A 57,671-nucleotide genomic window follows, 5' to 3' on the forward strand; every position below is an offset into this window, starting at 1 on the left:
CGGCTACTGCGCGACTCCAGGCCGTCGTTGCGGGTCCCCCCGCGAATCCTCACGTAGCGCTGCTACGTTCCGGTTCTCGGGTCCTCCCGCGCCTAGTCCTGAAGCCGCTCGCTACGCCTCGGGCGCTAACGATGGGCGTTCCGAACCCGGTTGTTCCTAACGGGCCGCCATCGCAAGTCAGTACAGCAAGCTTTTGGCGTCCGCCACGCCACTCACCGAGAACGATCCCTGGGCTAGGCGCTGAGGCCGGACACCAACAGTCCTGAGGACTGTTGGTGCCTGCCGAAGGACGAGGCCTCTGGCCGAGGCGGGGGGACCCACAGACCGGAACGTAGCAGCGCTACGTGAGGATCTGTGGGAGGACCCGCAACGACGTCCAAGGGCCGCGCAGTAGCCGAGCTTCCAGCGCTCTAACTCAAAAGAATTCCCGGAGCACCACCGTGCTTGAAACAAAGAACCTCTCCATCCACTTCGGCGGCCACAAGGCCGTTGACGCGGTCTCTTGCAGCTTCCAGCCCGGCACCCTGACCGCCATCGTCGGCCCCAACGGCGCCGGCAAAACCACTTATTTCAACTTGATCTCCGGCCAGCTGAATGCCAGCAGCGGCAGCGTCTGGCTGGACGGCCAGGACCTGACCTCACTGCCCGCGCCGGCCCGCACCCGGTTGGGCCTGGGCCGGGCCTTTCAGCTAACCCAGCTGTTCCCGCATCTGAGCGTGCTCGAAAACGTGCGCCTGGCCGTGCAAGCTCGGCGCGGCCTGGGCCTGCGCATGTTCTCGGTCTGGCTGCAGCACCGGGACCTGATCGACGAAGCCATGGCCATCGTCGAGCGCGTGCGGCTGCAAACGCGCGCCCAGGCCACGGCCGCCAGCCTGCCGCACGGCGACCAGCGCAAGCTCGAAGTGGCCCTGCTGATCGCCCTGCAACCCAAGGTCTATATGTTTGACGAACCGACCGCCGGCATGAGCGTGGACGAAGTGCCCGTGGTGCTGGACCTGATCCGCGAGCTGAAAGCCCAGGGCCAGCACACCATCCTGCTGGTCGAACACAAGATGGATGTGGTGCGCGAACTGGCCGACCGCATCATCGTCTTGCACAACGGCCAGCTGGTGGCCGACGGCGAACCGGCTGCCGTGATCGCCTCGCCCGTGGTGCAGAACGCCTACCTCGGCGCGGCACTGCCCGTGACTGAGATGGAGGCTGCCGGCGCATGAATACAAACACGAGCAACCATAACGCGCCATCGCTGCTGACCTTGCAGGGCGTTCACACCCACATCGGCGCTTATCACATCCTCCACGGCGTGGATCTGGAGGTGCCGGCCGGCCAGGTCACCATGCTGCTGGGCCGCAATGGCGCGGGCAAGAGCACCACCCTGCGCACCATCATGGGCTTGTGGCAGGCCAACCAGGGCCGCATCGATTTCGACGGCCAGCGCATCAGCGCCAACAGCCCGCGCGAGCCGGCGCAAACGCCCGAGATCGCCCAGCGCGGCATTGCCTATGTGCCCGAGAACATGGGCATCTTTGCCGACCTCAGCGTGGCCGAGAACCTGCTGCTGGCCGCGCGCGGCGCGCGCCGTCTGAGCGAGCTGGATGGGCAGCGCCTGGACTGGCTGTTCGGCCATTTCCCGGCGCTCAAGAAGTTCTGGCTCTACCCGGCCGGCAAGCTCAGCGGCGGGCAAAAGCAGATGCTGGCCATCGCCCGCGCCCTGATCGAACCGCGCCGCTTGCTGCTGATCGACGAACCCAGCAAGGGCCTGGCGCCCGCCATCATCCTGAACCTGATCGAGGCGCTGCGTGAGCTCAAGCGCGGAGGTGAACAAGGTCAGGCCCCCACCACCGTGCTGCTGGTCGAGCAGAACTTCATGGTGGCCCGCGCCCTGGGCGACCGGGTCGCGGTGATGGACAACGGCCGCGTCGTCCACGCCGGCGCCATGCAGGCCTTGGCCGAGGACGAGGCCCTGCAACAGCGCCTGCTGGGCCTGAGCCTGGCGGCTCATCAGTAAAAGAAAAATGAGGACCGGCCGAATGAGCACACAAGCTGAGACCCTGAGCACCCTCCCTTCCGCGGCGGATGCCGCCGCTGCCATCCCCAAAGCCCGCTTCGACCTGCGGCCGCTCTGGCTGCTGGTCGCCCTGCCCTTGCTGGCCCTGCCCCTGGTCGGCAGCGGCAGCACCTGGCTGACGCTGACCATCGCCGGCCTGGCCATGGGCCTGATCATCTTCATCATCGCCTCGGGCCTGACCCTGGTGTTCGGGCTGATGGATGTGCTGAACTTCGGCCACGGCGTCTTCATCGCCCTCGGGGCCTTCATGGCCACCACGGTGCTGGGCGCCATGAGCAGCTTCACCGAAACACCCCACCTGGGCGCCAATCTCTTCGCCGTGGCCGTGGCCTGCAGCGCCGGCATGGCGGTGGCGGGCGCGCTGGGCCTGCTGTTCGAGCGCGTGCTGGTGCGGCCGGCCTATGGCCTGCATCTCAAGCAGATTCTCATCACCATGGGCGGCATGATCATCGGCGAGGAGCTGCTCAAGGTGGTCTGGGGCGCGCAGATGATTCCCCTGCCCCTGCCCGAGGGTTTGCGCGGCTCCCTGCTGCTGGGTGAGGCGGCGGTGGAGAAGTTCCGCATTGTCGCCGTGCTGACCGGCCTGGCCGTGCTGCTGGCCCTGCTCTGGCTGCTCAACCGCACCAAGCTGGGCCTCTTGATCCGCGCCGGCGTGCAGGACCGCGAGATGGTCGAGAGCCTGGGCTACCGCGTGCGGCGCCTCTTTGTCGCCGTCTTCGTCGGCGGCTCGGCCTTGGCCGGCCTGGGCGGCGTGATGTGGGGCCTGTACCAGCAAGGCGTAACGCCGCAGATCGGCGCACAGGTCAATGTGTTGATCTTCATCGTCATCATCATCGGCGGCCTGGGCTCCACCGTGGGCTGCCTGGTCGGCGCCCTGCTGGTGGGCCTGCTGGCCAACTACACCGGTTTCCTCGCGCCCAAGCTGGCCCTGTTCTCCAACATCGGCCTGATGGTGGCGGTGCTGATGTGGCGGCCGCAAGGCCTGTACCCGCTGGGTCAGCGTTGAACCGCCAGGGACCTCAAGCCATGCATTCCTCCTTCTCCCTCAAGAACCTCCTGTCGCACGACCTGCCGCGCAGCCGCTGGCTGGCCCTGCTGCTGAGCCTGAGCGTGCTGGGCCTGGCCCTGCTGCCCTTCATCTTCCCCTCGACCAAGGCGCTCAATGTCGCGGCGAAAGTACTGGTCTTCATCGTGCTGGTGGCCAGCTACGACCTGCTGCTGGGCTACACCGGCATTGTCAGCTTTGCCCACACCATGTTCTTCGGCATCGGCGCCTACGGCATTGCCATCGCCAGCAGCCGCATGGGCGCGGGCTGGCCGGCGCTGGCCACGGGCTGGGCGGCCGGCCTGGCCTTGTCCCTGCTGCTGAGCCTGGTGATCGGGCTCTTCAGCCTGCGCGTGAAGGCGATCTTCTTCGCCATGATCACCCTGGCGGTGGCCTCGGCCTTTCTGACCCTGGCCTCGCAGCTGTCCGACTTCACCGGCGGCGAGGACGGCCTGAACTTCAAGCTGCCCGCCGCGCTGCAAGCTTCGACCGAGTACCTGGAAGAGCCGCTGCTGGGCGTGACGATTGACGGCCGCCTACTCAGCTACTACCTGCTGTTCTTCGCCGTGCTGGGCCTGGTGCTGCTGTTGCTGCGCATCGTCAACTCGCCGTTTGGCCGCGTACTGCAGGCGATCCGCGAGAACGAGTTCCGGGCAGAGGCCATTGGCTACCGCACCGTCGTCTACCGCACCTTGTCGAATGTGCTGGCCGCCCTGTTCGCCAGCAGCGCCGGTGCTTTGCTCGCCATCTGGCTGCGCTACGCCGGGCCGGACACGGCCATGTCTTTTGAAATCATGCTGGACATCCTGCTCATCGTCGTCATCGGCGGCATGGGCACCATCTACGGCGCGGTGCTGGGCAGCCTGGTCTTCGTGCTGGCGCAAAACTATCTGCAAGACCTGCTGCGCCTGGGTGAAGGCGCGCTGCAGGGCGTGCCCCTGCTCTCGCAGCTGGTGTCGCCGGACCGCTGGCTGCTCTGGCTGGGCATTCTGTTTGTGCTGGCCGTGTACCACTTCCCCAGCGGCATCGTCGGGCGCCTGCGCCTGGCGGCGGCACTGCGGGCTCACCAGCAGACAGCCACATCGGCGGAGGTGTCCTCATCATGAACCCCAGCTCCCACTACCTGCGCTGCGAAGGCCGCGAGCTGCACTACACCGAATGGGGCAGCGAGCACCGCGAATGCGTGATCGCCTGGCACGGCCTGGCCCGCACCGGCCGCGATATGGACGAGCTGGCCCGCCACCTGTCCACGCATTACCGCGTCATTTGCCCGGATACCCTGGGCCGCGGGCTCTCCGAGTGGAGCCCGGCGCCGGCCACCGAGTACTGCCTGGCTTTCTATGTGCAACAGGCCACGGCCCTGGTGGACCAGCTGGGCCTGAAAGAGTTCCACTGGGTTGGCACTTCCATGGGCGGCGCCATCGGCACGCTGGCGGCGGCCACGCGCTTGCGCGGCCGCATCCGTCGCCTGGTGCTCAATGACAACGGCCCGCAGCTGGCCGAGGAGGCGCTGCAGCGCATCCGCAGCTATGCCGGGCAGCCGGCGGCCTTTGCCACCGTCAGCGAGCTGGAGCAGTACTTCCGCAAGGTCTACGAACCCTATGGCTGGCTCAGCGATGCGCAGTGGCGGCAGCTGACCGAGACCTCGGTTCGCCGCCTGCCCGATGGCCGGGTCACCCCACATTACGACCCGGCCATGGCCCTGCAGTTCACCCACCACCCGGATGACTACCTGCTCTGGGATGCCTGGGACAGCCTGGCCCTGCCGGTGCTGTGCCTGCGCGGCGAGCATTCCGACCTGCTGCTGGAAAGCACGGTGCAGGCCATGCGCGAGCGCGGCCCGGCCGCAGCCGTGGTCACCATCCCCGGCTGCGGCCATGCGCCGGCCCTCAATGTGTCGGAGCAGCTGGCCCTGGTGGAGCGCTTTTTGCGCGCCGACGGGGTGGCCGCATGAACCGGCATGCGGGTATGTCCGCAGCGTGCAGCGCCCCGGCTTCATCGGCAGCTGGGCACTCTGCTGCTACGCTTGATTCGTCCCCCTTGAATGAACCGGCGAACGTCTGACGATGAGCGAACTGATTCTTGAAACGCGAGGTCTGGGCAAGGACTTTAAAGGCTTCACCGCCGTGGACGGGGTGAACCTGCAAGTCGCGCGCGGCGCCATCCATGCCTTGATCGGCCCCAACGGGGCGGGCAAGACCACCTGCTTCAATCTGCTGACCAAGTTCCTGGAACCGACGCGCGGCCAGATCCTGTTCAACGGCGTGGACATCACCGGCGAGCGGCCGGCCGAAGTCGCGCGACGCGGCGTCATCCGCAGCTTCCAGATCTCGGCGGTGTTCCCGCACCTGACGGTGCTGGAGAACGTGCGCATCGGCCTGCAGCGCTTCACCGGCACCAGCTTCCATTTCTGGAAGGGCCTGACCGCCCTGAAGCAGTTGGACGCGCGCGTGCTCGCCCTGCTGGAGCTGGTGGACCTGCGCGAGATGGCCAGCCTCAAGGCCGGCGACCTGCCCTACGGCCGCAAGCGCGCGCTGGAGATCGCCACCACCATGGCCATGGAGCCGGCGCTGATGCTGCTGGACGAACCGACCCAGGGCATGGGCCACGAGGATGTGGACCGTGTCACCGCCCTGATCAAACGCGTGGCCGAGGGCCGCACCGTGCTGATGGTTGAACACAATATGAAGGTCGTCAGCACCATTGCCGACCGCATCACCGTGCTGGCGCGCGGCTCGGTGCTGGCCGAGGGCGACTACGCCGAAGTCTCGCGCCACCCCGCCGTGCTGGAGGCGTATATGGGCACCGAGGCGACCGAGTTGCAGGGGGCACACGCATGAGCTCGCCAGATTCAGCACTCGAAATCCGTGATCTTCACGCCTGGTACGGCGAGAGCCACATCCTGCATGGCATCAACCTGTCCGTGCAGCGGGGTCAGGTCTTGACCCTGCTGGGCCGCAACGGCGCCGGCCGCACCACCACCTTGCGCGCCATCATGGGCCTGACCGGGCGGCGCCAGGGTTCGATCCGTGTGCACGGCGAGGAGACCATCGCCCTGCCCACCCACCGCATCGCCCACCTGGGCCTGGGCTACTGCCCGGAGGAGCGGGGCATCTTTGCCTCGCTGACGACGGAAGAGAACCTGCGCCTGCCGCCGCGCCTCAGCGGTGGCCGGGCCACGCCCATGACCGAGGCGCAGATCTACGAGATGTTCCCCAATCTGGCCGAACGCCGGAACAGCCCCGGCACCCGGCTCTCGGGCGGCGAGCAGCAGATGCTGGCCGTGGCCCGCATCCTGCGCACCGGCGCCGACATCCTGCTGCTGGACGAGATTTCCGAAGGCCTGGCCCCGGTGATCGTGCAGGCCCTGGCGCGCATGATCACCACGCTCAAGGCCCAGGGCTTCACCATCGTCATGGTGGAGCAGAACTTCCGCTTTGCCGCGCCACTGGCCGACCACTTCATCGTCGTCGAGCATGGCGAGGTGGTGGCGTCATTCCCCGCTTCCGAGCTGGCCGCACAGCAGGCCAAGCTGGACGAATTGTTGAGTGTGTGAACCCTTGATCCATCGACCCCATTAAAGGAGACCGTCCATGAAGTCCATCCATTTCAAGCATGTCGCATTGGCCAGCCTGCTGGCCTGCGGCGGCGCCGCCCAGGCCCAGATCTCCGGCGATGTGATCAAGATCGGCATCATCACCGACATGTCCAGCGTCTACGCCGACATCGACGGCGCCGGCGGCGTCGAGGCGATCAAGATGGCCGTGGCCGATATGAAGGGCATGGTCGCGGGCAAGAAGATCGAGGTGATCTTTGCCGACCACCAGAACAAGGCCGATGTGGCCGCCAGCAAGGCCCGCGAGTGGATCGACACCCAGGGCCTGGACCTCCTGATCGGCGGCACCAACTCGGGCGCCAGCCTGGCCATGGCCAAGATCGCGGCCGAGAAGAAAAAGCCCTTCATCGTCATCGGCGCCGGCTCCGCCCGTCTGACCAATGAGGATTGCTCGCCCTACACCATCCACTACGCCTACGACACCGTGGCCCTGGCCAATGGCACCGGCGCGGCCGTGACCAAGGGCGGCGGCAAGAGCTGGTACTTCCTGACCGCCGACTATGCCTTCGGCGCCTCGCTGCAGGCCGACACGGCCGCGGTGGTGGCCAAGAGCGGCGGCAAGGTGGTGGGCAGCGTCAAGCACCCGCTCAATGCCAGCGATTTTTCCTCCTTCCTGCTGCAAGCCCAGGGCTCGGGCGCACAGATCCTGGGCCTGGCCAATGCCGGCGGCGACACCATCAATGCGGTCAAGGCCGCCAACGAGTTCGGCGTCACCAAGACCATGAAGCTGGCCGGTCTGCTGATGTTCATCAACGACATCCACTCGCTGGGCCTGAAGACCACCGAAGGCATGTACCTGACCGACAGCTGGTACTGGAACCAGACGCCCGAGGCACGCGCCTGGAGCCGCCGCTTCTTCGAGAAGATGAAGCGCATGCCCTCCTCGCTGCAGGCGGCCGACTACTCGGCCACCTGGAACTACCTCAAGGCCGTGGAAGCCACCAAGACCGACGACGCCGACAAGGTGATCGCGCAGATGAAGGCCACGCCCATCAACGACTTCTTCTCCAAGGGCCAGATCCGCAAGGAAGACGGGCGCTTCGTCCACGACATGTTCCTGCTGCAGGTCAAGTCGCAGAAGGACTCCGTGGAACCCTGGGATTACTTCAAGGTCGTGACCCGCATCCCCGGCGAAGAAGCCTTCACCAAGCTGGCCGACTCGAAGTGCCCCGCAGTGAAGAAATGAACCCCTCGCCCACACCCGCGTCGCTGAACGCGCGCGCGTCTGGGCGGGCTTGCAGCCCGCGCTGCGGCAGGCGCCGCAGCTCTTCGGCAGCCACATCGCACCCGCAGGGTGTGATGTGTGCGGCCTCAGCCCCCGAGGGGACGCCGATCGACGCCGGCGTGGGCCGGCATCGACATCGGCCCTGGCCGCCCTTGGGAGCGGCCCGGCGGGCATCCAGGGTCAGCAAATACACACCATGACAGATCTCTTCGGTATCCCCCTGCCCGCCCTTCTGGGCCAGCTGCTGCTGGGCCTGGTGAACGGCTCGTTCTACGCGATGCTGTCCCTGGGCCTGGCCGTGATCTTCGGCATGCTCAACATCATCAACTTCGCCCACGGCGCGCTCTACATGATGGGCGCCTTCCTGGCCTGGATGGGGCTGGAGTACCTGGGCCTCAATTACTGGGTGATGCTGCTGCTGGCACCGCTGCTCGTCGGTGTGCTGGGCATCTTGATCGAGCGACTGCTGCTGCAGTGGTTGTACAAGCTCGACCACATCTACGGTCTGCTGCTGACCTTTGGCATCACCCTGGTGATGGAGGGCATCTTCCGCAGCTTTTACGGCGTCTCGGGCCAGCAGTACGCGGTGCCCGAGGCCTTGCAGGGCGCCACCAACCTGGGCTTCATGGTGCTGCCCAATTACCGCGCCTGGGTGGTGGTGGCATCCATCACCGTCTGCCTGGCGGTCTGGGCCCTGATCGAGAAAACCAGCCTGGGCGCCACCCTGCGCGCCGGCACCGAGAACCCCAAGCTGGTGCAGGCCTTTGGCATCAATGTGCCGCGCATGATCACCCTGACCTACGCCGGCGGCGTGGCCCTGGCCGCCTTTGCCGGCGTGCTGGCCGCGCCCATCCTGCAGGTGACGGCGCTGATGGGCAGCAACCTCATCATCGTCGTCTTCGCTGTGGTGGTGATCGGCGGCATGGGTTCCATCCTGGGCTCCATCCTCACGGGCCTGGGCCTGGGCCTGGTCGAGGGTCTGACCAAGGTCTTCTACCCCGAGGCGTCCAGCACCGTGGTGTTCGTCGTCATGGCCCTGGTCCTGCTGGTCCGCCCCGCCGGTCTCTTCGGAAAAGAAAAATGAGCGCCACCCAGAACCGCAACCCCCTGCTCGGCTACGGCCTGCTGTTCGGCGCCATCGCCCTGCTGCCGGCCCTGGGCGTGTACCCCATCTTCGCGATGAAGGTGCTGTGCTTCGCCCTGTTCGCCTGTGCTTTCAATCTGCTGGTGGGCTTCACCGGCCTGCTGAGCTTTGGCCATGCGGCGTTTCTCGGCACGGCCGCCTACGGCGCCGGCCATGCACTCAAGGTCTGGGGCCTGCCCACGCCGCTGGGCCTGCTGTTCGGCATGCTGGCGGCCGGCGGTGTCGGCCTGGTCTTCGGCCTGCTGGCGATCCGCCGCACCGGCATCTACTTTTCGATGATCACCCTGGCCCTGAGCCAGATGCTGTTCTTCGTCTTCCTGCAAGCGCCTTTCACCGGCGGCGAGGACGGCCTGCAGTCGGTGCCGCGCGGCCATTTTCTGGGCCTCGATCTGGCGAATGACCTGAGCCTCTACTACGTGGTGCTGGGCCTCTTCATCGCCGGCTTCTGGCTGATCTACCGCACCGTGCACTCGCCCTTCGGCCAGGTGCTGACCTCGATCCGCGAGAACGAGCCGCGCGCCATCTCGCTGGGCTACGACGTCGACCGCTTCAAGCTGCTGGCCTTTGTACTCTCGGCCATGCTGGCCGGCCTGGCCGGCGCCACCAAGACCCTGGTGCTGGGCTTCGCCACCCTGACCGACGCGGTCTGGACCACCTCGGGCCTGGTCATCCTGATGACCCTGGTTGGCGGCATGGGCACCCTGGTCGGGCCCATGCTGGGTGCCCTGGTCATCATCGCGCTGGAGAACAAGATCGGCGATCTGGGCAAGGCCCTGGCCGATGTCTCGGGCATCGCCTGGTTCAACGGCCTGGGTGAATCGGTCAGCCTGGTGACCGGCCTGATCTTCATCGTCTGCGTGCTGGCCTTCCGCCGCGGCCTGGTCGGCGAGGCGCTGGCCTGGTGGGAGCGGCGGCAGGCACCAGCCGGGCGCTGACCGAAGATCGCTCCCCCCGCGAACAGGGGGCTGAGCTTCTGTGCCGCGGCAGCATCCCATCAGTGGGGCACACCGCCCCGCCACACAGGAGCTGCTTGATGTTCTTCACCACCCACCGAGTTCTTGGTTCTGATCGCGCACTTCGCCGCGCCCGCCAGCTGGGCTGCGCACTCACGCTGGGCCTGGCCGCCCTGGGTGCTGCCCAGGCCGGCGTGGTGCAGCTGTCCAACTGGGCGCTGTACTTCGGCCAGGTCGACCCGCGACAGGGCGGCATCGTCACCCTGCAAGACTTCGGCGATGGCAGTGGCGCGCCCCCGATCGCCGCCTTCCAGGTGCAGCTGGCCGGCTTCGGTGATGGCTTGAACCCGGTCGCGGGCTGGCTGCGCGCAATCGAGGGCAGTGACTACCAGTTCGACGCGGTCGACCTTGCGGAAGCCATCGCCTGGCCTGATGGCAGCCTGACCTACTACAGCTCCATCGGCAAAGGCGCGAGCATCAGCGCACCCACCTTGGCCGGCACGCCGGACTTTGGCATTGGCATCGGCTTCTACGGCACCGGCCTGCTGCTGCAAACGCCCAACACCGGCAACCCGGTGCCCGAGCCCGGCAGCGCCCAGCTGATCCTGCTGGCCTTGCTCGCCGCAGCGGCGGCAAGCGCAGGCCTGCGCCGACGCTGAGCACCGCAGACCCCTCCGGGGGCCGGATCGGTGCCGGCTCAGTCTGCAGGCGCTTGCTGTGGCAAGGCGCGCACCAGGGCGAGCACCGCATCCGCAAAGGCCGGCCGGCCTTCGCGCAGCCAGGGCAGCCAATGCGCTTGGATGGCCGGTAAGGCATGGTGCCAGCGGGCGAGGCGGTAGAGATCGGCCCGCTCGGCATAGCTCGTGTACGCGCGCCCACCGTCCTGGCGCAGCACCTCCTGCACCGCCAGGCCGACGGTGTAGAACTGCAGGGCATGCCAGAGCTGCTGGGCGTTTGGACGCGGCGTGGTCTTCAGGGCCTCCGCCATGCTGAGGAACAGGGGGCGCATCACCCCGACATGGCTGGCCTCGTGATACAGCATCTCCAGCGCCGCATCGCCCTGGTAATCGCTGCGCCCGCTGGGCATGACCACATGCTCGGGCTCGTCGCTGCTGTAAGCCCCCTCGCGGGAACCAGTCGCCCACACCAGATCGGTGCGCAGCGGCTGGCGCGTGAAGGTCTGGGTCAGCTGCCGCTCCAGCCGCGCCTGCACGGCAGCACCGAAGCGCGCGTCCAGCGCCTGGGCCTGCTCGATCCAGCGCCGGTTGCTGGCTTCATGCGCCGGCCAGATGCAGCGCCGGTAGCCGGGCGCCGCCGCATCGAGCTGCTGCGCCAGCGGCTCCGGCACACCTTCCAGACCCTGGGCCCGGACCCGACCGTCATCGGCCTGGCGCAGGGCCTGCTTGATGGCGGACAGGCCCTCGTCAAACAATGGGTGGCGTCGTTCAAACTGCTGCGCATAGACAGCGCGTGCCTGGTTCAAGGCGGTGTGCTCGCCTTCTACCAGTGTGCAGGCGGCCTGCTCGGGCGGCAGCGCCTCCCTGCGGCGCGAGGCATCGAGCAGGAAGTGGTGCAGATTCATCAGGAAACTGCTGTGGTATTCGAAGCGCAGGCGCTGCGCCGGTGGCGCGGCTGCGGGTGGCAACGTCGCCGCGGCGGCCGGATTCAGCGGCCAGCTGCCCAGGGTGGCCAAGGCCGCCCACAGCAGGCCGGCGCCGAGCCGCCGCCTGGGACGGCTGCTCCACACGGCCCGCGTCAGGCCAGCATCGTCATCTGCGAATCTCTCGGGCATGCGTAAGTCTCCTGGCAGGGCTGGGTCTCCGCGACAGAGTCTGGGCGGCGGGCTCGCGAAACCGGTGTCGCGCAGCATAGCCAGCGCTGCGCGGCCGCTTGCGCGCATTGCGCACGAAGGGCCAGCCATGGCAGGCCGGGAGGGGTCGTGGGTCGGATACTGCGCGTTCCCAAAAGTCGCTCTGACCATGCACCGCCCCTCCGTCCGCATGCCCCTGCGCCCGAGCTTTCGTCTGCGCTATTCCCACCAGGCCCTGGCCTTGTTTCTGGTCCTGCTGGCCGCGCTGTGGCTGCTGCTGGCCCACGCCATGCCGGCGCCGCCCAAGCAGGTGGGCATTGCCACGGCCTTCAAGGGCGGGGCATACGAGCATTTCGGCCAGCGCTACCAGCAGGCCTTGCAGGCCGAGCACATCCGCTCGACCCTGCTGCCCAGCCAGGGCTCGGTCGAGAACCTGCGCCTGCTGGCCGACCCCGGCTCCGGCGTGCACCTGGCTTTTGTGCAGGGCGGTGTCTCGAACGCGCAGCGCAGCCCCGGCCTGGTTTCGCTGGGCCGCATCAACCACCAGATCCTGTGGATCTTCCACCGTGCCGAGGTGCCCTTCGACACGCTGACCCAGCTCAAGCAGCGGCGCCTGGCCGTGGGCCCGCAAGACAGCGGCACCCGGGTGCTGGCCGACCAGGTGCTCAAGCTGCACGGCATCTCGGCCGGCAATGCCCAGTTGCTGCCCCTGGCCGGCGAAGCTGCCGCCGAGGCACTCCTGAGCGGCCAGGTCGATGCCATCTTCATGGCCTTTGCCGCCGACTCGCCCCTGGTGCAGCGCCTGTTGCACGATCCGCGCGTGCAGCTGCTGAGCCTGCGCCAGGCCGAAGCCATCACCCGGCACCTGAGCTTTCTGGTGCGCCTGGTGCTGCCACAAGGCGCCATCGATCTGGAGCACAACAAGCCCATGCGCGATATCGAGCTGCTGGCCACCACCAATGCCGTGCTGGTGCGCGAGGACCTGCACCCCGATCTGGTTCAGCTGCTGACGCGCCATCTGGTGGCCGAGCATGGCCAGGCCGGCCTGTTCCAGCGCGCCGGCGAGTTCCCGCTCAGCAGCGACCCCGAGTACCCCATGGCCCCGGCGGCCCTGCGCTACTACAAGCAGGGCCCGAGCTTCTTGCAGCGCCTGCTGCCCCTGTCCATGGCCGTGCAGGTGGAGCGTTTGGCGGCCCTGCTGCTGTCGGCCGCGGCGCTGTTCTTTCCCATCTTCAATTACGCGCCGCGCCTGTACCGCTGGTGGATCCGCGAGCGCCTGCACCTGCCCTACCGCCAGCTGCGGGCGCTGGAAGCGCGCCTGCAGCATCGCCTCGATGCGACCGAAACGGCCGACCTGCTGCGCGAGCTTGATGCCTTGAGCGACAAGGTGCGGCAGCTGGGCGTGCCCTCGCGCCACTCCGACCTGTTCTTCGAGCTGCAAAGCGACATCCAGCTGGTGCGCATGCGCCTGCGCGAAAGCCCGGCCGGCGACCCAGGCACGCGCGGCCGGCAGGCTGAAACCCAAACGCTGGCGGCCTGATCCCTCAGCGGCAGGGATGAGTTTCGCTAGGCATGCTCGGGCGGGCGGATCTGCCTGGGGGTGTCGATGCTGCATCGCTCATCCAAAAGCCCTCCCGCGCCTGCCTTCGAACCCTGGACATAAGGTCGCAAATGATCGTGCCGACAGACCTTCATGCAACCCGGTCGGGCACATCCCCCTGCATGCGACACTGCCAAGGCATCGCCTCAGGAACCCGCCACCATGATTCTTTGTCCGCCATCGCAGCCGGCCTTCAGCGCCGCGCGCCCCCAGCCATGAGCGCGGGCGGCAAAGCCCACCGAGGGCCGGTGGATGTGGATGACATCGACGCTTTCGATGCCCTGATCGATGCCCGTTCGCCGGCCGAGTTCGCGCTCGACCACCTGCCCGGCGCCATCAACTGCCCGGTGCTGGACGACGAGGAGCGGCGCATCGTCGGCACGCTCTACAAGCAGCAAGGCGCTTTCGAGGCGCGCCGGGTCGGCGGCGCCATGGTGGCGGCCAATCTGGCGCGGCATCTGCAATCCGACATCTTCAAGAACCAGCCCATCGGCTGGAAGCCCCTGGTCTACTGCTGGCGCGGTGGCCTGCGCAGCGGCTCCATGGTGCAGTGGCTGCGCCTGGTGGGCTGGGACGCGCAGCAGCTGGCGGGCGGCTACAAACGCTTTCGCCAGCATGTGATGGCGCAGCTGGACCTGCTCTGCCCCCAGCTGCCCTTGCGCGTGATCTGCGGGCCCACCGGCAGCGGCAAGACCCGCCTGCTGCAGGCGCTGGCCGCCCAGGGCGCCCAGGTGCTGGACCTGGAAGCACTGGCCTGCCACAAGGGCTCCATGCTGGGCGAGCTGCCGGGCCAGGCCCAGCCTTCGCAGAAGGCCTTCGACACGGCGCTCTACACCGCCTTGCGCGGCATCGATCGAGGCCGGCCGGTTTTCATCGAGGCCGAGAGCCGCAAGATCGGCCGCCTCAGCCTGCCCAGCGGCCTGCTGGCGCGCCTGCGCGACAGCCCCTGCATCGAGCTGCAGCTCACAGCCGAAGCACGGCTGGAGTTCCTGCTGCGCGACTATGCCTACCTGGGCGAGGACGGCGCCGGCCTGGCCCGCATCCTGGAGCGCCTGCGGCCCAGCCATGGCCACGAGACCGTCAATCGCTGGCAGGACTGGGCGCGCCGCGGCGAGCTTTCGCCCCTGTTCGCCGAACTCTGCCGCCTGCACTACGACCCGCATTACGCGCGCTCGCAGGCAGCGCAATTCCAGCAATGGCCGCAGCGGCAGGCCCTGCGGGCCGAGGGCCTGGCGCCGGCGCAGCTGAGCGTGCTGGCGCAGCGCCTGCTGGCGCTTCAGTCCTGAGCACGGGGCGGCGCCGAGCGCGGCTCGCGCGCCTCCTTGGGCTCCAGCTCAGCCTGGCCCAAGCGCCGCATGGCTTCGCGCAAGAAGGCCATCTGCTCATCCACGGTACGGCAGCTGCGACACATCACCAAGTGCAGGCGGAACTGCGCCCGCTCGGCCGGCGCCAGCGGGCGGTCCTGCCGGTCGCTGATCAGGCGGGCCACCTCGCGGCAATCGAGCATCAGCTTGGCACTCATGGCGCCACCCCGAACCAGTTCTTGTCCAGGCATTCGCGCAAGGACATGCGCGCCCGGTACAGCATCACGCCGCAGTGGTTGCTGGTGATGCCCAGCTCGCCGCAGATGTCCTCGACTTCCTGGTCCAGGCCCTCGCGCATCATGAAGACGCGGCCGACCTTGGCCGGCAGGCGGTCGATGCAGTCCTGCAAGGTGGCGAAGAACTGCTGCTGCTCCAGCGCCCGCTCGGGCTCTCGCCAGGCGGCAGGCCGTTCCTGCCAATGGCCGCTGCTGGCGAACAAGGCGTCCAGGGCCTCGTCCATGCTCTGCTCGTCGAGCGGTTCAATATGGACCTCGCGCCCGCGCTTGCGCAGCAGGTCGATGATCTTGAACTTGAGGATGCCGGTGGCATAGGTGCGCAGCGAGCTGCGGCCCTCGAAGGCCTCGGGCTTTTCCAGGATGGCGAGAAAGGTCTCGGACACCGCGTCCTCGGCCAGGCTGTCCTGGCGCAGCTGCAGCTGGGCAAAGCGCAGCAAGGGCTGGTGCAGTTCCGCGAGTTGGGATTCCAGAGTCATGGGCAGGCCGGTGGCGAGGAACAAAGCTTGCGCTTGGTCGGCGAAAGACTGGCCCACATTACAGCGCAGAAGTCAGCGCAGAGGTCAGCGCACAAGTCGGGCAGCGCCGCGGCGACAATCGCCGCCATGAGTTCCAACGCTTCGCCCACCCGTTTTCGGCTCTATCTGAACCTGATCCGCTGGGATCGCCCCGCCGGCTGGCTGCTGCTGCTCTGGCCCACCCTGGCGGCGCTGTGGATGGCGGCCGATGGCTGGCCGGGCTGGCATCTGCTGACGGTGTTCACCCTGGGCACCATCCTGATGCGCTCGGCCGGCTGCTGCGTCAACGATGTGGCCGATCGCGATTTCGACAGGCATGTCAAACGCACCGCCCAGCGCCCGGTCACCAGCGGTGCGGTCTCGGTGAAGGAAGCCCTGGCCCTGGGGGCAGGTCTTGCCCTGCTGGCCTTCGGCCTGGTGCTGACGACCAATGCGCCCACCATCCTGCTGTCCTTCGCCGCCCTGGCCGTGACCCTGGTGTACCCCTACGCCAAGCGGGTGCTCAACATGCCGCAGGCCGTGCTGGGCGTGGCCTTCAGCTTCGGCATCCCCATGGCCTTCTCGGCCGCGCTGGGCGGCACGGAGTGGAGCCTGGCCGCCGTGCAGGCCTCGGTGCCGCTGGCGGCCTGGGCCCTGCTGGTGGCCAATCTGTTCTGGGTGCTGGCCTACGACACCGAATACGCCATGGTGGACCGCGACGACGACATCCGCATCGGCATCAAGACCTCGGCCCTGACCCTGGGCCGCTTCGACGTGGCCGGCGTGATGGCCTTCTACGCCATCTACCTGGCCGCCTGGACGGCCCTGGGCCTGCGCCTGGGTCTGGGCCGGGTCTTTCTGCTGGGCATCGCCGTGGCCGCGGCCCAGGTGCTGTGGCACTACACCCTCATCAAGGACCGCAGCCGCGAGGGCTGCTTCAAGGCCTTCCGCGAGAACCACTGGCTGGGTCTGGCGGTGTTCGCCGGCACGGTGGCCGACCTGGCGCTGCGCTGACGTCTGTTTCAGGATCGGAAGGCAGGCGTGGCCTCAGGGCCGCTCCGGTCGGGCAAAGAAACCCAGGCCGGTCATGGTTTCTAGGTCCTGCAACAAGCGCTGCCAGGCCTGCTCGCCTTCCTGGCGGCCATCGTTGCGGGCAGCGGCCAGCTTTCGCGCGAGCTGCTCTTCACAAGAAGCTCGGCAAGCCTGCAGCTGTTCGCTGCGCTCCTCGGGCATCTCATCACGGTGGGGCTGCATCAGAAACCGGCCTGGCGGAGCCTGGGCAATGCGCTCCACGCGCTCGTGGCAGAGCCCGGCGCAGGACAGAGCCGCCAGGCGGTCCCGGCAGAGGTCGCCATCATCCCGGGCGGACTCGAGCGCCAGCCAAGGCTGGCTGCTGCCTGCGCGCACGCCCCGCGCCAGGCTGAGTTGAGCCGGCGCGTCGGCGGCAAGCAGGCGGAGATGTAGGCGGTAGACCTGGGCATCTTTCAGCGGCGCGAGCCGCTCCGTCACGCCCAGCGATTGCAGCTCGCCTTTTCCCACCCCCAGATAGCGGGATGAAAACAGAAGATTCGGTGCACCGAAGGCATCGCTGGCAAACAACAGCGAGGCCTGTGCCAGCCCCTGCTGACGCGCATGCTCATTCCATACCGCCTGATGAATCCGCGGGAAATGCGGAGCCAGCTCCTGGGGCAGCATCACAGGCGCATCCCTGTCCAACCACCACAGTTTGTGGCCGCGCCAACGCAGGACTGGCAAGCTCGGCAGCTCAGCCACCCAAAAAGGAAGCGCGTTGTGAGAGGTGGCATTCAGCTCCAGCACATGCAGGAGCACGGACCCTTCCGCATCCGCGGCCGACAACAAGGCCGACACAGGCAGGCTCAGGGTGTCGGCAGGCAGATCGGTTTGCCAGGCCGGGCGTTCGCAGCGGGCATCGGCACAAGCTTCATGCGCGAGGCGTTCCTTCTCGCCTTCACCGTGCAGAAGGGGCGGAGGCGGCAAGGGCACCCCCCAGCGCAAAGGGAACTCACAGGGCTCGGGTTCCTTCACACGCTGCAGCCGCATGGCGCCATAGCGATCGAAGCGGCGCAAGCCATCCGCTGCGACTTCACGCCAGGCGGCCGGCGGCCCTTCGGGCCGGGCGCCATCGGCCCGTCGCACGGTCAGCACGCGGCGCGGTCCATCGATCAGCAAGAGCGCCTGGCTAACGCCGGGCAAACTCTCGGCATCGGCACGGCCGACGATCACCCGCGGTGCGGCCTGCGCAAGCACGGCGCTCAGCACCAAGCCGACCCCAGCCAGCGCACCCGCGCTGCGACCCCATGGCCTCATGAGCATGCCCCTCCCCTGCGGAGGCCCCAGCGGCCCCGCGCTCGGCAATATACGGCCAAGTCAGGGCCGATCGTGCCGCTTAGTCGAAGGGGTAGCGCACGCCCACCTGGGCGCGCAAGGCGTCCATCCAGGCCAGGGTGGCCAGGGTTTCGGACAGCGGCATCTGGGGGCTCTCGGTCAGGCCGGCGCGCAGGCAGCGGCTCACCTCGAGGATTTCGCCTTCGAAGCCGTTGATCTGGAAAGGCAGGTGCACGGTCTGCGGCGCCTGGCCGGCCAGGGTCAGGCGGGCCTCGGTGGCTTCCCAGAACTGCTGGGGCAGCTCGATCAGGCCGCGTTCGCCGAAGATGCGCAGGCCGTTGTCGGCCATGCCGTCGAAAGCGCAGACGAATTGCGAGCTGATGCCGCCGGGGAAATGCAGGCTGGCGGCCAGGCGCTGGTCCACGCCGGTGGGCGCCAGCACCGCCTGCGCCTCCATCTGCAGTGGCTCGGGGCAGGCGCCCAGCGCCTGCTGCAAGACCCAGCGCGTCATACTGAGGTTGTAGATGCCGATGTCCAGCAGCGCGCCGCCGGCCAGGGCCGGGTCGAAGCAGCGGCTCTGGGCATCGAAAGGAATGGAGAAACAGAAGCTAGACTGGACGGCACGCAGCGGCCCGATCAGGCCGGCCTGCAACCATTGCTGCACTTGGGCGTAGACGGGCAGAAAGCGGGTCCAGAGCGCTTCCATCAAAAAGACCTGGCGCGCTTGCGCCAAAGCCAGCAAGGGCCGGGCCTGGGCAAGACCTGGCACCAGCGGCTTTTCACACAGCACGGCCTTGCCGGCCTGCAAAGCCGCGGCCACCGCATCGCCATGCTGGGCATGGGGCGTGGCGATGTAGACGGCATCGATGTCGGGGGCGCTGAGGGCGGCAAGCAACTGAGCTTCGCCCACGGCCTGCTGCAGGTGCGGCTCGGGCCGGCCCGCAGCGCGGTGGGCCGAGGCAAAGGACTGCGCCCGGGCCAGGTCACGGCCCAGGATCAGGCTCAGCTCTTGATCGGGCAGGCCCTGCAGGGCCTGGACGAAGCGCCCGGCGATGTTGCCGGGGCCGACCACCGCCCAGCGCAGGGCTGGCTGCGCCTCGCTCACGGGCGGCTCAGCACCGGCACTCAGGCGCGCGCAGCGGCTTTGCCGGCAGCCTTGCGGGCGACGGGCTTGACCGGAGCTTTTACCGCCGCCTTCACTGCTGTCGTCTTGGCAGCGGGCTTGGCCGCAGCCTTGACGGCCTTGGGCGCGGCCTTCGGTGCGGCCTTGGCGGCCGGCTTGGCCTTGCTGGCCTTGGCCGCCGGAGCCGCCGCCAGGATGGACTTCAGCTGCTCCTTCAGGACCTTGGCCTCGGCCCGCTTGGCGCGGGTGGCCGCGCGTTGGTAGGCTTCTTCGGCCGACTCACGCAGGGCCACGGCCTTGGCCAGAGCGGCTTGGTACTTCTCCACCGTGTAGGTGTTCTCGGTGCCGATGTAGACGCTGCGGCCGCGCGGCGCGCCGCCAAAACGCGGCAGAGACACGGCAAAGCTGCAGTCGCGGACGCGGCTGCTGGCACGTTGACGAACGATGGGGCCGGAGATACCGACCGGCAGACCACTGCCCTTGTTGCCGCTGGGGCGGCGTTGCAAGCGCGAGGGCGCCGGCATGGTGGCAATGCGGCTCAGCAAGGCCTTGGTGGCCTCTGCCAGCGCTGCGGCGGCGCCGCTGCCATCTTGCGAGTGGTCAGAGAAAAGTTTGGTGCCGCCATAACGCAGCTGCCAACCGTGCGTCGACTGGTGGTCGATACGCTGAATACATTGCGGCACTGCGAAGCGCTGGCCGCTGAAAATGACGACGTCACGAGTTTTCATGAGATTCCTCAAAACAGCTGATGAACCTCCCTACCTTTTATTCTAGGGCCTATTGTTACGCCTCTTTACACACCTAACGCGACCAACTGTCGGCATATTTCCGGCCAGTTCCGGCACAAATAGCTCCATCACCCGTAACTGAGCGCCGCAGCGGCTGAAAACAGAGTTGCGTGACCACAACATTTGAGCCGATGCGGGGCTGCCCGTGGCGGCCAACCACTGCTTTTGCATCTGCCGGCGGGTGTGACCATGGCGGGACAGGCGGCGCGGCTGCAACTCGCTGCGCCGCACCCGGGGGTCGGCATAGAGCAAATTGGCCAGCGGGCGCGGGCCCAGGCCCTTGAGCGCACGCCATGGGCCGGCCAGGGCGCTCTGGTGCAGGCTGGAGCGGGCCCAGACCAGGGGCCGGCCATCGACGCTGAGAATGACCTCGCGCACCACCGTGCAGCCGCGGCGCGGCAGACCCAAGGCCTTGAGCTCGGCCGCCCGCAGCGGCGCGGTGCGCTGGCTTAGCACCGTCACCTCGAAGCGTTCACCCAGGCGCGCCAGGCGCCGGCTCAGCGAACCCGGCGCATGCAGCCATTTGCGCAAACTGTCGCGGCTGGCTATGCCCAAGATGCGGTCCTCAGGCCCGGCGACACGGGCCGGCGCGTGTTGGGGGTCAGGTCCTGCACCGGCTCAGCCCGCAAATTCGTCGCCCAATTCACGGGCCCGCTGCTGCGCCGCCCGCACGGCCCGCTGCACCGCGGCGCCGACCTGGTCGGCCTGCAGGCTGCTGATGGCCGCAAACGTGGTGCCGCCCTTGGAGGTAACCCGCTCGCGCAGCACGGTGGGCGATTCGCTCGACGCCAGGCCCAGGGCGGCGGCACCGCCACAGGTGGCCAGGGCCAGCTCACGGCCCTGGGCCTCGCTCAAGCCCATGTCCACCGCCGCGGCCGTCATGGCCTCGACGATGTAGAAGAAGTAGGCCGGGCCCGAGCCCGACAAGGCGGTGACGGCGTCCAGATCCGCCTCGGCCTCGACCCAGAGGCTGCGGCCGGTGGGCGCCAGCACCTGCTCGACCCGGGCGCGGTCTTCGGCCGACACGGCGGCGCGGGCGAACAGGCCGGCGATGCCCTGGCCGATCAAGGCCGGGGTGTTGGGCATGGCGCGTACGATGCGCTCACTGCCGGTCTTGGCCGCCAAGGTGTCGCTGCGGATGCCGGCCATCACCGACAGGTGCAGGGCGCCCTGAAGCAGGCCAGCCAGGGGCGCGGCCGCCTCCCCGAACAGCTGCGGCTTCACGGCCCAGACCACCAGGCTGGCCTCGGCCAGGCTGGGCTCGGCCGCCGCCAGCACATGCAGACCGGGGAAATCCGTCTGCAAGCGGGCGCGCTGCGGCTCGTAAGGCTCGACCACCCAGACCCGGTCCGGCTTGAGGCCGGCGCGCAGCAGACCGCCGATGATGGCGCTGGCCATATTGCCGCCGCCGATGAAAGCAATGGGAGAACTCATGGCGCTTGCCGCCTTGTATCGATGGAAGGGATGAAGTGTAGGCCGGGCTCAGGCCGACTCAGGCCGAGCCCCGATGGTCAAGCCGCAGACGCCCCGCTAGGCTCTCCGGGTCGTTCGCCTCGCCCCGGCTGCATGCACAGCCGATCCACAGTCCAAACCCCGAGGCGCGACGGAGGAGAACTCAGCCATGACCGAAACGACGATTCAACAGGAGCGGCCCGCCCCAGCCATGGAGGCCCTGCCCGCTTTCCAGGAGCTGCCGCCCGAACAGATGATCGAGCGCGCCCGCCGCAACTACCAGCAGCTGCTGCGCCGCCGCACCGTGCGCGATTACGACAGCCGGCCCGTGCCGCGCGAGGTGATCGAGCAATGCCTGCTCGCCGCCGGCACCGCGCCCTCGGGCGCCAACCAGCAGCCCTGGCATTTCGCCGTCATCAGCGACCCGACGATCAAGCACCAGATCCGCATCGAGGCCGAGGAAGAAGAGCGCACCTTCTACAACGGCCGCGCGCCCGAGGAATGGCTGCGAGCCCTGGCGCCGCTGGGCACCGATGCCAACAAGCCTTTTCTGGAAGAGGCGCCGCTGCTGATCGCCATCTTTGCGCAGAAGTACGGCATCGACGCCCAGGGCGAGCGCTTTAGCCACTACTACGTGCCCGAGTCGGTGGGCATCGCCACCGGCTTCTTGATCAGCGCCCTGCACGACGCCGGCCTCGCCACCCTCACCCACACGCCCAGCCCCATGGGCTTTCTGAGCAAGATCTGCGGCCGGCCAGACTCGGAAAAGCCCGTCATCCTGCTGGTCGTGGGCTACCCCAAGCCGGGCTGCCTGGTGCCCGTGCATGGTGGCATCAAGAAGCCGCTGGCGGCGATCAGCAGCTGGCTCTGATCAGGAGCCGCCGGCCAATTGCTCCAGCAGGCGCCGCTCCCAGGCCGGCTGCTCGTTGACCGACACCCAGCCCGAGGCCGCGGTGCGGTAGACATAACGCGGCCCGCTGGCGGCGTCGGCATGGCGCTGACGCAGCGGCGCCCAGCTGGCTGCCGCCTGCTCGGGCCGGCCCAGGCGGGCCTGGGCGGCGCCCTGGATGATCAGGGCCAGGTCAGCCCAGGGGTCCAGGGCCCTCGCGGCCTCGGCCTGGCGCAGGGCTCCAGTGGCATCGCCGCTCAACAGCGAAGCCCAGGCCTGCAGCGCCAGCACGCCGGCGTCCTTGGGGTCCAGCAACGCCGCTTCCTTGAGCTGGGCACGGGCGGGCTCCAGCCGGCCGGCGCGCAAAAGATCGCGGGCCAGATCGCGGCGCAGCTCGACCAGGCCGGTGCGCAGGCGCAAGGCCTGCTCGTAAACGGCAAAGGCCTCGTCCCAGCGCTCGGCCTGGGCCAGGGCGGCGGCCTTGCCCCAGAGGGCCTCGGGACTGTCGCTCTGGTAGGCCAGGGCCGACTCGAACGCGGCCAGGGCCGGCGCGGCCGCACCCAGGCGCAGCTGGTGGGCGCCCAGGGCCAGGTCCACCCGCTGGCGGTCTTCGCCCGTCAAGCCCTGGGCTTGTGCGCTGAGTTGGGCCGTCAGCTCGGCCAGGGGCTGGCCGCTGTGCCAGAGCGCGTCCAGGACTGAGGTGAGCACAGCGCCGCTGCGCGGATACCGGCTCTGCAGCTCGGCCGCGAGTTGGTGCACCGCTGCGGCATCGCCGGCCAACGAGGCCCCGTAAAGCGATGCCGTCAGCACCAGCTCGTCCTGCGGCGCCACGGCGCGGGCGCGCTCGAAAAAGCCACGCGCGGCGGGCAACTCGCCCGACTCCAGCCGGTGGTGGCCGGCATTGACCAGGGCGATGGGCAGGCTGGCACGTGTGTCGGTCTGATCGAAGAGGCGCTGCACCAGGGCCTGCAGTTCCGGGTCCTGCGCCTGCAGGCGCTCACGCACGATCTCGCGCGTGTCGAAGGCGTCGCGGCGCGGCGAGTCAAGGGCATTGGCGCCCTCGGCGAAATACTCCCAGACCGAGCCGCCGGCATAACGCGACAGAAACGCGTTCCTGCTGCGCTCATCGCGCAGCTTGGCGCGGCGGTAGAGCTCCTGGATCTCGCGGGCCGTGTCGGCCGTCAGCACGCCGTGGACCTGGTGGCTCAGCTCATGCAGCACGGTGTTGTAGCGGCCGAAGATGGAGCGTTCCACGTCCTCGATGCCGGTCACGGTGTTGAAGCCGCCCATGCCGCGCACATCGTCCCAGAGGCGCGAGTCGTAGCCGATGCGCTGGTCCTTGAGCGCTTGCGCGCCGGGGGTTTCGGACAGGCGCATGTCCAGGGGCTTGATGAAGTGCGTGGCGCCACCCTCGACCAGCACCGGAATGAAGGCCTTCCAGGGCGCCAGCGACAGGGCCACGCGCTTCTGGTGGCGCGGCGAGAGCTGGGCCCAGTTCAGCACATAGCGCTCGATGGCGGGCACCTGGGGCATGGGCGTGGCGGCAAAGCGGGCTTCGTCGGCGGTCCGGTGCGGGTCCTGGCGCAGACGCAGGCCTTCGATGGCCTTGGCCAGCACGGCATGGGCACGACCATGGCCGGGGCAGCGGACCAAAGCGCTGGCGGCCAGGCGGCGCGCCGCCAGCAGCTCGCCGCGGTCAAAGGCGCGCGCAGCGCGGCGGATCAAGGCGTTGGCGGCGGCAAAAGCGGCGGGCGACTCGGCCGCCAGCTCGCTGTAATTCTTGCGGGCATAACCATTGCCCAGGTGGTAATGCGCCTGCTCGTGCAAGGGGTCCAAGGCCACAGCGCGCTCGGCGGCGGCCACGGCATCGGCCGTGCGGCCCAGGCGGATCAAGGTCTCGGCCAAGGCCTGCTCGCCATCGGCACTGGGCTGCAAGGCCAGGGCCTGCTTATGCAGTGCGAGGGCGCCATCGTAGTTGCGCCGCTGATAGGCCAGCTGACCCTGGCCACGCAAGACCGCGGCCCGCTCGGCCACGCTGCGAGCCTGCGCTAGCGCCCGCTGCAAGCACGCCTCGGCCCGGTCCAGCTCGCGCAGATCCAGGGCCAGGCGCGCCGCCGCCAGCAGATCGGCGGCCGTGGCGGCGCTGCCTTTCTCCTCCAGCACCGCCGCCGTGCGCCGCCCCACCTCGGCCAGGTTCTCGCTGGCAAACAACCAGCGGTACATCAGCTCGCCCTCTTCACTGCCCAGCGCCTGCCCGGCCGCATGGCGGCGCAGCAGCGCTTGCAGCTGCGGCCGAGCCGCGCGGTAGTCCTGCTGCTGCAGATGCTGGCGCAGACGCTGGAGGGCGGGGGCCGACATCGAAGCGCGGCCCGCCGATGGGGACCGGTCAAGCGTCGTCTTGTGAACCGAGGCTTGCGCCGGCTCAGCGCCCATGGGGGCCGCTTGGCTCGCTTGAGCGGCGGCGACAAGAACGAGAACACATGCCAGCGGCACCGGGCGCCGTGGCAGCAAGGAGGTCTTGGGTTTCATCTGCAAATCCGAAGCGGACCAGCCGGCCCGATTCGGCAGCACTGGCAACAGCGCAAAGCATACGTGGATGCAAGGCTGCTTTGGGCGATGCTCGATCGCACCGCGGCCGCGCAGCGCCAATCAGGCCGCGGGCTTGATCTGAGGCTTGCGAAGCCGGCCCAGCCTGATTGCTTGCTGGGCTGAGTTGGGCTCAGGACTCGACTTTGTGTCGGCGCGAGCGTGCGCAAACGGCCGCCAAGCCGGCCAGGGCCAGCAAGCTCAGTGCCGAAGGTTCCGGCACGGCATTGCCGCCTTGCACGGAAATGGCCATGACACCCTGCCCGGCCGGGGCACGCCCGAAATCTCCGCTGAACACATAGCTGCCCGGCCCGAACTGCCAGCTGCCTTGGCTCCAGAGTGCACGTCCAAAGGCTTCATCGGGCGTGAAGGCCAGCTCGGAATAGTCCTCGGCCACGACATTGGTGGCGCCAAAGTAACTGCCGTTGACGCGGAAACCGGTGAACTCGCCCGCCGACAGAAAGTCGGTGATGCGCAAGGTGAAGCTGGTCGAGCTGCTGTAGCTGAACTCCAGCGGCGTGAAGGCATCGCTGAGCCAGGCACCGGAGCCATCGATCACATTGAAGTTGTACCAATCGCCATTTCCGTTCAAGGCCACAGGCCCAGCCAGAACGCTTGCACTGGCGCCCAGCAGCGCAGCAGACAGAAATAGCTTGTTCACGATGTTTCGCATGTCTTCATCCTTCAGCGTGCGAGAAGCGGGGCGGCTGTACGAACTTGAACCATCCAGGCCAATGTGGCCCCAGCCCGCGTGTCGATCCGACCTAGAGGCAAGACCTGACACCATAAGCATGCATCGTAGGATACAAGTTAGGCGATGAACATATCGAATCCACCACCCCCGGTTCACGGGAGGCGCAACGCGCTCATGGCCTTTGTTCTAGGGATGTCCAGCCTTTGCTGGGCGCAATGCCCCAGCCCGGAGATGGCCGCATGGCCCGCACACGCCGAAGGTCAGAAGCACCGTCTGCAATGGCAGGCCGTGCCTGAGGCCGAAGCGTATCTGGTATGGGCACAGTGGCGGGTTCCGGAGGCGGAGGTCGTGCACACCCTGGAGCAGACGACGAGCGAAGCGGCGCTCGACATGCCGGCGAGCCCGGAGCCATGGCGGCTGCTGAAGTTGCAGGTGGAGTTGATCAGCCTGTGCAAGGGCGGGCAACGGTCCAAGCCGACCGTGCTCAGGCAATTCCAGGGCGACAGCAAGGCCAGCTGCCCTGCCCCGCTGCTGGCCGAAGGGTCGGCGCCTGTTCGCGACAAAGCGCATGCCTTGATTCGGTGGCAGGCGCGTGACCGCGATTCCTTGGCCTTGCGCTGGTCACCGGCCGATGGTGCATCGAACACGGCGACGACAGAGGCGGTGCTGCTCGGGCCCTCGCTTCGCTTGCCCCTCGATGGCGCACCCGCAGGGCCCCTGCTGATCCAGGCCCAGCGTCTGTGCGCAGACAAGCAACGCAGCGCAGCGAGCTACTGGCTGCTGCCCTGAACGGGCCGGCTGAGCTGCGGCGCCGGTACTTCCAGACAGCGCGCACCCACGCGGCGGCCGAGCTCCAAGCCGGCGTCGTTGTCAAAGCGAGGGTGAATGCCGCCCCACAGGCGGGACATGGCCGCCTCGCTGGCCAGGGCCTGCCAGCGCGATGAAGCCTCCGGCAGGAAATGGCTCAAAACCACAGAGGCGGCGCCCGACACCATGGCGTGGCCCGAGACATAGCCGGGAAACGGCGGCGTGACCACCCAGGGCTGAAAGTCGGGCTGCCATTCGCGCTGAATCGCGCTGACCGGGCGCTCGGTCCAGTACTGCACTTTCACGCGCCAGGCGGCCACCAAGGCATCGTGCATGGCCATGTTCAGACGCGCCAGGAGTTCGTGATGAGCTCGCAGTGGCAGGGGATTGCGCGCCAGATACTCCAGCACCACGGCGTTCCAGACGCCGGGCGGAGTGATGCTGCCGGCGTCCAGGTTCCAACGCTCGGCGGCTGCCTTCTGGGCCTCATTCAGCCGAGCGCGCGCGTCCATGACCTCGCGCATATCGCTCACCCACCGGGTCGAGCCGTAAGCCGGCGGCGGCGGTGGCTGCAAGGCGTCGGTGCCCGCGCACCAGTTCAGCCATTGAGGTGCCTGAGGCTCGGTCGGCTGTTCGGCAAACAGCGGCGGCGTCCGCGCCCACAGCCCGGGCTGCCAGGCGGGCTTGGGCAGGGGGCGGCGCCTGGCGTCGGCGCCATCATGGAGGCTGCGCTGCATCATCTGAGCACTGGCTGCGTGGCTCCACCCACGCAGACGCTCGCGTTCCGCGGGGGCCAGCGCCTGCTCCGCCTGGAGAGCAGGACCTTGCCACTGCGCCTGCGCTTCCTGAGGCAAGAGCCAGGCGGCGGTCTGCGCCAGAGTCTGTGTGGTCAGAGCATTCTGGGCCGCCGGGGTCAGGCTGGCGAGCTCCGCCTCCGCCGGCTCTCCCGGATGCAGGGCCTGCCACTGGGCCACGCGCAAGTAGCTGAAGATGCGTGCGGCACGCAGGGGATTGTGCTGCCGCATGCGCACCACGCGGGCGCTGCTGCGATGGGTCAGATCCTGGACCGACTCGCCCGTGGCCTCGGCGGCGCTCAACAGATTGCCGTCAGCACCGGTCTGGCTTGCTGCCGCGATAGGCACAGCGGGCTGGGCTTGCGCGGAGCTCGACGCACAGACGATGGCAAGGATGGCGAGTATTCGGGAGTGAGGAGGCATGGAAGCGGCAGGATGGCGACTCTTTGATCGCAGCCCGCACGCCGATGTCGCTACGGACATTGGCGGCCCGGCACACGCGGATTGGTGAACCGAATGGAGGTGCTCGCTGTACCACTGCGCCCTTGCGAATCGGTCGCCTTCACAGTGAGGGTCGTGCTGACGGTTTCGCAATAGGGGACGCTGGCGTTCACCCGAGTGCTGCGGGCCTGAGGTGTCTGCAATCTGAACTCCGGATTGCTGACAGTCCATTGGTAGCTGTAAGGCCCCTGCCCGTCTGTCACCATGGCCTCGCGTGCGGTTTGACCCAGGCCACCGCTGAAAGCCAGCGACATGATCTCGACCTTGGGCGCAGCCGCCGGATTCCCCGCCGCAACAGCCACGGCCGCCGCAGCGTCCAGCAAACCGGCGCCGCAGGAGCTGCAGCTCCCCGGAAAGGCACGGACAGTACGCAGCAACAGACGCTCAAGATCCCGGTCATTGAGATAGGGATTGGCCGCCAGCATCAATGCTGCCACGCCACTCACGTGCGGCGCGGCCATCGAGGTGCCTTGCATGTACTGGTAGTTTTCGGTGGCCGGCCAGTTACTGCCATTGTTGTAGGTCGAGAAGATGCCTACGCCCGGTGCTGCGAGCGCGATGCGGTAGCCGTAATTCGAAAATGAGGCCTTGTTGCCCTGCAGGTCCGTTGCGGCAACCGCTATCACCCCTGTGCAATTGGCTGGGGTGGCATTCAGTACATCGGCGTTGTCGTTGCCTGCTGAGGCGATGACCAGGGCGCCCTGATTGCGCGCCGTGTTGACGGCATCCTGATAGGTCTGGCCACAGCTGCCAACGCCGCCCAACGAAAGATTGAGGATCTTGGCTGGATAGGGATTCGCCGGAAGACCCCAGACCGGGGCGCCGGACGCCCAGACGATGGCATCGGCGATGTCCGAGGTGTAACCCCCGCACTTGCCCAGCACGCGCAGCGGCAGGATCTTCGCCTGAGGTGCAACACCGGCGATGCCGATGCCGTTGTCGGCAAGCGCCGCGATGGTGCCGGCCACATGGGTGCCATGCCAGGTGCTGTTGGCCGCACCGGCGAAAGGTGCCGGGCATTCACCGGCGGCGCGCCAATCGCCTTGATCGCTCGCGTTGGCATCACGGCCATCGCCATCGCGCGCCCTGGACGCATCGCCAATGAAGTCATAACCAGGCAGGAGATTCGCCTGCAAATCAGAGTGGGCCGTGTAGCCAGTATCCAGAACAGCCACGGTCACGCCTTGCCCCCGGCTGCGATCCCAGGCAGAACTCACGCGGATACCAGCCAACGGATCATGCAGGGCCCACAGACTGCCGTAGTACGGATCGGCCGGCGTCCAATGCGGCCGCATGCGCAGGTCCGGTTCGGCGTATTCAACATCGGGATCGTCTCGGCGCAGTTGCTCGGCCATCTGCGCGACGGCAGCGACACTCAGTGGGCGATCGAGTTGCAGAACCTGGGCACCGAGGGCGGTATGGCGAAGTGGGCGCAGGCTCGCGCCAAAGGCTGCGGCGGCATTCAAGGAGCGCGCAGACCGAGCCGCTGAGCGAGATGCAAAGGGTTCCTGGTTCCCCTTCGCCGCATCGGACTTGTACCCGACGATCATTCGGTCCGTCTGCTCCAGTGACGCACGGTCAGCACGCGAAGGCTGTGTTCCAACAGCAGCGGCATCACCGACTGTGACGATGGCTCCGGCAAGTATCAGCAGACCAATCCGAGAATTCATACTGTCCCTCTTTGCCCAATTCAGTTCACGGTCCGGGGCCGATGGCACGCAGCCATGCCGTCCACTCCGCATTGATCGGCAGTGCAACTTTGTGCCAACACCGGATCCCAGCTCCTCAAAGACGATCTAGTGCTTCAAACTCATCGCCAGCAGCGCCTGTCAGACCCAGGACCTCGAAAAATTCCATCGCCGACGAACAGCGCCTGAGGCGATCCAGGTTCTGAGCTTTTCCATCAAAGAAGTCCCGCCCTGCGTCGCTGTTGTTCTGCAAACCTTCGAGCAAAAGGCTCTGCAGGTCATGCCACGCGACAGGTACCTCGCGCGTGGAGACGGTGACTCGCCACATCAGGGTCAAAAGCGAATACGCCCGCGACACAAGGCCGGCACCCACAGGAGGTCCGATGGTGAGGTCCTGAACGAGCTGCACCTCGCCATTTGCCGCAACGATTTGCGCTCCCAGGTATCTGGACTTGATTGACCACGGCCAGCCTTCAGCGCAGCTCAAGGCACCGCGGTAGAAAGGCATAACGAGGCCGTCTCGCGTCTTCACCAGGATCAATTCAAGGACATTCGCAGTCATTGCCGTTGGGGCCCAAAAGGCTGCCCGCCGCACCACCCAAGGTCTCCGGCACCCAGCTCGGTGCCCCCATCCAGGCCAAATGCGGTCGGCTTGCAAGCCAGCTGTTGAACTCGGAGCTGATGGGATTCGTGTTCCAAGGTTGATTCTTGATCCAATCCGGGACGTTCTTGCCGATGCCCTGGTTTCTTTCAAGCAACCAGTGGTGACGGTGCTGCCCCTGCTGCAGGACCTGGATGCCCTCTTTGTTCATCCACTTGCTGGTCGCCCCCCAGGAGTGGGGATTCATGGTCTTGCCTGTCTTGGTCACCCATTCCGCTCCGCGCTTGAATCGGAACGCGCCTTTGCCCAGCGCGTTGAGCAGCCCGCCACCAAGCATGCTCATCCCCACGTCAGCCCAATTCACGCATTTCCAGTTCCCACCATTCTGGTAAAGCTGCCATGCAAGATCGGCACCACCAAAGACCAAGCCCCATGCGAGATAACCGCTAGGATCTACATAGCCAGTCGGATCTCCTTCGACATAGGCATAAGAGTTCATACCGCCGAGAAGCCTCGCCGGATCCGCCGACAGGAATCTCTTGAGCTGCGGGTCGTAGAACCTCGCCCGGTAGTAGTACAGATTGCCCTGATCCTGCTCTCGCCCGGTGTAAGCCACACCGCTGCTCGACGGCTCCCCTGCGATGCCAGTTTCTCCATAGGGGCTGTAGGTGCGGCTCGTGGCCGTCGTTCCATCCTGCCGCGTCTCTGCCAACACCGACCCCAACGCATCGCCAAGCATCACCCGCTGCTGGCCCTGGCTGTAAGTGGCGATCAACTCGTCCACAGCCAAACCGGTCACCAGACTGGTCTTGATGTTGCTCTTCGTCTCCGCGATTACCTGGTCGCCGTCATAGCTGTACCAAGTGACTTCGCCATTGAGCGTACGGTTCACGCGGCGGCCCAGCGCGTCATAGGCAAAGCCCGCATTCAATCCCGGTCCGACGATGCTGACCAAACGGTTAAGACTGTCCCAGCCATAACGGGTCATTCCTGAAGGCCCTGCACCGCAGTCCTTCGCGACCAGGTTGCCATTGGCGTCGTAGCTCAGCGTGCAGGTCTCGCTGCCGGGCTTGCCCGGCCGCAAGGTGATGCTCGTCATGCGGTCCGCAGCATCGTAGTCAGCCGTCATCGGCGTTTCCGCGCCCAGGTGCGCAGCCGCAACGGTCTTGCTGATGCGCTGACCTCGCGCATCGTAGCCATAGGACAGCCTGTCGATGCGGCTGCCGTCGGCTTTCTTGTAATCGATGCTCAGTGGTCGGTTGGCCGCGTCATAGCCATAGTCGGCCGTGATGCCATTTGGAAAAGTCTTCTTCAGCAAGCGGCCTGCAACATCCCATTCATAGCGTGTGGCTTGGCCAGCGTAATGGATGGCGGTCAGACGGTTCGCCAAGTCCCACTCGTAGCGCAACTCGTCCTGGTCGTCGAGCTTACGGCTGATAAGGCGGTCCAGCCGGTCATAGGCATAGCTGACTATCTGGCTGCGGCCTTGGAAGGTCTGCACCTCGCGCAGCATCCTGTCAGCCGCGTCGTACTCATAATCGATGCGGCTGGCCCCCTGGCCACCATTGCTTTCCACGCGAATCAGCCGACCTGCGCCATCGTAGGCTTGCTCCAGCACCCGATCCGGTGCCTCCATCCGCGTCAAGCGCCCGGCTTCGTCATAGCTAAAGCGTGTAACCTGACCCTTACGGTCGGTCAACTCGGAAAGCTGATCGTTCGCATCGTAGGCATAGCGCTCCACGGCACCGGCCGCATCGGTACGGCTGGCCAGTCGACCAAACTCGTCGTAGCTGTACGCGGCGATATCCTTGCCCAGCGGATTCGTCACTCGGCGCAGCCGCGCGCCTTCGTCATAGGCCATCACGATCTTGCCACCCAACGGATCTTCGACCTCGGTCGGCTGTCCGATGCCGTTGGTCTTGCTGCTGCTTGTGTAGCTCAACGGATCCGTACTACTGAATGGCCGACCGCTCCGGTCCGTGCTGATGCGCGTGGTATTGCCCAGGGCATCGACCAAGCGCACCAAGTCGCCTGCGGCGTTGTAGCCCAGGGTGCTGGATTGACTCAGGGCATCGGTCATGGCGGTAGGCTGGCCCGATGCGTTGTGGTCCACCTTGGTGACCCTGCCCAGCGGATCCGTCAACCGATTCAGATTGCCCTTGTTGTCATAGCCCATGCGCCAGGTTTGGGCCGTGCCGTCATCCGCGTAGCGGCTCACGCTGCTGGGCTTGTTCCACAGCGGGTCGTACTGGATGTCGGTGATGCGGCCCAGGGCGTCGATCTGGCGCACCACATTGCCCAGATCGTCGTAGACCATGCGTGTGGTGCGGCCGATGGCGTCCACCACCTTGGTGCGGCGGTTCTGCGCGTCGCGGGTCCATTGCGTGCGGCCACCGGCGCTGTCACTCATCTCCAGCACCTGGCCCTGGCTGCCAAAGCGGGCCAGGCGAGTCGTGCCATCGGGCTCGCGCGTCGTGGTGGCCAGGACTTGGCCGCCATGGAAGCGCCAGCCGGCCTCGTAGTTTTCCCAGCTGTCTTCGGTCGGGCAAGCCGCACCGGAGCAGACCTGGCCCGGGCTGCCCACGCGGGTGATGCAGGCGCCCGAGACGCGATAGCTGAAGCGGAACTCCTTGCCCTGTGCCGTGGTCTGGCGCAGCACGCGCCGGCTGCTGCCGTAGAAGTTTTCCGTCGGATTGGCGAGCCCCGGGTACTGGATGGTCTTGATGCGCTCGCCGGTTTCGGGCGGCAGCACATGACGGCAGGCCGCATCCACCGGCATGTCGGCATCCTTGACGTAGCTGTAGCGGGTCTCGCGTCCGTCGGCATCGGTCACCGTTGCCAGGCGCTTGCTGGCGGTGTAGCTGAATCGCTCGGTCCGACCTTCGGGGTCGCTCAAAGACTCAATGAAACCACTGCTGCCATAGCTGGCGGTGATGCGGCGCAGCTCGGTACCCACGGACAGCAGCTGGCCCCGGCTGTTGCGTGCCACGGTGACCTTGGCACCGCTCGGTGACAGGGTTTCGACCAGGAACTGCGGCTGCCCTCGCACATTGCCGGGTGCGCCAGCATAGGCTTGGAAAGTCCAGCGCGTGCCGTCCTTGAACAGCAGGCGCCAGAGGCCATCGATCTGCACCGCACGTGCGCCATCGAAGGCCGGCTCGGTGCGGTTGCGCAAGCTGCCGTCGGCCTCAGGCGCAAACACATGGTGCACATTGCCAGGCAGAACCAGGCGCACCGTGCTTCCGGCCAGCAGCATGGCATCGTGATCCAGGGCCCAGCCATAACCGATGGAACCCTCGGTGCCGCCGATATTGCCAAAGGCATCGATGGGGTTGTAGTTGCGGCCGGTTTCCACCGGGGTGTGACCCTTGCAGCTCATGCCGCCGGTGCGGGTGAGCTCCTGCCCGGTCAAGAGGTCGACCGGATTGCCGCCACTGGGCTTGGGGCAGTCCGGCGGCGGCGGCGGCGGCTTGGGCGGCCGCTCCAGGCAGGCCAGGCCGCACACACCGCAGAAGCGCGTCAGGCCACCGCTGACCATGCGGGCGGTCTTGCCGTCGGCGCTGACCACAGCCTGGCCGGCGATCTTCCATTCGCCCGTGCCGCCCATGGGGCTGCCATCGAAGAACCAGACATTGACGGTCTCACCGGGCTCGGCCCCCGTGTCATTGGGCAGGGTGATAGGGATGGGCTTGCTCGGAATGCCGCCCATGGGCGTGCCAAAGTAGAGCTGGTAGGCGGCGCCGGTGGGCACCGGTGGCGTCACCACCGGCAGCTCGGAGATCTCACGCTTCTCCACCGCAATCCGAGTCTTCTTCACCCCATCCCAGCCGATGATCTCGGCGCCGGCGGGCAAGACGATCTCCAGGCCGGGGAAGCGCTCATCGCGGATGCGCTGCTCGGTCACGGTGTTGTTGATGGTGTTGAAGTTCTCAACGACCGGTGGCGGCGAGATGACGAAGTCCTTGATCACCACCATCTGGTTGGCCTTGACCTGCACGCTGAAGGGCCAGATGGGATAGAGCGGGTTGGCCGGTGTGGCGTCAAAGCGCAGGGTCAACGGGCCTTCGCTGAGGCCGGCGAGTTCAAAGCCACCCGAGGCATCGGTGGCCGTGACGGGGGAGTTCTGGGCGCCGGTGTCGGCACGCACGATCACGCCGGCAATCGGCTGACCCTCCGGGGTAACGAAGCGCCCGCGAACGCCGGTGCTGGGCGTTGCGACCGGGTCGGGCACATTGAGGGTCAGTGCCACCGTACGAGTGATAGGCCCGGCCGAGGCATTGCCGCTGCCGCGCACCTCCAGTGCATAGCTGCCTGGTTTGACGTTGGATCCGGCCTGCAGACGCAATGTGGCCGTGCGATCCGCCGGCAAGAGCTTGGGATCAAAGCTGGCGGTAACGCCCTCAGGCAGACCGCTGATGCTCAAGCTCATGGCGCCGCTGAAGCTCTGGCTGCCGGTGCTGACGATGCCGATCACCGAGGTGCTTTCGCTGCCGCGCAGCAGGCGCAGCTGATTGGGCGTGGCACTCAGACCCGCATCCTGGGCTTGATCCACCGTGAACACCGGCCCGCTGACCGTGCCCAGCGAAGTGGCCACCTTGATGGCACCGGTGCTGGCCGTGGCCGGAACGCGAACCTTCAGCTCGGTGGGGTTGGCGGAGACGATCTCCACCAGGGCCGAACCGATCCAGACCTGGTTGTTGGCCGCGACCGGATCAAAGCCCAATCCCCGGATGGTGACCATGGTGCCCAGGCTGCCGCGCAGGGGATCCACCGAGCTGATGCTCAGCTGGCTCTGTCGCATCACCACCTGGGCCCGTGCGGATTGACGGCCGGACGCTTCGGCCAGGACGCTGATGTTGCCTTCACTCAAGGCCTTGAGCAAAAAGCTCTGGCTGCTGCTGCCCTCTGGCAGGAACACGGCATTGGGCAGCTCGGCTGAGCCTTGGCCGCTGTAGCTGAGCGCGACCCACAAGCCGCCAGCCGGAGCAGGCGCTGCACTGCTCAACACGAAAGCCTGCGTTCCACCCACGCCAACCTCGGCCTGCGCGGGCGTGAGCTGCAAGGCCGGCCATTGCTTGACGCGGACCTTGGCGCGCACAGTGAAGGCCGCCAGTTTGAGTTCGAGCCACGCTTCGCCCACAGCCACGCCTTCGAGCTGGCCCTGGCTGTTGACCTTGAAGATGCGTTCGTCCTCGCTGCGCAGCAGGACCCCGTCGACCCGATCCACCTCGCTACCGTCGGTCATCAAGGCCTTGAGCGGGTAGGCCGTGGTGTTGCCCAAGCCCAACTCGAACACCGCGGGCGGGCGCAGTTCCTCCACCTCCGCGGGTGTGACGCGCAGTTGAGCGCTGGCCTGGCTGCCGTTGAGACCCACGGTCAGCTGAGCCACGCCTTCGTTCAAAGCCGTCACGGGCACCTGGGCGCTGGTTTGACCGGGGGCCACCGTAACCGCATCGGGCACGCCCACCACATTGAGCGCATCCACACGCACGGTGACGTCACTGGGTTGCGAGGTGCCCGGGGCGATTTTGACCTGGGCCTGGCCGATGCTGCCCTTGGGCAGGTTCTGCGACCCAGGCAGAAGGCCGGTGATCAAGGGCAGATCATTGCGCACCTGGACATCCAGGGTCGCCACCTGCACATTGCCGTAGGCCTTGAGCGACAAGCGCGCCTGTCCGGCAGACAAGGCCTGGACCTGGAACACCGCCTGACGCTCGCCGGCAGGCACGTACAAGGTGGGCGGAATCTGAACCACCGGCGCGGAGCTGCCCGTGGCGGCACTCTGCTGGCTCAGCACGCTGAGGTTCAGCAGCAGGTCGTAGCCACGCACGGCATCCAGATTGACCACCACCTGTCCGCCGGCGCCCAGCGCCAGGATCAGGCTGGGCGGCGCCAGGGTCACGCTGGGCGCGGTGGTGGCGGGCAGGGCATCGCGGACCTGGACTTGCGCGCTCAGGCTGCGCCCACCGCCCGAGACCGTCACCGTGGCCTGACCCGACTTCAAGGCCGTGAAGGGCAGATCCACACGGTCCACACCGACAGGGACACGAATCGAGCTTGCCAGCTGCACAATGTTGGCAGGCTCGGCCTTGAGAATCAGGTCCTGCTCCTGCTGGCTGAAGCCGCTGAGGCGGACTTGGAGCTTGGCCTTCGCACCCTGCTCCACCAGGCTGCGATCCGGCAGCAGGCTCACCGGGCGCGCTGCCGCCTCGGTGCTGCGAATCCAGGCCTCCAGCACATCAGACCCCAGCTCGGCCTGCACGGGGTAGACGCCTGCTTCCAAGGTCGTCACGGGCACGATGGCACGTTGCTGCCCGGGCGCAAGGATCACCTCGCTGGGCAGTTGCACCACGCTGTCGCTGGCGCCCGGTGCCCGCAAGCTCACGCGTACGGACTCGCGCGGAACGGCATTCAGACCCACTTGCAGGCTCAGGGGCGCGCCTCGCGTGGCTCCGCCCGGCGAGGGCTCCAACAGCACCAAGCGCGGTGCTCCGTCGATCACGGTGATGCTGGCGCTCAGCACCCGCGTCGCCCCCCCCACGCGCAGAACCGTCTTGCCCACGCCCACGGCCTGAACCGGCAGCTCCACGCTGGTGGCGCCCTGGTTGAGCGTGACCCGCTGAGGCACCTGAACCACTTGGCCCACCGTGGTGCTCAGCACAAAGGTTTGAGCACGTTCAGCCGGGCCCGGCAAGACCAGCTGCAGCTTGCTGGACGCACCGTTCTCCAGACTCAACTCGGTGGCCGAGAGCAAGGGAGCGGCGCCGTTGTTGGCCTGCGCCCAAACGCGCGGCGCCAGCAGACAGGCCCACACCAGCCCCATCATCAAAATGGGCCACAGCAAACGTCTCAGGGCCAAAAACCCAAGCCCCCTGAATGCCTTTTCAGGCGCCAGGGTCGGCGTCGCGTTCACAGGTCTGCGGTGCTGCCACATAGTTCTGAACCAAGCTGCGGTGAGTCGGCCGGAGACCGATCATCTGGACAAGAAAACCAAGGGCCCGGACGGGCCGCTTTTTCATTCGGTCAGCAGGCCTTCAGCCACCCATGCTGGCCACGCGCAGCATGGCCAAAGCTTCCGGCGTGGCTTCAAACTCGCGGCCGCTGACGGTGATCAGGGTGGTGCGCGAACGACCATCCAGACCGGCCATCAGGCTGATGCGCTCAACCCGTTCCCCCTGCGCGAACTGCGACAGTGCGTTGCCCATGGCCACCACGACGGTGTAGGTGATGGTGGCCTGCAGGGTGCTGGAGCCGCCCGGCAGCGCGATCGTGGCGCTGGCCGTGGCCGCCTGCGGCGTGCCGGCCAGGGCCGTGCTGACCGTGCTGACCTCCGGCCCGTTGTTCGGCGTCACGGCCAGACGCACGGTATTGCCGACCGGCACGCCCGTGGTCGCGAATGTGACCGTCACTGGATTGGCCGTGCCCACTGGCAGCTTGACATCCGCCACGCCGGTCGGAGGCTCCGGCACATTGACGCCGGCCACGCTGGTGATCTTCAGGGTTGGGGTGCCGGCGATGAAGACGGGGCCGGGTTGTGCGGTAGAGGCCGCGGGCGTTGTGCCTGCCGTCCGAGTGACCGACTCTGCCTCCAGACGAACCCGACCGTTACCACCCGCGCCCCCCGATGCGCCGCAACTGGCACTACCAGAGCTGCCATATCGAGCGGAGATCTCACCATTGCCCGTCAAGTTCGTCGCAATCAAGCGAATGGCACCGCCGCTACCCCCTCCGCCTGCAGAAGACTGATTGGCTGTATCACAACCGGCGCCCGAAACCGATCCGGAATTTCCGCCGTTGGCAAGAATCTTGCCGGTTGACGAGTTCACGGTGAGTGTCCCGGACACCGCAATCAAAAGAGCACCACCACCACCTCCACCACCCGACCCTGAAAAGTTCGGGCCACCGATCCCGCCGCCGCCACCAGAACCTCCGATCAAGGGGAGCAGTTCTACCGATCCGTATGCCGGGCCGGCCGTTGTCGCGCTGCAGTTGTAATAGCCACCATTCGAACCTAGTGAGCCAAATCCGCCGCCGCCGCCGCCGGAATAGCCGATGGAGTAGAGGTTCTCGTAGCTTTCGCCGTTGCAGAGTTGACGGGGACCTGCCAAGCCGCCGCCTGGGCCGAGTCCTTTGCCACCCAAACGTTCAAGAAGTGCTGCGGCACCTGGCCGACCTCCACGTCCGCCCGAATAGCCGCCTGGCCCGCCTTCACCTGGATTGCCATCATCGGCAATCACACCGTCCCCCGCGGTTCCAGAGGTTGTCGAAGACTTGCCGCTCACATCGATCGTCCCCGCAATCGTGGCATTCCCCGCCACCAGCAAGACCACCGGCGTGTTGGTGGTGTTCTTCTTGAACGTGACTTTCACGCCCGCCGGAATATTGATGCTGGCGTAGTTGAGGATGCCCGAGGGTGGCAGCGTGATCACCGTATCCACAGCCGGCGCCAGGTCACCATCAGCACCAGTGCTGCCGCTGATGAAGGCCATGGCGGAAGAGGCGCCTGCCATCAGAGACAAGGCCAGCACTGCATGGGTCACGCGACTCAAGCCCGGCGTCACACGAGGGGCCAGGCGAGCCAGCGAGGGAGCCAACGGGGTTTCTGAGCGGTGATGTGCACGCATGACGCGGCCTCCTTTGCTGGAATCGGTAGAGATCGAAGGAATAGAGGAAGTGAACCGAGAAAGTGCATCAAACGAATGGCTCATGGCGAACCCTCCTTGACGTAGACAGTGAAGGTATTGGCCGGTGAAGCCAGGGAGGACGAACCCCCGAAGCGGTTGAAGACGCGGATGGTGTAGGCGCCGGTCTGGGCATTGGCGCGCACTGCCACGGGAATCGTCAGCTCCGTGCCTTCGGCGTTGACACTGGGCGTGTCGCCCATGATCAAAGCGCCTGCTGGTTCTGCCTCGACACGATCGACCCCCTTCAAACGAAGGCCTCGCACCCGCAGCACGATCACATCGCCCTGGCGGGCCAGGATGGGTTCGATCGAAACAATCTCTGGCAAGGCTGCCGCGACGTGGAGTTGCAAGCGGCTCTCATGGCCGAGCACTGCAATGGGCTTGCCCAGCTCATCCAGGACCTGCACTTCATAAACCTGCAGGGGCGCATCGGCCTTGACGGCCACCGTCTGGCGCAGGCTGCTGCCATCCGGGCTGACTTGCGCTGTGCCTTGAAGGGTCAAGGCCCCCGACGGAAGAATTCGCAAGCTCGCTTCATTGGGCAGGCCATGGCCGCGCAGGGTCAACTCCACCGTCTGCTCACGCAGCAGGCCCGTAGGTGCCACATCGATGACCCCGGCCCCCAGCAAGACACCCGTGTTCGAGGCCTGCACCAGAAGGTCTTGCTGGCTCGGGACGGTGCTCTGTGTCAGTTCCACGCCGACCAATGCAGCCTGCAGCTGCGCAGGGACGCTGGGCTCGGGGGCCACCTGGGCCAACTGGACGCCGACCGCCGCCGCCGTCAAGCCGTTGACGGCGTACTGTGGATCACCGATCAGCAACTGATTGTTGGGGCCCGGGTTCAGATTGGTCTCACCGGCCGCAGTCAGCACGCTCACGGTTCGAGCGCCCCGACCCGCAGCGGCAGCAACGATCAGGGTCACGCGCAGCTCGGTGCCCTCAGCGTTCACGTCGGGTGCGCCAACGGACACACCTTCTGCAGGCTGAACCCGAACCGCCTGCGCATTCAGGAAGTTACGGCCGCGCAGAACCAGGCTTTGCGTGCTGCCTGGTTTGACGGTGGGCGGATCCAGCGATTCAAGGACGGGCAGCACCGGCGTCACAAGCAGCAAGGGCTGCTGCGCGGCGGCGTAGGGGATGGTCACGCCGGCCGCACTCACCACCAGGCGCCGCAGTCCCAGGGGCGCATCGGCAGCCGCGGTCACGGTCACCTCCACGGTCTGACCGTCCGGCGCAGCGGTGATGGCGTCCAGACTCAAACCGGTGGCTGGTTCTGCGCGCACGGCATCCACGCCTTGCAGTCCCCAGCCCTGGAAGCGCAGTCGTCGTGTGTCGCCCTTGGCGATGCTCTGCGGCGTCATCTCACTGATGACCGAGCCAAAGGTGACGCCCACGAGCGGCGCCACTTGCACCGAGCTCACAGCCTGAGGGTCGCCCGGGCTCTGTGCCAGTTCGACGCCGACCACATCAGCACTCAAGTTCTGAATGTTCTTCCAGCCACTGTTGTCGTCGTACACAGTCACGGTGTTGGCCGCGCTGGGCGTCTCATCGCTATTGCCGCTGGGACTGCCCAGAACGATCACCCGCGGCCCAGCCGCAGCACTCGGCAAGACTTGCAGACCCACGGTCAAGCTGCCGCCGTCGGGACTGACAGTCAGGGTCGAACCCAAGCGCAATCCAGCCGCACCGCGCACCTCCACCGAGGTCACATCCTGCAGATAGCGACCACGGATCACAAACTCACTGACCGTGCTGCCGGCCGTCAGATAAATGGGCGCCACTGATTGGATCTGCGGGCGCGGCAACACCACATCAATGTCATCCGCACCCACCTGCGCCGGGCGCAGCACCGCGCCTGCCGAGCGCAGTTCCAGATTGCGCAGGCCTGTGTTCGCGCTCGCATCCACGGTGACGGAGATGCTGGCGCGTTTGCCATCGGGGGCGACGGTCACGGCGCCGACACTCAAGCCCTGATCCGGCTGCAGCGCCGCCGTCAGATCGCTTGGCAGGCCTTCACCAATCACCGTCAGGGTCTGGGTCGCACCCAGGCTCAGGTAGCGCGGCTGGGTATCCAGCCACACCGAGCCGCCCATGGTCACACCCACCAGGGGTGCAGGCAGCCACGCAGACACCTCAGGCTGGGGCTGCGCCGGGCGCGCGACCTCGACGCCCACCAGCGCGGCGCGTGCGGAGCTGATGCCCTCGGGATTGATGGTGACAAAGATGGGAACTTGCAGAACGCCCAAAGTGGGTGAGCTGAATCGCAGCTCGGTATTGCCCCCTGTCAGGCCGCGCACCGCGAAACGTGCACTCAGTTGCCCAGCCGCAATCGACAGCGTCGCAGGGCTCACCGTCGCCACGTCGGGCCGTACCACGGACAGGCTGAACTGATGACTCTCATCATCCGCGTGATCCAGAGTCAGATCGAAGCCTGCTGCACCTGCTGATGGAGAGATCGCGATAGGCAAAGGCGCGACCGAAGCCTGCGGCATAGCGGGTCGAATCTGTAAGCCGATCGTCGCTGTGCCAGCAATGGAGCTCACGCGGAAGACGCTGAGGCCCATCGCAGCCTGACTGGACACCTGAAGATCAAAGCTGATCGACGTTGCAGTACGGCTGACGCGAGAGATCAACAGCTCTGGATCATCTGCACTCAAAGCAGCTGTCGCGAGCTGTGTGCCCACCAGCGTGACCCGGCTGCTGCTGCCGCGCCGCAAGGCGGTCGGGCTGACGCTGCTGACCGTCGGGGGCTGGGCCGTTCCATCGGTACGCACAGCCAGGATGTTCCCGGCCGCGTCGTACTCATACTCCGTCACCTTGTTGCTGGCGTCGATCACGCGGATCAAACGCCCCAGGCCGTCGTACTCGTAGCGCTCAGCTGCCGCCTGAGCCATGTGCAAAGGCAGCAGCAAACCGCAAGCAAGAAGCCATGGCGTAGCCACCCTGCGCAAAGCACGGATCGCGAGATCAAACAGTCCGCTGCTTGGTCGCACAGTTCCCCCTTGGTGGCCACACAAAATCGGCGCGGTCACCTGGGCGGCGACAAAATTCGAAGAGATAACGAATTACACGCTAGGACAAAAGTGGAGCATGTGGATGTGACAAAAGTCAACGTTGCCCCTGGTCTTCCACCCTATGGTTTTCCCGCCACCAAGAACTTGGGATTGCCCAGTTTGAAGTAGGACAGTTTCTCCGCGGAAAGCTCGTGTTCATCGGGCAACGCCACGACAACTCTGGGGACTGCCCGCCCCCGCATCCCCCAGCGCTTGAAACATACGGATACAAAAAAGCCGCCACTGCCGGTTGCAGTGGCGGCTTCCCGGAGATGACGTGCGGCCCGAACCGCACGATTCCACCAATCCGCTGTTCAGAGCCTACGAGGGGTCAGTGCAGGCCCGCCAGCAGTGCCGCGTTGCCGCCCGCGGCTGCAGTGTTGATGGTCAGGGTCTGCTCGGCGCTGAAGCGGTATTGCTGCAGCGGGTCTTGCACCTCGGGGGCGGTGATCAGCGGGCGGATGGCGCCGCTGTCGGCGGCCAGCTGGCGGGCCAGGCTGCGCTCGGTCGCGGAATCGGGTGCGGCCAGGATGACGCCGGACACCCGCTCGTCGTCGAGCAAGGCGGCCAGGGTGGCCGCACCGCCTTGCGGCAGCACCAGCAAGGCCTCGGCCGGCAGGCCGGCGGCACGCAGGCGTTGCTGCAGGCGCTCGGCCTCGCCTGGCTTGTCGCTGAGCAGGGCCACGCTGTTGCCGGCCACCAAGGCGGCCGCCAGGGCCAGGGCCAGATCGGGCGCTGCAGCGCCTTGGGCCAGCAAGAGCAGCACGCCGCGGCCATGCAGGCGCAGCTCGTTGCTCTCACCGGTGGGGCCGGGCAGGCGCTGGTCGGCCAGCACGCGCTCGGCCAGGCTCAGGCGGGCGTTGACCTGCAAGCCACCGGCCTGGCCCTCGAAGGCCTGGCGCAGCACGGTGGCGCGCTCACCCAGGGCGCGGGCGCTCCAGACCTCGTGGCCGGCAGCCAGGGCTGCCACCGTGGCAGCCACGCCCGCAGCGGGCGCGCTTTCGGCGGCCAGCACGGCGGGCACGGCCGGGGCCGGCACCAGGGGCAGGGCGCAGAAACGGTAGAGGTAGTTCGGGCCGCCCGCCTTGGGGCCGGTGCCGGACATGCCTTCGCCGCCAAAGGGCTGGACGCCAACGACCGCGCCGATGATGTTGCGGTTGACATAGACGTTACCGATGCGGGCCTTGTCGGCCAGGCGCAGGGCACGGCTGTCGATGCGGGTCTGGATGCCCAGGGTCAAGCCATAGCCCAGGGCATTGATCTGCTCGACCACGGCATCCACCTCGCCGTCCCAGCGCACCACATGCAGCACCGGGCCGAAGATTTCCTGACGCAGGGCGCTGATGGCGGGGATCTCGAAGGCCACCGGCTGGATCAGGCGCGGCAGCGCGTCGTGCACCGGGGCTTCGGCGATCAGCTTGGCCTCGCGCTTGAGGCGGGCCACGTTCTTGGCGATGTTGTCGAAGGCCTCGTCGTCGATGACCGGGCCGACATCGGTGGCCAGCTCGGCCGGGCGACCGACCCACAGCTCTTGCAGCGCGCCCTTGAGCATCTCGATCACGCCATCGGCAATGCTCTCGTGCACGCACAGCAGGCGCAGGGCCGAGCAGCGCTGGCCGGCCGAGCGGAAGGCCGACTGCACCACGGCATCGACCACCTGCTCGGGCAGGGCGGTCGAATCGACCACCATGGCGTTGAGGCCACCGGTTTCGGCGATCAGGGGCACAACCGCGCCCTCCTTGGCGGCCAGGGTGCGGTTGATGATCTGGGCCACTTGCGTGGAGCCGGTGAAGCAGACGCCGGCCGTCTGCGGGGCGGCCACCAGGCCGGCGCCGACGGTTTCACCGGCGCCATGCAGCAGCTGCAGCGCGCTCTGCGGCACGCCGGCGGCATAGAGCAGCTCGACGAAGCGCTTGGCGACATAAGGCGTTTGTTCAGCGGGCTTGGCGGCCACGGTGTTGCCCGTCACCAGGGCGGCGACGACCTGGCCGGCAAAGATGGCCAGGGGGAAGTTCCAGGGGCTGATGCAGACGAAGACGCCGCGGCCTTGCATGCGCGGGCCGTCTTGCTCGGCCTGGTCGGCGTAGTAGCGCAGGAAATCGACGGCTTCGCGGACTTCGGCCACGCAGTCGCCCTGGGTCTTGTAGGCTTCCTTGACCAGCAGGGCGCAGAACTCGTGGATGCGGCCATCGAGCGCATCGGCGGCGCGGCGCAGGATGTCGGCACGCTCATGCGCAGGCGTGATGTTCCAGGCGCTGAAACCGGCTTGCAGCTGGGCCATGGCGGCCGCCACGTCCTCGGCCGTGGCCTCGGGCACGGGCTGGACTTCCGTGCGAGCCAGGGCGTCGAGGTAGACCTGGCGCTGGGCCAGATCGGTCAGGTCGGCGCCGGTGGAATTGGCACGGCCCTGGCCCTTGGGATCCTGGTAGAGCGCGCGCGGCAGCGGCAGGGCGCTGTAGGGCTGCACCTGCTCCAGCGGCGAGCCGAGCAGCTCGGGCACCTGGACGTTGACGTCGGCCAGCTGATGGACGAAAGACGAGTTGGCGCCATTCTCCAGCAGGCGGCGCACCAGATAGGCCAGCAGGTCGCGGTGCTCGCCGACCGGGGCGTAGACGCGGCAGGGGATGGTGCCGGCCTTGAGCACCTCGCGGTACACGCCTTCGCCCATGCCGTGCAGGCGCTGCATCTCGAACTTGGCATTGGCCGTCTTGGCCATCTGCACGATGGCGGCGATGGTGCCGGCGTTGTGGCTGGCGAACTGCGGGTAGATCACATCGGCGTGTCCGATCAAAGCCTGGGCGCAGGCCAGATAGGACACATCGGTGTGCTGCTTGTGCGTGAACACGGGGTAGGCGGCCAGGCCCAGCTCCTGGGCACGCTTGATCTCACCGTCCCAGTACGCCCCCTTGACCAGGCGCACCATGAAGCGCAGATGGTGCTTCTTGGCGATGGCGGCCACCTCGTGAATGACGGCCAGGGCGCGGGTCTGGTAGGCCTGCACGGCCAGGCCGAAGCCGCGCCACTGCGGGTAATGCGTGGCAATGCGGGCGGCCAGGGCGTCCAGCACATCGAGCGAGAGTTCGAGGCGGTCGACTTCTTCGGCGTCGATGGTCAGGTTGATATTGGCTTGCGCGGCCAGGGTGATCAGCTCCCAGACGCGCGGCAGCAGCTCGGCGAACACACGCTCGCGCTGCAGCACTTCGTAGCGCGAGAACAGGGCGCTGAGCTTGATCGAGATGCCATCGGCCGACTCGGGCGATTCCGCCTTGGCGCCGGCGGCAATCGCCTTGATCGCGCCGATATAGGCCGCGTGGTAGCGGCGCGCATCGGCCTCGGTGCGGGCGCCCTCGCCCAGCATGTCGTAGCTGAAGCGCAGCATGGGCTGGGCCTTGCGCGCCGAAGCGGCCTCGTCCATGGCCTCGCCGATATTGCGGCCCAGCACGAACTGGCGGCCCAGCAGCTGGATGGCGCGCACGGTGGCGCCCACCACGGTCTGCGCGCCCAGGCGGGTCAGCAGGCCGCCCTGGCCTTCGGCATCGGGCAGGAATTTCTTGGACAGGGAAATGGCCGAGGCCGAAAGGCTGGACCAGAGCTTGTGCGGGCCGTCCGAGCCGCCGTCAAACTGGCCGCGGCCGAGCTGGTCAGCCGTCAGGGCGATGGCGGTGGGCGCATCGGGCACGCGCAGCAGGGCTTCGGCCAGGCGCATCAAGGCCAGGCCTTCCGAGCTGGTGATGGGGTACTCGCGCAGCAGCGATTCCATGGCCCAGAACGGCGCGGGGTTGGCGCGCACCTGCTCCACCCAGGGGCGGGCTTGTTCGATGACGGCGGGCCAGTTCAGGCCGGCGCCCAGGCTCTGGGCCAGCGCGTTGACCACGCCGATCTCGTCGCGGTAAGGGTCAGGCAGGCGGGCGGCTTCGGGCGGCAGGGCGAAAGCGGTCATGGAAAACCTCGTAATGGGCGAAACTAGCGAAGCGTCGAACTTTATGTGGGCTGGCCCTGAATTAAATTCAGAACATCAGCACACGCCTAGTCGAAAATTCAGCATGAGCAGCGACACCCCCACCCTGGACAAGACCGATGCCCGCATCCTGCGTGTGCTGCAGGCGGACGGCCGCATCTCCAATCTGAAGCTGGCCGAGGCCGTGCACCTCTCCCCCACCGCCGTGCTCGAGCGCGTCAAACGCCTGACCCGCGAGGGCTACATCCTGGGCTACGAAGCGCGACTGAACCCCGAAAAGCTGGGCGCAGCCATGCTGGTCTTCATCGAAATCCTGCTCGACCGCACGGTACAGGACGTGATGGACAACTTCAAGGCCGCCGTCCAAGCCCGCCCTGAGATCCTGGAATGCCACCTCGTGGCCGGCGGCTTCGACTACCTGCTCAAGACCCGTGTGTCCGATATGGGCGCCTACCGCGAATTCATCGGCAGCGTCATCTGGACCCTGCCCGGCGTGCGCGAGACGCGGACCTATGCGGTGATGGAGGAGGTGAAGAACACGACGGCGTTGCCGATTTGAACGGCACGCAAGGGCATCAGCCTTGAGCTTGCGAGGCCGGCAAAGCCTGCAAGCCCAGGCGCCGCATGCCCAGCGAGCCGACCAAAACGCCCGAAGCCGCCCTGCTGAACACGACTGCGTTGAAGCGGCAGCCCAGGTTTTTGAACACGGCCATGGAGGGCACATTGGTGGCCCGCACATGGGTGACCAGGCGGCTCAGGCCCTGCTCTCGCATGCCCTGCTCGGTGGCGGCGATCAGCAGCTGCGCCGCGCCCCGGCGGCGGAACTCGGGCCAGGTGTAGAGGAAACCGAGGAAACCGTCGCCCGCGGACAGATGCAGGGCCAGCTTGGGATCGTCCACCGCACAGACCGGGCCGGTTTCGATATTGAGCTGGGCCACCACCGCCTCGCCACACAGCAGGACATGGATGCTGCAGCCGCGCTGCAGCAGGCGCTCGGGCTCCGGCCCCGACTGAGCGGCGATCTGCGTGGCCGTGCCGGCCGGCAGGCGAGCCAGATCAGCCAGGCTGGAGAGGCGCTGATAGGCCCAGCCCTCCGGCAACTCAGGCGCTGCCGCAGCTGGCAGGGCCTTGCTGGCGAAGCGAAACACCTCGAGCCCACTGAGCAGCTTGAAAGCGAAGAACGCCGAGGCCGTGAGACCGCCCGGGCCGAGCAGGAAAGACAGGCGTTGATTCATGCGGCGGCAGTGGCTCAGGCCAGCGAATCCAGGCGGACCGTCCAGGTCGGCAGGGCTTTCTTGGCCACCCAGGCCAGCAAGCCGCCGATCAAGCCCGGCTTGAACATCATCACGTCATGCAGCAAGGACGCGTCTTGCGCGCCCCAGCGCTGCTTGTAGCCCGAGTCTCCCTGGCCCCAGTCCAGCAAGTGCTTGCCGCGCGCCACAGCGTCCTGCAGCACGTCAAAGGTCAGGATGGAGCCGGGGCTGTGGCTCTTCCATTGCTCGTCGTAGGAGTTGGCGATGATGTAGACCGCGGTCTCGGTCTCCAGATGCGCCGAGAACGCCACCGGCTGGCCGCCGCAGCGCAGCACCCAGAACACCGCCTCCGAGTGGCCATCGGCCTGCTCACCCATCAGCGCCCAGAAACGCTGGTTGGCCGGGCCGATGAACTTCAGCTCGCCGCCCTTCTTGGCCAGCCAGGATTGCGACTCGATGCCGGCCAGGGTGTCGAGGATGTCGAGCGAGCGGCCCATCACATGGCGCTCCACGCTAAGCTCGCCCACCGTCTTGCCCAGGCGCCGGCGCGAATACTCGATGTTCTTGATCAGCGAGTTGCTGAACTTGGGCTTGAGCCCTTCCATGCCTTGCGACAGATCCAGCTCGAAGACCGCGCCGGTTTCCCGGCACAGCGCGCGCCAGCCATGGCGGCTCAGTTCGCCCAGGACCGCATGCAAAGCGGCATCGCGGCTGGACACCGGCCCGAAGCGCAGCACGGCGCCGGGCGGATGGGCAGCCAACTCGCGCCCCAGCGCTTCGGCCGCCGCCAGGCCGGGTTCTTTCTGCGCCGCCACAAACAGGGTTCGGAACGGCCAGTAATAGCCAGCCAGCGAGTGAATGGAGAACAGAGCGATCTTCTGCTTGGCGAAAGGCACAAAGGCCTGGATGGCGCCGTTCTCACGGCTCACCACATGGCACAAGGGCCCGCTCCAGCCACGGCCGGGTAGAAATGCCTGAGCCCAAGCACGCAGGCTTTTGGGGCTGCAAAAGGCCTGGTCCTTGAGCTGGTGCGTTGGCCAGGTACCGGTTTGAGACAAGGCCTCGTCACTGATGAGCGCTGGGCCCTCCGATGTTTTCATGTAGCTTCCGACTCAAGAATCAAAACCCGGCGCACCGGCGGCAGCAAAACCTCAGGCACCGAAGCGCATCCACTGGCGGATGCGTGTCTTCAAATTGTGGCGCTCGAGAAACTCGCCAAATTTCTCGACCGCGGCATTGAAATGGCGATGCCCCTGCACCAGCAACCAATGGGCCAGACTGCGGCGAATGAAAAACACATCGGCACATTGCCGATGGTCGGTGGCGAACAGCTTTTTGTGCTCGGATTCGCCCTCGGTGAAATCGAAATACTTGTGCTTGCCTTCGGCAAAAATGGTTTCCAGCGCCTGCCACTGGAGCACCGTGCCGACCGACAGTTTCATGAATCTGGGGTCATAGCCCAGATAGGAATACACCAGCACGCCCTCTTCGATCGGGCAGTACAGATAAGAAACGGGTTTGCCCTCGTGAAAGATGATGTAGGCGCGCACGAGATCCTGCGCCGCCAGTTGCATCACCTCGGCCGTGAATGCCTCTGAATTGGGAATCCCGGCGTCGAGCAGTTTCTCCTGATAGGTCAGGGCCGACACCTGGCGGGCCAGTTTCAGAAACTCACCCATCTCCTCGGGGCGTGTGTACTGGCGCCAATCCAGGCTGCCACCACAATGCTCGGCAAATTTCTTGATCTTGCGATTGATGGTCGAACGCGTCTTGGCCGAAAACTTGGCCTTGTAGTCTTCAAAAGACTGGTTCAGGTCGATGAAATAGCGCGGGTAATGCTGGCGGACATACACCAGATAATCACCCTGCGTGCTCAAAGCGGGCAAGGTGGCCTGCACTGGCAGCGAGCGAATCAGGTAACCCGCGCAATCGGCCGGCAAGGCGCGATCCGGCGCCACGGGCTGCAACACCGGCTCACCGGGGTCGGACAGGCGCACCTGGCTGCATTGCAGGTTCAAATTGAAGCGAAACCAAGTCCAGTCGCTGAGCTGAAACTTGAAAGGTACCTGCGCGACAAACCAGGAATTCACTGATATCTCCGGCGATACGCTTGTTCCAGCGTTCGCATCCCGGTTTTCCAGCGTGTGGAAACCAAGGGCAAGGGTTGGGTTTGCACCGTGCGGGCGTTCAAGCCATGAAAGCCTGACATATTGAAGTGGGCACGATTGTCGCTGACGAAGCGGCACAGCTTTTCGAGGCGCTTGACGACCACCGCATCGGCCCGGTTCTTGGCCGGATTCAGCAACTCAAAGTTGTGCGAGAGGATGACGAACTCGGACTGGCCGCGCTCCAGCGCTTGCCAGAGCAGGGTTTCCATCTCGGCGCTGGAGGAGGCCGTCAGTTGCGCGTGGCGCAGGCGGCCAAAGCCGTCGTCATAGACGGTCATCGGGTGCTCCAGCACGCCATCGAAAGCGCAGCAGTCGGTCAGCAGGGTTCCAGGCGCCAGGCCGCTGTCCGGGCCAAACATGGTGGCGTTGTAGCTGGAGTCGTGGACGATGCCATGCGCCTGCAAGGCCTGCAGGGTCAGGTGATTGAAGCCAAAGCTGCCGGCGCGGAAGGCATTGGGGCGCCGGGCGCCCGCCTGGGCCAGGTAGTCCAGGCCGATGCCGATCAGCTGGGTCTGCTCGGCCAGATCGAACATGCGCAGGTACTGCCGCTTGTGTGTGCTGTTGGGCAGGATGGTGTTCGGCCGGCCCTCGTCCACCCACTCGGTGTGCAGATGCAGCTGCACCTCATGGCCGGCGGCCTCAATCATGCCAACGATCTCTCGCAGCGGCTCGATACCGAAGCGCGCAGCGAACAGGGGCTCGACAAAGAACACCCCCGTCAGGCCATGGTCACTGAGCAGTTTCAGTTGGAAGGGCAGGCCAAAGTTTCCGGCCGCCGTCGGCCCGTACACATAGCTCTGGAAGGCGGCAGGAAACTTGGAATCGATATCGTTCCAACCGTCACACCACACCTCCACATCGACTGTGTAAAAAACATTGAGCATCAGCAGATCCGTTCCGTCCTTTTCGCGCTGCGGCAGCATACGCGACTTGATTGAAGTTTCCGCTCGCGGCAGGCCCTCGCTTGCGGGTGCCTCCGCGTGAATTCGACCGCTGATCCAGCCTCATTTCTTTTCGGTGGGCACGCCGGTCAAGTCCCCCTCTTCTGGGGGGATGCCTCAGCGAACACCCCCCCACCCTCCCCCATCGCACGCCCCGAAGTGTGATGGGAAGCACGAATCGCGTCGCCGAATATGAATTCCAGACGCCGGCGCAGGCTACTCAGCCTGGCAGCCGGCAGCGGCAACACAAGCAAGCCCTCTGGAGACTTTCATCATGCGCATCCATGCTGCCCTGCCCCCGGCCACACTCCAACGCAAGGCCCCGCTTCCAGGCGACGCTGCCGAGCCGATTCACAGCTGTGGCTGGTTCGAATCGTCCTACGAGCTGAGCCAGGGCCTGCAGGTCACCGAAGGCGGTGATGATGACGAAGGTCTGCTGGCCGAACTGTGCATCGCGACGCTCAGCTTCATGCCGATCTCGGCTGGGTCTCTCATCGATGCCGCCAAACCGACCTGCCACTGAGGCCCCTCAAGCCAACACTCAAGACGTCGGCTCTTGCAGGTGCTGCAGTTCCGGCCCAGCCTCGGGCTCCTGAAGATCCCGCCGATCGACCGGCTGCTGACGGCCCGACAACTGGAGCGCCCAATGGGTGACCCAATCATGGCTGCGCGACGGCGGCGCCATCGAGGGCATCAGCAGCAAGAGCGCCAAGGCAGCCATGGGCAGACCGCGCGGCAAACCGCGCCGCAGCGGCGGCGCCAGCCACAAGCTGGCGCCACTGGCCACGGCACCGAGCAGAAAACCGGTCACCGACTCTGAAACAGAGTGTGCACCAACTTTCAGGCGCGAGTAAGCAATCAAAGCCGCCAGCGCGTAGGACAAGCCAATCCAAGCCCAAGTAGCGGTCGAAAACCGACCTCGGTCGGATTCACGATCCGCCCGAACCGAGACAACCGGAGAAGCCGCCAGCGCCAGCCAGGTCAGCAGGGGCAAGACCGCTGCGGCGAACATGGAATGCCCGGAAAAACCGGTGAAATCCCAGCGCGCGATGCCCAGGCCCCAGCCCATGAAAGCCAGCTTGCTGGCCGTGGTCACGCCGATCACTGCGGCCAACAAGGCCAGAGCGCGCCAGGCCCATGCCCTTTGGGCGGCGCGCGCTCCCGCACTGCGCCAGACCCAGGTCAGGCCCAACAAGGCCAGAGGAAGAAGAAACTGCGCCTCGCCCAGGCGGGTCAGCCAAGGCCACAGCGTGACGGCGGAAGATGCAAAGCCCCAATTCATCGTGCCGATCCTAGCGCCTGCACGCGCCCTCAGCGGTCGGCGCCGGGCGCTCCGCGCGCTTCAGCGAGACCTCTGCCACGCAGAACCCTCGCCTGAAACCGGACCGACGATCACAGCGTCTTCATCGAGAGGGTGCCGTCCTCGGTGATCAGGCTGAGGCTCATGAAAGGGCCGAGGCTGCCATCGGCCAGCACCTGGTGGCATTGGCTGCCCACCCGGGTGAAGCCACTGGCCACCACTTTGGAACTGCGATTCAGACACAGCAGGACCCGACCGCCCTCTTCCTTCAGCTGCCAGGTGTCGACGTAATTGGCCTCCACAGCGGCGCCCGGCGCGCAACTGACGTACTCGAACCCGCTGCCATTGGCGCCACTGTCGCCGACCTTGGCCGCGCGCGAGAAACTGCCCTTGGTCTGGGCCTGCTCGCAGGTGTCATCGCTGCGCGCGCTCACCGCCTCGGTCTGCATCAAAGTCGCGTCAAAAAACAGCTCGCCCATGGTGTTGGTGGTCTGACCATTGGCTGTCAGCTTCATCTCTTGCTGCGTGTAGGTGTAGGCCTTGCCATTGACCGGAAACACCGCCGTACCCGTCTTGGGCACCACACTCAGAACCGCGCTGACCGGCACAGCGCCAACAGTTCCGCTCAAGCTCCAGCTCTGGGCCTTAGTGTAGTACTGGCTCATCGTCGCCTGCAAGTCATAGCTGCTGGGCTTGACGGGCTCAGGCGTCGTGTCGTTCCCCCCACCGCCGCCGCCGCAACCCTGGATCAATCCCAGGCTCAAGGTCAGGGCAGCCCAAAGACTGGTGCGCGTGGGGACAGACGAAAACAAAGATGTGTTTGAAGCAGAGGTCGGCTGAAAAAACATGGAGGCGCTCGCAAGCAGGGAGTCAATCGGCGGCCGGATTGCAGCCCGGCTCACCGTCGCAGTCCATCACCCGAAATGGGGAGACTTCAGTACAACTCCGGCACCACCATCTCCGGCGGCACGGGTTGGCGTTCGTAATCCTCGTGTCGCTCGCGCGAGGGCAGGATGACCGGCGGGTGCGGGATCTCGTGGTAGGGCATCTGGGCTAGCAAATGGGCCATGCAGTTCAGCCGCGCCTTCTTCTTGTCGTCGGCCTGCACCACCCACCAAGGCGCCTCGGCAATGTGGGTGCGCTCCATCATTACTTCCTTGGCCTTGGTGTAGTCCTCCCAGCGGCGGCGCGACTCCAGGTCCATGGGGCTGAGCTTCCACTGCTTGAGCGGGTCGTGGATGCGGCCCAGGAAGCGGGTGTGCTGTTCCTCGTCGGAGATCGAGAACCAGTACTTGATGACCTGGATGCCGGCGCGCACCAGCATTTTTTCGAACTCGGGCACCGAGCGGAAGAACTCCTCGTACTCGTCGTCGCTGCAAAAGCCCATGACCCGCTCGACGCCGGCGCGGTTGTACCAGCTGCGATCAAACAGCACGATCTCGCCACCGGCTGGCAGATGAGAGATGTAGCGCTGGAAATACCACTGCGTGCGCTCGCGGTCGTTCGGTGCGGGCAATGCCGCCACCCGGCAGACGCGCGGGTTCAGGCGCTGGGTGATGCGCTTGATCACGCCGCCCTTGCCCGCGGCGTCGCGGCCCTCAAAGATGATGACGGCCTTGTGCTTGCTGGCCACCACCCAGTCCTGCAGCTTGACCAGCTCGCCCTGCAGGCGGAACAGCTCCTGGAAATAGGCGCGGCGCTGCAGGCGCTGCTCGGGCGTGAAGCGGCTGCGGATCGCGTCTTCATCGAAGCCGCGGTCGTCAATCTCCATCTCCAGCTCTTCGTCATAGCTGTCGATCAGGTCCGCCTGCATGCGCTGCATCAGGTCGGCGGGGTCCACATTCGAGTTCGGCGGCGTGCTCATGGTTGGGCGGGAAGAAGGGAGGGGGAACACAGAGGGAGCAAAGAAAGCGCCCACCTCGACATGGACAGCCTGCCTGCGCGGCATGACAGGCGCGTGAACTCAGGTCTTCACCAGCTCCAGCGCTGGTTGCTGCCGCCGTTGCAGCTCCACAGCAGCACCGGCTGCTTGGGCCGAGCGCGGCCTTCCTTGATGTCCAGGCATTTGCCGTTCATGCGGCTGCGGATCTCGCTGCCCTGACGGGTCCAGCGCTGGTTGACGCCGCCGCTGCAGGGCCAGGCGATCACGCGCGCGCCGTCCTCGCGGTTGCCTTCGGCCACATCGAGACACATACCGCCCACGCGCAGCTCGCCGCGGTTGCTCCAGCTGAAGCGCTGGTTGTTGCCGCCGTGGCAGTTGAAGACGATGGCCTCGGTGCCGCGCTCAACCCGGCCCGACATGTCCAGGCACAGGCCGTCCTTGCCGCGGATCTGGCCGCTGCCCCATTGCGGGCGGTCCGGGCCCTGCCAGTCGCCATCGTTGTTGTTGCTGTTGTTGTCTTTGTCCTTGCCCGATTTGGAGGCCAGCAGGGCAATGGCCGCCACTGCCGCCACACCGGCCACCACAGCACCCGTGCTGATGCCTGAGGACTCCTTGCCACCGTCTTCGCCGTTGATGGCATCGCCAAACAGCTTGAAGCGGGCCGAGCAGCCATCATTGACCCAGAGCTCGCGGTTGCTGAGGTCGAAGCCCCAGCTGCGGTTGAAGCGGCAGGCGCCGCTGATCTGATGGTCCAGCTCCACATCGCGCACGCCTTCGTCGAGGCGCAGGCTTTCATAACGGCCGCTGGAGCGCAGCTCCACGGTCTTGAGTTCCACGCCGCGATCACGCGGCTCTGCAGCCCAGGCGGGCGCGACAGGTGCCGCGAGCAGCGCGAACGCACTCAGGCTGCAAACAATGGAACGACGCGGGTGCTGGGGGCTCATGCGGGTTTCTCCTCGGGCAGAACTGGGCTGCCAGCGGCAAGCCACCCCGGGAGCGTAACGCAAGGCCGAGGCGGTCTCCGCCATCTCGCCCCGCCGGGCGTGCACCAGCCGGTTCAAGCCAGCTGCAAATGCCGCAGCGTGCGGCGCGGCCCGTCGGGCAAGGCATGTGGCGTCAGCACAAAGTCCTCGGCCGGCATGGGGCGGCCGTAGTGCCAGCCCTGGGCCCAGTCGCAGCCTTCGCGCTGCAGCCAGGCGGCCTGCTCGGCGGTTTCCACGCCCTCGGCCAGCACATCGAGGTTGAGGCTGCGCGCCAGCACGATGACGGTGCGGGCGATCGCCGCCACATGGGCGTCCTGGCCCAGCTCGGAGACGAAGCTGCGGTCGATCTTGAGCGTGCGCACCGGCATGCGGCGCAGGTAGGACAGCGAGGAATAGCCGGTTCCGAAGTCGTCGATGGCCACGCGCACGCCGCGCGCGGTCAGCGCGCCCAGCAGCTCGATGGCGGCCTCGGCATCCTCCAGCAGCAGGCTTTCGGTCACCTCCAGCTCCAGGGCCTGGGGCGGGCAGCCGGTCTCGGCCAGGATGAAGTCCACGGTCTCGATGAAGTCGGGCTGGCGCAGCTGGCGCGCCGACACATTGACGGCCACCTGCTGCGGCTTGCCCGGCTGGCCCTGCCAGCGCGCGGCCTGAGCGCAGGCGGTTTCCAGCACCCAGCGGCCGATCGGGATGATCAGGCCGGTGTCCTCGGCCAGGGGGATGAACTCGGCCGGCGAAATCGGCCCGCGCGTCGGGTGGCGCCAGCGCAGCAAGGCCTCGGCGCCGATCAGGGCACCGTCGGACAGGCGCACCTGGGGCTGGTATTCCAGGCGGAACTGCGCCGCCTCGTTGGCGTGGCGCAAGGCATGGGTCAGCTCAAAGCGCTGCTGCACCGCCTGGGTCAGCTCGGGCCGGTAGGCCTGTACGGTGTTGCGGGCATGGGCCTTGGCCCGGCACATGGCCGCCTCGGCATTGCGCAGCAGCTCGTCCACGCTGACGCCATCGGCCGGGAACAAGGCCAGGCCGATGCTGGCGCCGAGCGTGAAGCTCTTGTCGCCCAGCAAGATGGGCTCGCGCATGGCGTCGATCAGGCGCTCGCCCAGGCGCATGGAGGTTTCTTCGTCCACCAGGCCCGACAGCACGACCACGAACTCGTCCGCGCCCACCCGGGCCACCGAGTCGCTGGCGCGCACGACATTGATGAATCGGGCGGCGGTTTCCTTGAGCACGGCGTCGCCGGCGGCATGGCCGGCGATGTCGTTGACGTCGCGGAAGCCGTCGAGGTCGATGTAGAGCACGGCCACGCAGGTGTGGTCTCGCTGGGCCAGGCCGACCTGGCGCTCGATGCGATCGCGCAGCAGGGCCAGATTGGGCAGGCCGGTCAGGCGGTCATGCAGCTTCTGGTGCAGCAGCTCGGCCTCGGTCTTCTTGATGCGCGAGATGTCGGTCAGCACCGAGAGGTAATGCGGCTGGCCGTGGCTCTCGGCCGGCGGGACCTTGACGATGGTGCCCCAGAGCGGCACGGTCTCGCCGTTCTTGTGGCGGTCGGTCAGCTCGCCGCTCCATTTGCCGTGGGCCTCGACCTCGGCCCAGAGGCGCTCGAGGAAGTCCGGGTCCTGCTCGTTGAGGCGCAGGTAATGCGGCATGCTGCCTTCCAGCTCCTCGCAGCTGTAGCCGGTGATGGCGCAGAGGGCCGGGTTGACGTCGCGGATGCGCAGATCAGCATCCATCACCATGATGCCTTCGCCGCAATGCTCGAACACGGTCACCGCGCGGTGCAGCTGGCTCATGGCCTCGCGCAGGGCGGTGACATCGCGCGCCACGCCGACCTGGCCCAGGCACTGGCCCTCGTCGAACACCGGCGCCTGCACCACGTCCAGGCAGGCCCGGCTGCCATCGGCCTGGGTCAGCCAGCTCAGGGTGCGCTGCGGGCCGGGCTTGCCCGGTGGCTGCGGGCCCAGGGCCTGGCTCCAGGCCGGGCGCTCGGCCAGCTGCTCATCACGGCGGCCCACCAGATCGGCTTCGCGCAGGCCCGTGCATTGTTCGAACGCCGGATTGCAGCCCTCGTAAGCGCCGCTGGCATCCTTGAAATAGACCGGGTCGGGAATGGCATTGAGCAAGGCGCTCAGCTTGGTGCGTTCGCGCCGCACCAGCAGCAACTCGGCGCGGCGCTGGCGCAGCTTGAGGCGCTGGAACTGCACCAGGCCCAGCACCAGACCCAGGCCGAGGGCGCCCAGCAGGCCAAACACGCTGAGCCAGAACATGGGGCTGCGCAGGTCCAGGGCGATCACATCGCCGCCACTCACCTGCGCCCAAGCCGCCGGGGTGCAGCCCAGCAGCCAGATCGTGCGTGCCGCCGGCTGCAGCCGCAGCCGCCAGCGTTGAAAAAATTCGCTCATGCCTGAAACCCGTCTCGTCGGTCAGGACTCGCCTTGCGTCACCGCGGGGTCACCGCTGAGCGCTGCGTCTTGCCTGTTGTGATGTGTCGATCCGACGTCACCCCGCACCACAGGTGACCCCTCGTTCTCGCCGTTTCGGTAGTGTCCGCGGCGCGCTTGAGGGTGGCTAGGGTTTACAGGGACGCTGCGAGCCGGGTTCCCTGCAAGATTGCACGCTTTGCATCCAATTCGCCGGCCTCGAGTGCGCCGCCGATCACATGAACGCGGGCGCCTGCTGCACGCAGCGGTGCTTCCAGCTCGCGCAGCGGCTCCTGGCCGGCGCACAGGATGATGCTGTCGCAGGCGATCAGCTGGCTGTCGGCATGCTTCTCGCCGTAGCTGACCCACAGGCCTTCGGGGGTGATGGCCTCGTAGTTGACGCCGGACAGCATCTCCACCTGCTTCATCTTCAGCGCGGCGCGGTGGATCCAGCCCGTGGTCTTGCCCAGGCCGGCGCCCGGCTTGCCGGCGCGGCGCTGCAGCAAGGTGATGGCGCGGGCCGGCGCGGCCGGCTCGGGCAGCACATAGCCGGCACGCAGCTGGACCGGGTCGCCCACACCCCATTCGCGCTGCCAGGCGGCCAGGTCCTGCGTCAGCGAGTGGCCGTCCTCCGCGCCCGCTTCGGCCAGGTACTCGGCCACATCGAAGCCGATACCGCCGGCGCCGACGATGGCCACGCGCGCGCCCACCGGCTTCTTGTGCCGCAGCACGTCGATGTAAGTCAAGACCTGACCCCGCGCCTGGCCTTCCGCCTGGCCCTTGATGCGCGGGTCGCGCGGCGTCACGCCGGTGGCCAGCAGCACCTCGTCAAAGCCCAGCAGCGCGTCAGCGTCGACGCGGCGGTTCAGGTGCAGCTGCACACCGGTCAGCTCGATGCGGCGCGCGAAATAACGCAGGGTCTCGCGGAACTCTTCCTTGCCCGGGATGCGGCTGGCCATGGTGAATTGGCCGCCGATCTGCGCCGCGGCGTCGAAGAGGTGAACCTCATGCCCGCGCTCGGCCAGGGTGGTGGCCGCCGCCAGACCCGAGGGGCCGGCGCCGACCACGGCGACCTTCTTGCGCGGCGCCTTCAGCGTGGCAATCGGGATGATGGGCAGCTCCTGCTCGTGGCAGGCACGCGGGTTGACCAGGCAGGAGGCGATCTTCTGCTGGAAGGCATGGTCCAGGCAGGCCTGGTTGCAGGCGATGCA

Annotated in this window: 44 protein-coding genes and 1 pseudogene (1 of these 45 running past the window's edge); 18 read left to right on the forward strand and 27 right to left on the reverse strand. The window is 66.8% G+C overall.

Features of this window, described 5'->3' with window-relative positions:
- The first annotated feature begins 440 nt into the window (after positions 1-440).
- From AC1Q6P_RS03910 to AC1Q6P_RS03960, 11 genes are all read left to right on the forward strand, one after another.
- Positions 441-1,214: an ABC transporter ATP-binding protein gene (locus AC1Q6P_RS03910; protein WP_492663327.1), complete on the forward strand. Its 774-nt coding sequence runs from the start codon at positions 441-443 to the stop codon at positions 1,212-1,214.
- On the forward strand, positions 1,211-2,008 hold the full coding sequence (locus AC1Q6P_RS03915) for an ABC transporter ATP-binding protein (RefSeq protein ID WP_171826541.1): 798 nt from the start codon (positions 1,211-1,213) through the stop codon (positions 2,006-2,008). Before AC1Q6P_RS03910 ends, AC1Q6P_RS03915 begins: the two co-directional genes overlap by 4 nt.
- 22 nt (positions 2,009-2,030) lie before the next feature.
- Entirely contained in the window at positions 2,031-3,074 is a 1,044-nt protein-coding gene (locus tag AC1Q6P_RS03920; RefSeq protein WP_492663328.1) for a branched-chain amino acid ABC transporter permease, read from the forward strand.
- A gap of 20 nt (positions 3,075-3,094) precedes the next feature.
- On the forward strand, positions 3,095-4,219 hold the full coding sequence (locus AC1Q6P_RS03925; protein WP_263562082.1) for a branched-chain amino acid ABC transporter permease: 1,125 nt from the start codon (positions 3,095-3,097) through the stop codon (positions 4,217-4,219).
- A complete protein-coding gene (locus tag AC1Q6P_RS03930; protein WP_492663329.1) occupies positions 4,216-5,067 on the forward strand; it encodes an alpha/beta fold hydrolase in 852 nt (283 codons plus the stop codon). Before AC1Q6P_RS03925 ends, AC1Q6P_RS03930 begins: the two co-directional genes overlap by 4 nt.
- A 112-nt stretch (positions 5,068-5,179) precedes the next feature.
- The gene (locus tag AC1Q6P_RS03935) at positions 5,180-5,953 is read left to right on the forward strand and encodes an ABC transporter ATP-binding protein (RefSeq protein WP_492663330.1); all 774 of its coding nucleotides are present in this window, start codon (positions 5,180-5,182) and stop codon (positions 5,951-5,953) included.
- The gene (locus AC1Q6P_RS03940) at positions 5,950-6,669 is read left to right on the forward strand and encodes an ABC transporter ATP-binding protein (RefSeq protein WP_492663331.1); all 720 of its coding nucleotides are present in this window, start codon (positions 5,950-5,952) and stop codon (positions 6,667-6,669) included. The genes AC1Q6P_RS03935 and AC1Q6P_RS03940 overlap by 4 nt, the downstream gene beginning before the upstream one ends.
- A 37-nt stretch (positions 6,670-6,706) precedes the next feature.
- Entirely contained in the window at positions 6,707-7,915 is a 1,209-nt protein-coding gene (locus AC1Q6P_RS03945) for an ABC transporter substrate-binding protein (protein ID WP_492663332.1), read from the forward strand.
- A gap of 235 nt (positions 7,916-8,150) precedes the next feature.
- A complete protein-coding gene (locus AC1Q6P_RS03950) occupies positions 8,151-9,038 on the forward strand; it encodes a branched-chain amino acid ABC transporter permease (RefSeq protein WP_492663333.1) in 888 nt (295 codons plus the stop codon).
- Positions 9,035-10,033, forward strand: coding sequence for a branched-chain amino acid ABC transporter permease (locus AC1Q6P_RS03955; RefSeq protein WP_492663334.1), 999 nt, complete (start codon positions 9,035-9,037; stop codon positions 10,031-10,033). Before AC1Q6P_RS03950 ends, AC1Q6P_RS03955 begins: the two co-directional genes overlap by 4 nt.
- Before the next feature lie 98 nt (positions 10,034-10,131).
- Positions 10,132-10,710, forward strand: a complete 579-nt coding sequence (locus tag AC1Q6P_RS03960; RefSeq protein ID WP_492663335.1) for a PEP-CTERM sorting domain-containing protein — start codon at positions 10,132-10,134, stop codon at positions 10,708-10,710.
- Positions 10,711-10,748: 38 nt separating this feature from the next.
- On the opposite strand, the gene AC1Q6P_RS03965 is transcribed toward AC1Q6P_RS03960, so the two are convergent.
- The gene (locus AC1Q6P_RS03965) at positions 10,749-11,843 is read right to left on the reverse strand and encodes a hypothetical protein (protein ID WP_492663336.1); all 1,095 of its coding nucleotides are present in this window, start codon (positions 11,841-11,843) and stop codon (positions 10,749-10,751) included.
- A gap of 187 nt (positions 11,844-12,030) precedes the next feature.
- Between AC1Q6P_RS03965 and AC1Q6P_RS03970 the strand changes: the two genes are divergently transcribed.
- Together AC1Q6P_RS03970 and mnmH are read left to right on the forward strand one after the other, a co-directional pair.
- A complete protein-coding gene (locus tag AC1Q6P_RS03970) occupies positions 12,031-13,401 on the forward strand; it encodes a TAXI family TRAP transporter solute-binding subunit (RefSeq protein ID WP_492663337.1) in 1,371 nt (456 codons plus the stop codon).
- A 275-nt stretch (positions 13,402-13,676) separates the two neighbouring features.
- Complete coding sequence (gene mnmH, locus AC1Q6P_RS03975) at positions 13,677-14,747, forward strand: tRNA 2-selenouridine(34) synthase MnmH (protein WP_492663338.1); 1,071 nt, start codon at positions 13,677-13,679, stop codon at positions 14,745-14,747.
- Here mnmH and AC1Q6P_RS03980 read toward each other — a convergent pair.
- Both AC1Q6P_RS03980 and AC1Q6P_RS03985 read right to left on the reverse strand, forming a co-directional pair.
- A complete protein-coding gene (locus AC1Q6P_RS03980) occupies positions 14,738-14,983 on the reverse strand; it encodes a zf-HC2 domain-containing protein (protein ID WP_102768893.1) in 246 nt (81 codons plus the stop codon). The genes mnmH and AC1Q6P_RS03980 overlap by 10 nt on opposite strands.
- The gene (locus tag AC1Q6P_RS03985; protein ID WP_171826527.1) at positions 14,980-15,537 is read right to left on the reverse strand and encodes a sigma-70 family RNA polymerase sigma factor; all 558 of its coding nucleotides are present in this window, start codon (positions 15,535-15,537) and stop codon (positions 14,980-14,982) included. The genes AC1Q6P_RS03980 and AC1Q6P_RS03985 overlap by 4 nt, the downstream gene beginning before the upstream one ends.
- A 126-nt stretch (positions 15,538-15,663) precedes the next feature.
- Here AC1Q6P_RS03985 and ubiA point away from each other — a divergent pair, with 126 nt between their 5' ends.
- Positions 15,664-16,569, forward strand: coding sequence for a 4-hydroxybenzoate octaprenyltransferase (gene ubiA, locus AC1Q6P_RS03990; RefSeq protein WP_492663339.1), 906 nt, complete (start codon positions 15,664-15,666; stop codon positions 16,567-16,569).
- A gap of 33 nt (positions 16,570-16,602) precedes the next feature.
- Here ubiA and AC1Q6P_RS03995 read toward each other — a convergent pair whose 3' ends face one another.
- From AC1Q6P_RS03995 to proC, 5 genes are all read right to left on the reverse strand, one after another.
- The gene (locus AC1Q6P_RS03995) at positions 16,603-17,424 is read right to left on the reverse strand and encodes a hypothetical protein (RefSeq protein ID WP_492663340.1); all 822 of its coding nucleotides are present in this window, start codon (positions 17,422-17,424) and stop codon (positions 16,603-16,605) included.
- Positions 17,425-17,962: 538 nt separating this feature from the next.
- A complete protein-coding gene (locus AC1Q6P_RS04000) occupies positions 17,963-19,006 on the reverse strand; it encodes a Gfo/Idh/MocA family protein (RefSeq protein ID WP_492663341.1) in 1,044 nt (347 codons plus the stop codon).
- A gap of 20 nt (positions 19,007-19,026) precedes the next feature.
- Positions 19,027-19,752 carry a hypothetical protein gene (locus AC1Q6P_RS04005; protein ID WP_492663342.1) on the reverse strand — a complete coding sequence of 242 codons (726 nt, stop codon included), beginning with the start codon at positions 19,750-19,752 and terminating at the stop codon, positions 19,027-19,029.
- A gap of 42 nt (positions 19,753-19,794) precedes the next feature.
- A complete protein-coding gene (locus AC1Q6P_RS04010) occupies positions 19,795-20,367 on the reverse strand; it encodes a chorismate--pyruvate lyase family protein (RefSeq protein ID WP_165794645.1) in 573 nt (190 codons plus the stop codon).
- 63 nt (positions 20,368-20,430) lie between these two features.
- Positions 20,431-21,246 (reverse strand): pyrroline-5-carboxylate reductase, encoded by an 816-nt coding sequence (gene proC / locus AC1Q6P_RS04015; RefSeq protein ID WP_102768884.1) that lies wholly within the window; start codon positions 21,244-21,246, stop codon positions 20,431-20,433.
- Between the two features lie 187 nt (positions 21,247-21,433).
- On the opposite strand from proC, the gene AC1Q6P_RS04020 reads away from it, so the two are divergent.
- Positions 21,434-22,135 carry a nitroreductase family protein gene (locus AC1Q6P_RS04020; RefSeq protein WP_492663343.1) on the forward strand — a complete coding sequence of 234 codons (702 nt, stop codon included), beginning with the start codon at positions 21,434-21,436 and terminating at the stop codon, positions 22,133-22,135.
- Here the strand turns inward: AC1Q6P_RS04020 and AC1Q6P_RS04025 are convergent, their stop codons facing one another.
- Complete coding sequence (locus AC1Q6P_RS04025) at positions 22,136-24,511, reverse strand: tetratricopeptide repeat protein (RefSeq protein WP_492663344.1); 2,376 nt, start codon at positions 24,509-24,511, stop codon at positions 22,136-22,138.
- Between the two features lie 361 nt (positions 24,512-24,872).
- Positions 24,873-25,412, reverse strand: a complete 540-nt coding sequence (locus AC1Q6P_RS04030) for a PEP-CTERM sorting domain-containing protein (RefSeq protein WP_171826518.1) — start codon at positions 25,410-25,412, stop codon at positions 24,873-24,875.
- 309 nt (positions 25,413-25,721) lie between these two features.
- Here AC1Q6P_RS04030 and AC1Q6P_RS04035 point away from each other — a divergent pair, with 309 nt between their 5' ends.
- A complete protein-coding gene (locus AC1Q6P_RS04035; RefSeq protein WP_492663345.1) occupies positions 25,722-26,222 on the forward strand; it encodes a hypothetical protein in 501 nt (166 codons plus the stop codon).
- Here the strand turns inward: AC1Q6P_RS04035 and AC1Q6P_RS04040 are convergent.
- The 7 genes and pseudogenes from AC1Q6P_RS04040 to AC1Q6P_RS04070 all read right to left on the reverse strand — a co-directional run.
- Entirely contained in the window at positions 26,204-27,457 is a 1,254-nt protein-coding gene (locus tag AC1Q6P_RS04040) for a vanadium-dependent haloperoxidase (RefSeq protein WP_492663346.1), read from the reverse strand. The two genes, AC1Q6P_RS04035 and AC1Q6P_RS04040, sit on opposite strands and share 19 nt — an antisense overlap.
- A gap of 50 nt (positions 27,458-27,507) precedes the next feature.
- Positions 27,508-29,001, reverse strand: coding sequence for a S8 family peptidase (locus tag AC1Q6P_RS04045; RefSeq protein ID WP_492663347.1), 1,494 nt, complete (start codon positions 28,999-29,001; stop codon positions 27,508-27,510).
- A 319-nt stretch (positions 29,002-29,320) separates the two neighbouring features.
- A complete protein-coding gene (locus AC1Q6P_RS04050; RefSeq protein WP_492663348.1) occupies positions 29,321-29,785 on the reverse strand; it encodes a hypothetical protein in 465 nt (154 codons plus the stop codon).
- A complete protein-coding gene (locus AC1Q6P_RS04055) occupies positions 29,766-36,668 on the reverse strand; it encodes an RHS repeat-associated core domain-containing protein (protein ID WP_492663349.1) in 6,903 nt (2,300 codons plus the stop codon). Before AC1Q6P_RS04055 ends, AC1Q6P_RS04050 begins: the two co-directional genes overlap by 20 nt.
- Before the next feature lie 190 nt (positions 36,669-36,858).
- Positions 36,859-38,532 carry a hypothetical protein gene (locus AC1Q6P_RS04060; RefSeq protein ID WP_171826513.1) on the reverse strand — a complete coding sequence of 558 codons (1,674 nt, stop codon included), beginning with the start codon at positions 38,530-38,532 and terminating at the stop codon, positions 36,859-36,861.
- Positions 38,529-41,402 carry an RHS repeat domain-containing protein gene (locus tag AC1Q6P_RS04065; RefSeq protein ID WP_492663350.1) on the reverse strand — a complete coding sequence of 958 codons (2,874 nt, stop codon included), beginning with the start codon at positions 41,400-41,402 and terminating at the stop codon, positions 38,529-38,531. Before AC1Q6P_RS04065 ends, AC1Q6P_RS04060 begins: the two co-directional genes overlap by 4 nt.
- 1,111 nt (positions 41,403-42,513) lie before the next feature.
- Positions 42,514-45,501: pseudogene (locus AC1Q6P_RS04070) on the reverse strand (L-glutamate gamma-semialdehyde dehydrogenase); the annotation flags it as partial.
- 103 nt (positions 45,502-45,604) lie between these two features.
- Here AC1Q6P_RS04070 and AC1Q6P_RS04075 point away from each other — a divergent pair.
- Positions 45,605-46,078 carry an Lrp/AsnC ligand binding domain-containing protein gene (locus tag AC1Q6P_RS04075; protein WP_102768881.1) on the forward strand — a complete coding sequence of 158 codons (474 nt, stop codon included), beginning with the start codon at positions 45,605-45,607 and terminating at the stop codon, positions 46,076-46,078.
- Positions 46,079-46,094: 16 nt separating this feature from the next.
- Here the strand turns inward: AC1Q6P_RS04075 and AC1Q6P_RS04080 are convergent, their stop codons facing one another.
- Genes AC1Q6P_RS04080 through AC1Q6P_RS04095 form a run of 4 tightly spaced genes read right to left on the reverse strand, consistent with a single transcriptional unit; the run spans position 46,095 to position 49,824 of the window.
- Positions 46,095-46,754, reverse strand: a complete 660-nt coding sequence (locus AC1Q6P_RS04080) for a GNAT family N-acetyltransferase (RefSeq protein WP_492663351.1) — start codon at positions 46,752-46,754, stop codon at positions 46,095-46,097.
- 14 nt (positions 46,755-46,768) lie between these two features.
- Complete coding sequence (locus AC1Q6P_RS04085; protein ID WP_492663352.1) at positions 46,769-47,872, reverse strand: GNAT family N-acetyltransferase; 1,104 nt, start codon at positions 47,870-47,872, stop codon at positions 46,769-46,771.
- A gap of 51 nt (positions 47,873-47,923) precedes the next feature.
- The gene (locus tag AC1Q6P_RS04090; RefSeq protein ID WP_492663492.1) at positions 47,924-48,862 is read right to left on the reverse strand and encodes a GNAT family N-acetyltransferase; all 939 of its coding nucleotides are present in this window, start codon (positions 48,860-48,862) and stop codon (positions 47,924-47,926) included.
- The gene (locus AC1Q6P_RS04095; protein ID WP_271007672.1) at positions 48,859-49,824 is read right to left on the reverse strand and encodes a polysaccharide deacetylase family protein; all 966 of its coding nucleotides are present in this window, start codon (positions 49,822-49,824) and stop codon (positions 48,859-48,861) included. Before AC1Q6P_RS04095 ends, AC1Q6P_RS04090 begins: the two co-directional genes overlap by 4 nt.
- 331 nt (positions 49,825-50,155) lie before the next feature.
- On the opposite strand from AC1Q6P_RS04095, the gene AC1Q6P_RS04100 reads away from it, so the two are divergent.
- A complete protein-coding gene (locus AC1Q6P_RS04100; RefSeq protein WP_492663353.1) occupies positions 50,156-50,404 on the forward strand; it encodes a hypothetical protein in 249 nt (82 codons plus the stop codon).
- Between the two features lie 18 nt (positions 50,405-50,422).
- Here the strand turns inward: AC1Q6P_RS04100 and AC1Q6P_RS04105 are convergent, their stop codons facing one another.
- The 6 genes from AC1Q6P_RS04105 to AC1Q6P_RS04130 form a co-directional block, all read right to left on the reverse strand.
- A complete protein-coding gene (locus AC1Q6P_RS04105; RefSeq protein ID WP_492663354.1) occupies positions 50,423-51,163 on the reverse strand; it encodes a phosphatase PAP2 family protein in 741 nt (246 codons plus the stop codon).
- Between the two features lie 110 nt (positions 51,164-51,273).
- Positions 51,274-51,945, reverse strand: coding sequence for a hypothetical protein (locus AC1Q6P_RS04110; protein WP_492663355.1), 672 nt, complete (start codon positions 51,943-51,945; stop codon positions 51,274-51,276).
- 170 nt (positions 51,946-52,115) lie between these two features.
- The gene (gene ppk2 / locus AC1Q6P_RS04115) at positions 52,116-53,003 is read right to left on the reverse strand and encodes a polyphosphate kinase 2 (RefSeq protein ID WP_394341043.1); all 888 of its coding nucleotides are present in this window, start codon (positions 53,001-53,003) and stop codon (positions 52,116-52,118) included.
- A gap of 149 nt (positions 53,004-53,152) precedes the next feature.
- A complete protein-coding gene (locus tag AC1Q6P_RS04120) occupies positions 53,153-54,007 on the reverse strand; it encodes a lectin (protein ID WP_171826504.1) in 855 nt (284 codons plus the stop codon).
- 113 nt (positions 54,008-54,120) lie between these two features.
- The gene (locus AC1Q6P_RS04125) at positions 54,121-56,442 is read right to left on the reverse strand and encodes a putative bifunctional diguanylate cyclase/phosphodiesterase (RefSeq protein WP_492663356.1); all 2,322 of its coding nucleotides are present in this window, start codon (positions 56,440-56,442) and stop codon (positions 54,121-54,123) included.
- Between the two features lie 173 nt (positions 56,443-56,615).
- Positions 56,616-57,671, reverse strand: the 3' portion of a protein-coding gene (locus AC1Q6P_RS04130; RefSeq protein WP_492663357.1) for a 2,4-dienoyl-CoA reductase FMN-binding domain-containing protein. It continues 1,017 nt past the right edge of the window; only the last 1,056 of its 2,073 coding nucleotides appear in the window; the start codon falls outside the window, past its right edge; its stop codon occupies positions 56,616-56,618.

It is taken from the genome of Roseateles sp. GW835-FHT13E02 (genome assembly GCF_058794035.1).

Bases quoted from the DNA above. Each gene is read 5' to 3' on its own strand.
- AC1Q6P_RS03915 (WP_171826541.1), top strand. From the start codon at position 1,211: ATGAATACAAACACGAGCAACCATAACGCGCCATCGCTGCTGACCTTG.
- AC1Q6P_RS03920 (WP_492663328.1), top strand. From the start codon at position 2,031: ATGAGCACACAAGCTGAGACCCTGAGCACCCTCCCTTCCGCGGCGGAT.
- AC1Q6P_RS03925 (WP_263562082.1), top strand. From the start codon at position 3,095: ATGCATTCCTCCTTCTCCCTCAAGAACCTCCTGTCGCACGACCTGCCG.
- AC1Q6P_RS03930 (WP_492663329.1), top strand. From the start codon at position 4,216: ATGAACCCCAGCTCCCACTACCTGCGCTGCGAAGGCCGCGAGCTGCAC.
- AC1Q6P_RS03935 (WP_492663330.1), top strand. From the start codon at position 5,180: ATGAGCGAACTGATTCTTGAAACGCGAGGTCTGGGCAAGGACTTTAAA.
- AC1Q6P_RS03940 (WP_492663331.1), top strand. From the start codon at position 5,950: ATGAGCTCGCCAGATTCAGCACTCGAAATCCGTGATCTTCACGCCTGG.
- AC1Q6P_RS03945 (WP_492663332.1), top strand. From the start codon at position 6,707: ATGAAGTCCATCCATTTCAAGCATGTCGCATTGGCCAGCCTGCTGGCC.
- AC1Q6P_RS03950 (WP_492663333.1), top strand. From the start codon at position 8,151: ATGACAGATCTCTTCGGTATCCCCCTGCCCGCCCTTCTGGGCCAGCTG.
- AC1Q6P_RS03955 (WP_492663334.1), top strand. From the start codon at position 9,035: ATGAGCGCCACCCAGAACCGCAACCCCCTGCTCGGCTACGGCCTGCTG.
- AC1Q6P_RS03960 (WP_492663335.1), top strand. From the start codon at position 10,132: ATGTTCTTCACCACCCACCGAGTTCTTGGTTCTGATCGCGCACTTCGC.
- AC1Q6P_RS03965 (WP_492663336.1), bottom strand. From the start codon at position 11,843: ATGCCCGAGAGATTCGCAGATGACGATGCTGGCCTGACGCGGGCCGTG.
- AC1Q6P_RS03970 (WP_492663337.1), top strand. From the start codon at position 12,031: ATGCACCGCCCCTCCGTCCGCATGCCCCTGCGCCCGAGCTTTCGTCTG.
- mnmH (WP_492663338.1), top strand. From the start codon at position 13,677: ATGAGCGCGGGCGGCAAAGCCCACCGAGGGCCGGTGGATGTGGATGAC.
- AC1Q6P_RS03980 (WP_102768893.1), bottom strand. From the start codon at position 14,983: ATGAGTGCCAAGCTGATGCTCGATTGCCGCGAGGTGGCCCGCCTGATC.
- AC1Q6P_RS03985 (WP_171826527.1), bottom strand. From the start codon at position 15,537: ATGACTCTGGAATCCCAACTCGCGGAACTGCACCAGCCCTTGCTGCGC.
- ubiA (WP_492663339.1), top strand. From the start codon at position 15,664: ATGAGTTCCAACGCTTCGCCCACCCGTTTTCGGCTCTATCTGAACCTG.
- AC1Q6P_RS04005 (WP_492663342.1), bottom strand. From the start codon at position 19,752: ATGAAAACTCGTGACGTCGTCATTTTCAGCGGCCAGCGCTTCGCAGTG.
- proC (WP_102768884.1), bottom strand. From the start codon at position 21,246: ATGAGTTCTCCCATTGCTTTCATCGGCGGCGGCAATATGGCCAGCGCC.
- AC1Q6P_RS04020 (WP_492663343.1), top strand. From the start codon at position 21,434: ATGACCGAAACGACGATTCAACAGGAGCGGCCCGCCCCAGCCATGGAG.
- AC1Q6P_RS04025 (WP_492663344.1), bottom strand. From the start codon at position 24,511: ATGTCGGCCCCCGCCCTCCAGCGTCTGCGCCAGCATCTGCAGCAGCAG.
- AC1Q6P_RS04030 (WP_171826518.1), bottom strand. From the start codon at position 25,412: ATGCGAAACATCGTGAACAAGCTATTTCTGTCTGCTGCGCTGCTGGGC.
- AC1Q6P_RS04040 (WP_492663346.1), bottom strand. From the start codon at position 27,457: ATGCCTCCTCACTCCCGAATACTCGCCATCCTTGCCATCGTCTGTGCG.
- AC1Q6P_RS04050 (WP_492663348.1), bottom strand. From the start codon at position 29,785: ATGACTGCGAATGTCCTTGAATTGATCCTGGTGAAGACGCGAGACGGC.
- AC1Q6P_RS04060 (WP_171826513.1), bottom strand. From the start codon at position 38,532: ATGAGCCATTCGTTTGATGCACTTTCTCGGTTCACTTCCTCTATTCCT.
- AC1Q6P_RS04065 (WP_492663350.1), bottom strand. From the start codon at position 41,402: ATGGCTCAGGCGGCAGCTGAGCGCTACGAGTACGACGGCCTGGGGCGT.
- AC1Q6P_RS04075 (WP_102768881.1), top strand. From the start codon at position 45,605: ATGAGCAGCGACACCCCCACCCTGGACAAGACCGATGCCCGCATCCTG.
- AC1Q6P_RS04080 (WP_492663351.1), bottom strand. From the start codon at position 46,754: ATGAATCAACGCCTGTCTTTCCTGCTCGGCCCGGGCGGTCTCACGGCC.
- AC1Q6P_RS04085 (WP_492663352.1), bottom strand. From the start codon at position 47,872: ATGAAAACATCGGAGGGCCCAGCGCTCATCAGTGACGAGGCCTTGTCT.
- AC1Q6P_RS04095 (WP_271007672.1), bottom strand. From the start codon at position 49,824: ATGCTCAATGTTTTTTACACAGTCGATGTGGAGGTGTGGTGTGACGGT.
- AC1Q6P_RS04100 (WP_492663353.1), top strand. From the start codon at position 50,156: ATGCGCATCCATGCTGCCCTGCCCCCGGCCACACTCCAACGCAAGGCC.
- AC1Q6P_RS04105 (WP_492663354.1), bottom strand. From the start codon at position 51,163: ATGAATTGGGGCTTTGCATCTTCCGCCGTCACGCTGTGGCCTTGGCTG.
- ppk2 (WP_394341043.1), bottom strand. From the start codon at position 53,003: ATGCAGCGCATGCAGGCGGACCTGATCGACAGCTATGACGAAGAGCTG.
- AC1Q6P_RS04120 (WP_171826504.1), bottom strand. From the start codon at position 54,007: ATGAGCCCCCAGCACCCGCGTCGTTCCATTGTTTGCAGCCTGAGTGCG.
- AC1Q6P_RS04125 (WP_492663356.1), bottom strand. From the start codon at position 56,442: ATGAGCGAATTTTTTCAACGCTGGCGGCTGCGGCTGCAGCCGGCGGCA.